51 protein-coding genes, 1 tRNA gene, 1 pseudogene and 1 riboswitch (1 of these 54 cut by a window edge) are annotated in these 53268 nt (G+C 65.4%); of the genes and pseudogenes, 29 read left to right on the top strand and 24 right to left on the bottom strand.

All coding sequences use genetic code 11. The annotated features are described in order from the left end of the window. From GLS40_RS15385 to GLS40_RS15370, 4 genes and pseudogenes are all read left to right on the top strand, one after another. Nucleotides 1–210: pseudogene (locus tag GLS40_RS15385) on the top strand (hypothetical protein); the annotation flags it as partial. A 21-nt stretch (nt 211–231) separates the two neighbouring features. Continuing rightward, the gene (glcF, locus tag GLS40_RS15380) at nt 232–1539 is read left to right on the top strand and encodes a glycolate oxidase subunit GlcF (RefSeq protein WP_160383629.1); all 1308 of its coding nucleotides are present in this window, start codon (nt 232–234) and stop codon (nt 1537–1539) included. A 126-nt stretch (nt 1540–1665) separates the two neighbouring features. Then, complete coding sequence (locus GLS40_RS15375; protein WP_408003731.1) at nt 1666–2520, top strand: trypsin-like serine peptidase; 855 nt, start codon at nt 1666–1668, stop codon at nt 2518–2520. Nucleotides 2521–2675: 155 nt separating this feature from the next. Further along, entirely contained in the window at nt 2676–3140 is a 465-nt protein-coding gene (locus GLS40_RS15370) for an Hsp20 family protein (RefSeq protein ID WP_160383628.1), read from the top strand. A gap of 89 nt (nt 3141–3229) precedes the next feature. Here GLS40_RS15370 and GLS40_RS15365 read toward each other — a convergent pair whose 3' ends face one another. Next, the gene (locus GLS40_RS15365) at nt 3230–3547 is read right to left on the bottom strand and encodes an antibiotic biosynthesis monooxygenase family protein (protein ID WP_160383627.1); all 318 of its coding nucleotides are present in this window, start codon (nt 3545–3547) and stop codon (nt 3230–3232) included. Nucleotides 3548–3685: 138 nt separating this feature from the next. Here GLS40_RS15365 and GLS40_RS15360 point away from each other — a divergent pair, with 138 nt between their 5' ends. Then, a complete protein-coding gene (locus GLS40_RS15360; RefSeq protein ID WP_160383626.1) occupies nt 3686–4141 on the top strand; it encodes an Lrp/AsnC family transcriptional regulator in 456 nt (151 codons plus the stop codon). A gap of 76 nt (nt 4142–4217) precedes the next feature. Further along, entirely contained in the window at nt 4218–4988 is a 771-nt protein-coding gene (locus GLS40_RS15355) for a class I SAM-dependent methyltransferase (protein ID WP_160383625.1), read from the top strand. Nucleotides 4989–5065: 77 nt separating this feature from the next. On the opposite strand, the gene GLS40_RS15350 is transcribed toward GLS40_RS15355, so the two are convergent. Next, nucleotides 5066–5710, bottom strand: a complete 645-nt coding sequence (locus GLS40_RS15350) for an OmpA family protein (RefSeq protein WP_160383624.1) — start codon at nt 5708–5710, stop codon at nt 5066–5068. 125 nt (nt 5711–5835) lie between these two features. Next, complete coding sequence (locus tag GLS40_RS15345; RefSeq protein ID WP_160383623.1) at nt 5836–6684, bottom strand: methylated-DNA--[protein]-cysteine S-methyltransferase; 849 nt, start codon at nt 6682–6684, stop codon at nt 5836–5838. A gap of 173 nt (nt 6685–6857) precedes the next feature. Here GLS40_RS15345 and sseA point away from each other — a divergent pair, with 173 nt between their 5' ends. The 3 genes from sseA to GLS40_RS15330 all read left to right on the top strand — a co-directional run bounded on the left by sseA (nt 6858) and on the right by GLS40_RS15330 (nt 9683). Beyond that, nucleotides 6858–7730, top strand: coding sequence for a 3-mercaptopyruvate sulfurtransferase (gene sseA, locus GLS40_RS15340; RefSeq protein WP_202076218.1), 873 nt, complete (start codon nt 6858–6860; stop codon nt 7728–7730). Beyond that, nucleotides 7730–8914, top strand: coding sequence for an amino acid aminotransferase (locus GLS40_RS15335; RefSeq protein WP_160383622.1), 1185 nt, complete (start codon nt 7730–7732; stop codon nt 8912–8914). Before sseA ends, GLS40_RS15335 begins: the two co-directional genes overlap by 1 nt. 187 nt (nt 8915–9101) lie before the next feature. After that, nucleotides 9102–9683 carry a VOC family protein gene (locus tag GLS40_RS15330; protein ID WP_160383621.1) on the top strand — a complete coding sequence of 194 codons (582 nt, stop codon included), beginning with the start codon at nt 9102–9104 and terminating at the stop codon, nt 9681–9683. A gap of 177 nt (nt 9684–9860) precedes the next feature. On the opposite strand, the gene dapA is transcribed toward GLS40_RS15330, so the two are convergent. Next, a complete protein-coding gene (gene dapA, locus GLS40_RS15325) occupies nt 9861–10736 on the bottom strand; it encodes a 4-hydroxy-tetrahydrodipicolinate synthase (RefSeq protein ID WP_160383620.1) in 876 nt (291 codons plus the stop codon). Between the two features lie 108 nt (nt 10737–10844). On the opposite strand from dapA, the gene GLS40_RS15320 reads away from it, so the two are divergent. Then, nucleotides 10845–12833 carry a lytic transglycosylase domain-containing protein gene (locus GLS40_RS15320; protein WP_160383619.1) on the top strand — a complete coding sequence of 663 codons (1989 nt, stop codon included), beginning with the start codon at nt 10845–10847 and terminating at the stop codon, nt 12831–12833. Between the two features lie 6 nt (nt 12834–12839). Here GLS40_RS15320 and GLS40_RS15315 read toward each other — a convergent pair whose 3' ends face one another. Beyond that, nucleotides 12840–13505 (bottom strand): P-loop NTPase fold protein, encoded by a 666-nt coding sequence (locus GLS40_RS15315; protein WP_235905950.1) that lies wholly within the window; start codon nt 13503–13505, stop codon nt 12840–12842. A 534-nt stretch (nt 13506–14039) separates the two neighbouring features. On the opposite strand from GLS40_RS15315, the gene GLS40_RS15310 reads away from it, so the two are divergent. Further along, nucleotides 14040–15248 (top strand): ROK family transcriptional regulator, encoded by a 1209-nt coding sequence (locus tag GLS40_RS15310; RefSeq protein ID WP_328598915.1) that lies wholly within the window; start codon nt 14040–14042, stop codon nt 15246–15248. A 4-nt stretch (nt 15249–15252) separates the two neighbouring features. On the opposite strand, the gene GLS40_RS15305 is transcribed toward GLS40_RS15310, so the two are convergent. Continuing rightward, complete coding sequence (locus tag GLS40_RS15305; protein WP_160383618.1) at nt 15253–16563, bottom strand: type I glutamate--ammonia ligase; 1311 nt, start codon at nt 16561–16563, stop codon at nt 15253–15255. 125 nt (nt 16564–16688) lie between these two features. Here GLS40_RS15305 and GLS40_RS15300 point away from each other — a divergent pair, with 125 nt between their 5' ends. Further along, a complete protein-coding gene (locus GLS40_RS15300; RefSeq protein ID WP_160383617.1) occupies nt 16689–17369 on the top strand; it encodes an isochorismatase family cysteine hydrolase in 681 nt (226 codons plus the stop codon). Here GLS40_RS15300 and ubiG read toward each other — a convergent pair. Next, the gene (gene ubiG / locus GLS40_RS15295; protein WP_160383616.1) at nt 17339–18085 is read right to left on the bottom strand and encodes a bifunctional 2-polyprenyl-6-hydroxyphenol methylase/3-demethylubiquinol 3-O-methyltransferase UbiG; all 747 of its coding nucleotides are present in this window, start codon (nt 18083–18085) and stop codon (nt 17339–17341) included. The two genes, GLS40_RS15300 and ubiG, sit on opposite strands and share 31 nt — an antisense overlap. A gap of 51 nt (nt 18086–18136) precedes the next feature. On the opposite strand from ubiG, the gene pip reads away from it, so the two are divergent. Further along, complete coding sequence (pip, locus tag GLS40_RS15290) at nt 18137–19114, top strand: prolyl aminopeptidase (protein WP_160383615.1); 978 nt, start codon at nt 18137–18139, stop codon at nt 19112–19114. A gap of 3 nt (nt 19115–19117) precedes the next feature. Here the strand turns inward: pip and GLS40_RS15285 are convergent, their stop codons facing one another. Next, nucleotides 19118–19567: an SRPBCC family protein gene (locus GLS40_RS15285; RefSeq protein WP_160383614.1), complete on the bottom strand. Its 450-nt coding sequence runs from the start codon at nt 19565–19567 to the stop codon at nt 19118–19120. Nucleotides 19568–19616: 49 nt separating this feature from the next. Here GLS40_RS15285 and GLS40_RS15280 point away from each other — a divergent pair, with 49 nt between their 5' ends. After that, nucleotides 19617–19958, top strand: a complete 342-nt coding sequence (locus GLS40_RS15280; protein ID WP_160383613.1) for an ArsR/SmtB family transcription factor — start codon at nt 19617–19619, stop codon at nt 19956–19958. 2 nt (nt 19959–19960) lie between these two features. Here the strand turns inward: GLS40_RS15280 and GLS40_RS15275 are convergent, their stop codons facing one another. Together GLS40_RS15275 and GLS40_RS15270 are read right to left on the bottom strand one after the other, a co-directional pair. Beyond that, nucleotides 19961–20422, bottom strand: a complete 462-nt coding sequence (locus GLS40_RS15275; protein WP_160383612.1) for a PaaI family thioesterase — start codon at nt 20420–20422, stop codon at nt 19961–19963. Nucleotides 20423–20519: 97 nt separating this feature from the next. After that, nucleotides 20520–20903 carry a PaaI family thioesterase gene (locus tag GLS40_RS15270; protein WP_160383611.1) on the bottom strand — a complete coding sequence of 128 codons (384 nt, stop codon included), beginning with the start codon at nt 20901–20903 and terminating at the stop codon, nt 20520–20522. A 119-nt stretch (nt 20904–21022) separates the two neighbouring features. Here GLS40_RS15270 and GLS40_RS15265 point away from each other — a divergent pair, with 119 nt between their 5' ends. Continuing rightward, entirely contained in the window at nt 21023–21430 is a 408-nt protein-coding gene (locus tag GLS40_RS15265; protein WP_160383610.1) for an acyl-CoA thioesterase, read from the top strand. A 7-nt stretch (nt 21431–21437) separates the two neighbouring features. On the opposite strand, the gene GLS40_RS15260 is transcribed toward GLS40_RS15265, so the two are convergent. Further along, the gene (locus GLS40_RS15260; protein WP_160383609.1) at nt 21438–22610 is read right to left on the bottom strand and encodes a MalY/PatB family protein; all 1173 of its coding nucleotides are present in this window, start codon (nt 22608–22610) and stop codon (nt 21438–21440) included. 174 nt (nt 22611–22784) lie between these two features. Here GLS40_RS15260 and def (GLS40_RS15255) point away from each other — a divergent pair, with 174 nt between their 5' ends. The 8 genes from def (GLS40_RS15255) to GLS40_RS15220 all read left to right on the top strand — a co-directional run bounded on the left by def (GLS40_RS15255) (nt 22785) and on the right by GLS40_RS15220 (nt 31415). Then, nucleotides 22785–23300, top strand: coding sequence for a peptide deformylase (gene def / locus GLS40_RS15255; RefSeq protein WP_160383608.1), 516 nt, complete (start codon nt 22785–22787; stop codon nt 23298–23300). Beyond that, nucleotides 23300–23800, top strand: coding sequence for a peptide deformylase (def, locus tag GLS40_RS15250; RefSeq protein WP_160383607.1), 501 nt, complete (start codon nt 23300–23302; stop codon nt 23798–23800). The genes def (GLS40_RS15255) and def (GLS40_RS15250) overlap by 1 nt, the downstream gene beginning before the upstream one ends. Further along, entirely contained in the window at nt 23797–24291 is a 495-nt protein-coding gene (gene def, locus GLS40_RS15245) for a peptide deformylase (protein ID WP_160383606.1), read from the top strand. The genes def (GLS40_RS15250) and def (GLS40_RS15245) overlap by 4 nt, the downstream gene beginning before the upstream one ends. A 477-nt stretch (nt 24292–24768) precedes the next feature. Then, nucleotides 24769–25674: a methionyl-tRNA formyltransferase gene (gene fmt / locus GLS40_RS15240; protein WP_160383605.1), complete on the top strand. Its 906-nt coding sequence runs from the start codon at nt 24769–24771 to the stop codon at nt 25672–25674. A gap of 547 nt (nt 25675–26221) precedes the next feature. Then, nucleotides 26222–27580, top strand: a complete 1359-nt coding sequence (locus GLS40_RS15235) for a dicarboxylate/amino acid:cation symporter (protein ID WP_235905949.1) — start codon at nt 26222–26224, stop codon at nt 27578–27580. Nucleotides 27581–28068: 488 nt separating this feature from the next. Then, a riboswitch (TPP riboswitch) is annotated at nt 28069–28172 on the top strand. Between the two features lie 36 nt (nt 28173–28208). Next, nucleotides 28209–29186 carry a thiamine ABC transporter substrate binding subunit gene (thiB, locus tag GLS40_RS15230; RefSeq protein WP_160383604.1) on the top strand — a complete coding sequence of 326 codons (978 nt, stop codon included), beginning with the start codon at nt 28209–28211 and terminating at the stop codon, nt 29184–29186. Continuing rightward, nucleotides 29162–30739 (top strand): thiamine/thiamine pyrophosphate ABC transporter permease ThiP, encoded by a 1578-nt coding sequence (locus GLS40_RS15225; RefSeq protein WP_408003730.1) that lies wholly within the window; start codon nt 29162–29164, stop codon nt 30737–30739. Before thiB ends, GLS40_RS15225 begins: the two co-directional genes overlap by 25 nt. Next, on the top strand, nt 30723–31415 hold the full coding sequence (locus GLS40_RS15220) for a thiamine ABC transporter ATP-binding protein (RefSeq protein ID WP_160383602.1): 693 nt from the start codon (nt 30723–30725) through the stop codon (nt 31413–31415). Before GLS40_RS15225 ends, GLS40_RS15220 begins: the two co-directional genes overlap by 17 nt. A gap of 343 nt (nt 31416–31758) precedes the next feature. Here the strand turns inward: GLS40_RS15220 and GLS40_RS15215 are convergent, their stop codons facing one another. The 3 genes from GLS40_RS15215 to petA are packed head-to-tail and all read right to left on the bottom strand — an operon-like array spanning nt 31759 to nt 34490. After that, nucleotides 31759–32553 (bottom strand): cytochrome c1, encoded by a 795-nt coding sequence (locus GLS40_RS15215; protein WP_160383601.1) that lies wholly within the window; start codon nt 32551–32553, stop codon nt 31759–31761. Nucleotides 32554–32574: 21 nt separating this feature from the next. Then, complete coding sequence (gene petB, locus GLS40_RS15210) at nt 32575–33897, bottom strand: cytochrome b (RefSeq protein ID WP_160383600.1); 1323 nt, start codon at nt 33895–33897, stop codon at nt 32575–32577. An 11-nt stretch (nt 33898–33908) separates the two neighbouring features. Beyond that, the gene (gene petA / locus GLS40_RS15205; protein WP_160383599.1) at nt 33909–34490 is read right to left on the bottom strand and encodes a ubiquinol-cytochrome c reductase iron-sulfur subunit; all 582 of its coding nucleotides are present in this window, start codon (nt 34488–34490) and stop codon (nt 33909–33911) included. A 221-nt stretch (nt 34491–34711) separates the two neighbouring features. Here petA and GLS40_RS15200 point away from each other — a divergent pair, with 221 nt between their 5' ends. Next, nucleotides 34712–35380 carry an outer membrane protein gene (locus GLS40_RS15200; protein WP_160383598.1) on the top strand — a complete coding sequence of 223 codons (669 nt, stop codon included), beginning with the start codon at nt 34712–34714 and terminating at the stop codon, nt 35378–35380. 140 nt (nt 35381–35520) lie between these two features. Here GLS40_RS15200 and GLS40_RS15195 read toward each other — a convergent pair whose 3' ends face one another. From GLS40_RS15195 to dapF, 4 genes are all read right to left on the bottom strand, one after another. Continuing rightward, nucleotides 35521–36123 carry a glutathione S-transferase gene (locus GLS40_RS15195; RefSeq protein ID WP_160383597.1) on the bottom strand — a complete coding sequence of 201 codons (603 nt, stop codon included), beginning with the start codon at nt 36121–36123 and terminating at the stop codon, nt 35521–35523. A 258-nt stretch (nt 36124–36381) separates the two neighbouring features. Further along, nucleotides 36382–37005: an FMN-binding negative transcriptional regulator gene (locus tag GLS40_RS15190; RefSeq protein WP_160383596.1), complete on the bottom strand. Its 624-nt coding sequence runs from the start codon at nt 37003–37005 to the stop codon at nt 36382–36384. A gap of 1 nt (nt 37006) precedes the next feature. Next, entirely contained in the window at nt 37007–38266 is a 1260-nt protein-coding gene (gene mtaB / locus GLS40_RS15185) for a tRNA (N(6)-L-threonylcarbamoyladenosine(37)-C(2))-methylthiotransferase MtaB (RefSeq protein WP_160383595.1), read from the bottom strand. After that, the gene (gene dapF, locus GLS40_RS15180; RefSeq protein ID WP_160383594.1) at nt 38266–39099 is read right to left on the bottom strand and encodes a diaminopimelate epimerase; all 834 of its coding nucleotides are present in this window, start codon (nt 39097–39099) and stop codon (nt 38266–38268) included. The genes mtaB and dapF overlap by 1 nt, the downstream gene beginning before the upstream one ends. Before the next feature lie 140 nt (nt 39100–39239). Here dapF and GLS40_RS15175 point away from each other — a divergent pair. The 3 genes from GLS40_RS15175 to drt3b all read left to right on the top strand — a co-directional run bounded on the left by GLS40_RS15175 (nt 39240) and on the right by drt3b (nt 42741). Next, a tRNA-Lys gene (locus GLS40_RS15175) sits at nt 39240–39315 on the top strand. 116 nt (nt 39316–39431) lie between these two features. Then, the gene (gene drt3a / locus GLS40_RS15170; protein WP_160383593.1) at nt 39432–40805 is read left to right on the top strand and encodes an antiviral reverse transcriptase Drt3a; all 1374 of its coding nucleotides are present in this window, start codon (nt 39432–39434) and stop codon (nt 40803–40805) included. Beyond that, nucleotides 40798–42741, top strand: coding sequence for an antiviral reverse transcriptase Drt3b (gene drt3b, locus GLS40_RS15165; protein ID WP_235905948.1), 1944 nt, complete (start codon nt 40798–40800; stop codon nt 42739–42741). The genes drt3a and drt3b overlap by 8 nt, the downstream gene beginning before the upstream one ends. 173 nt (nt 42742–42914) lie before the next feature. On the opposite strand, the gene GLS40_RS15160 is transcribed toward drt3b, so the two are convergent. The 4 genes from GLS40_RS15160 to GLS40_RS15145 form a co-directional block, all read right to left on the bottom strand. Continuing rightward, nucleotides 42915–44252 (bottom strand): hypothetical protein, encoded by a 1338-nt coding sequence (locus tag GLS40_RS15160; protein ID WP_160383591.1) that lies wholly within the window; start codon nt 44250–44252, stop codon nt 42915–42917. Next, a complete protein-coding gene (locus GLS40_RS18265; RefSeq protein WP_160383590.1) occupies nt 44240–44926 on the bottom strand; it encodes a recombinase family protein in 687 nt (228 codons plus the stop codon). The genes GLS40_RS15160 and GLS40_RS18265 overlap by 13 nt, the downstream gene beginning before the upstream one ends. A gap of 754 nt (nt 44927–45680) precedes the next feature. Beyond that, on the bottom strand, nt 45681–46883 hold the full coding sequence (locus GLS40_RS15150; protein WP_160383589.1) for a tyrosine-type recombinase/integrase: 1203 nt from the start codon (nt 46881–46883) through the stop codon (nt 45681–45683). Between the two features lie 251 nt (nt 46884–47134). Next, nucleotides 47135–47767, bottom strand: coding sequence for a GntR family transcriptional regulator (locus GLS40_RS15145; RefSeq protein ID WP_160383588.1), 633 nt, complete (start codon nt 47765–47767; stop codon nt 47135–47137). Nucleotides 47768–48155: 388 nt separating this feature from the next. On the opposite strand from GLS40_RS15145, the gene GLS40_RS15140 reads away from it, so the two are divergent. Beyond that, on the top strand, nt 48156–50447 hold the full coding sequence (locus GLS40_RS15140) for a xanthine dehydrogenase family protein molybdopterin-binding subunit (RefSeq protein ID WP_160383587.1): 2292 nt from the start codon (nt 48156–48158) through the stop codon (nt 50445–50447). Nucleotides 50448–50465: 18 nt separating this feature from the next. Here the strand turns inward: GLS40_RS15140 and GLS40_RS15135 are convergent, their stop codons facing one another. After that, a complete protein-coding gene (locus GLS40_RS15135; RefSeq protein ID WP_160383586.1) occupies nt 50466–51671 on the bottom strand; it encodes a CaiB/BaiF CoA transferase family protein in 1206 nt (401 codons plus the stop codon). Between the two features lie 120 nt (nt 51672–51791). Continuing rightward, entirely contained in the window at nt 51792–52589 is a 798-nt protein-coding gene (locus GLS40_RS15130) for a FadR/GntR family transcriptional regulator (protein ID WP_160383585.1), read from the bottom strand. A gap of 263 nt (nt 52590–52852) precedes the next feature. Here GLS40_RS15130 and GLS40_RS15125 point away from each other — a divergent pair, with 263 nt between their 5' ends. Continuing rightward, nucleotides 52853–53268 carry the start of an acyl-CoA dehydrogenase family protein gene (locus tag GLS40_RS15125; protein WP_160383584.1) on the top strand. It continues 1774 nt past the right edge of the window, so only the first 416 of its 2190 coding nucleotides appear in the window; the start codon lies at nt 52853–52855; its stop codon lies beyond the right edge, outside the window.

Raw genomic sequence — 53268 nt, 5'->3', positions numbered from 1 at the left:
GAGGCGTGCGGCGCCGGGGCGATCCGGGGGCAGGTGGCGGCGCAGGGCGGCCATGCGACGCTGGTGCGCGCGGGCGAGCGCGGCGCGGTGGCGATGTTTCAGCCCGAAAGCGCGGTGCAGGCGCGGCTGTCGCAGGGGCTGCGGCAGCGGTTCGATCCGCGCGGCATCCTGAACCCGGGGCTGACCGGCCCCCTTCCCGTCCCCGCCTGACGAGACGAAAGAGAGAACGCGATGCAGACGACATTCACCGAGGCGCAGCTGCGCGATCCCGGCACGGCGCGGGCGAACGAGATCCTGCGGGCCTGTGTGCACTGCGGGTTCTGCACCGCGACGTGCCCGACCTATCAGGTGCTGGGCGACGAGCTGGACAGCCCCCGGGGGCGCATCTACCTGATCAAGGACATGCTGGAGAACGAGCGCGACCCCGACGCCCGCACCGTCAAGCATATCGACCGCTGCCTGAGCTGCCTCGCCTGCATGACGACCTGTCCCTCGGGCGTGCATTACATGCACCTGGTCGACCACGCCCGCGCCTATATCGAGACCCGCTACAGGCGGCCGCTTGGCGAGCGGATGCTGCGCTGGATGCTGGCGCGGACCCTGCCCTATCCGACCCGGTTCCGGGTGGCCCTGCTGGGGGCCAAGATCGGGCGGCCCTTCCGGCGGCTGATCCCTGACGCAAGGCTGCGCGCGATGCTGGAGATGGCGCCGAAACGCATCCCGCCGGTCAGCCGGAACGACGATCCGCAGGTCTTTGCCCCCGCCGGGGCGCCGCGGATGCGGGTCGCGCTGATGACGGGCTGCGCGCAGAAGGCGCTGAACACCGACATCAACGACGCGACGATCCGGCTGCTGCGGCGGCTGGGCTGCGAGGTCGTGGTGGCCCAGGGGCAGGGCTGCTGCGGGGCGCTGACCCATCACATGGGGCGCGAGGGCGATGCCCATGCCGCCGCCGCCGGGAATATCCGCGCATGGATGGCCGAGAAGCGGGCCGGCGGGCTGGACGCGGTGGTGATCAACACCTCGGGCTGCGGCACGACGGTGAAGGATTACGGCCACATGTTCCGCAACGATCCGCTGGCCGGTGATGCGGCAGAGGCCGCCGGGCTGGCGCTGGATGTGAGCGAGCTGCTGGCCCGGCTGGAGGTCCCCGCGATGCCCGCCGATCACCCTGCGCGGGGCATGCGTGTGGGCTATCACGCCGCCTGTTCGCTACAGCACGGGCAGAAGATCAAGGATGCGCCCAAGGCCCTGCTGAAGGCCGCCGGGTTCGAAGTGGCCGAGCCCGCCGACAGCCACCTGTGCTGCGGCTCGGCGGGGACCTACAACCTGATGCAGCCCGAGATCTCGGCGCAGCTGAAGGCGCGCAAGCTGCGCACGCTGGAGGCGGTGAAGCCGCAGGTGATCGCGGCGGGCAACATCGGATGCATGATGCAGATCGGGTCGGGCACCGGGGTGCCCGTGGTGCATACGGTCGAGCTGCTGGACTGGGCCACGGGCGGGCCCGTGCCGCCTGCGCTGGCCGATGCGGCGGCATGACGGCGGCGGCCCGCCGACGGGCGGGGCTGCCGCAGGGTCACCGCCCCAACTCCGCGCCCGCGCCTTAATCTCGCCCCCATGCGATCCTAGCGTGAGGCCAGGATCAACTGCGTGCGGGGGCCCGTCGTGAATCGCCCTTTCCTGTCTCTTCTTGCGCTGGTGGCGGCGCTGCTGGTGCCCGGCGCCGCGGTCGCGCGTGACCTGTCCGACAGCCTGTCCCGCGAGGGCGAGCTGCTGCGGCTGGACACCGGCGAGCAGAGCCGGGGATGGGAAGGCGTCGGCCGTCTGGACATCGACGGCAAGGGGTTCTGCACCGGTGCCCTGGTGGCCGAGAACCTGGTGCTGACCGCCGCGCATTGCCTGTTCGACAAGCGGACGGGCACGCGGGTCGACCATACCAAGATCGAATTCCTGGCCGGGTTCCGCAATGGCCGTGCCTCGGCCTATCGCGGGGTGCGGCGGGCGGTGCTGCTGCCCGATTACCGCTATTCCGCCGCGGTATCCGCCGAGCGCGTGCAGCGCGATGTGGCGCTGCTGGAGCTTGACCAGCCGATCCGCAACACCACCGTCCTGCCCTTCGACACCGATGCGCGGCCGCGCAAGGGCGACCGGATCGGCGTCGTCTCTTACGCCTTCGACCGGGCCGAGGCGCCCTCGCTGCAGGAAATCTGCGGCGTGATGGGGCGGCAGCAGGGGGTGCTGGTGATGTCCTGCGATGTCGATTTCGGCTCGTCCGGCTCGCCCGTCTTCAGCTTTGCGGGCGGCGTGCCGCGCATCGTCTCGGTCGTGTCGGCCAAGGCCGAGGTCGACGGCAAGCGCGTCGCGCTCGGCACCCAGCTGCAAGAGCCGCTGGCCCTGCTGAAGGCCGAGCTGGAGGCCGGTGGCGGTTACGGCCTGTCCCCCGCCCCGCGCCGGTCGCGGATCGCCGTGGGCGGCGGGCGCGACAGTTCGGGGGCCAAGTTCATCCGCCCGGCGGAGTGACGCCGCCCCGCGCCGATCCCCGCCGAAGGGGTTGAAACCGCAGAGCTGTTTTCCCAGATAACTGCTGTCGGGGCGCCGCAACGGGCCCTGACGGAACCCCGCCTGTCCCCACCGGGAAGGCGCAACCCCAGTTATCGCTCAAAGAGGATGACCCAATGCGTAACTTCGATCTTGCCCCGCTCTATCGTGCCACCGTCGGTTTCGACCAGCTTGCCGACATCATGGACCGTGTGATGAGCAACGATGTGGCTCAGCCCACCTACCCCCCGTACAACATCGAGAAAACGGCCGAGGACGCATATCGCATCTCGATCGCCGTCGCCGGTTTCTCGGACAGCGACCTGTCGATCGAGGTCAAGGACCGCGCCCTTGTCGTCGCCGCGAAGAAGGCCGATGACGAGACCCCCCGCAGCTACCTGCATCGCGGCATCGCGACCCGCGCCTTCGAGCGCCGCTTTCAGCTGGCCGATCACATCAAGGTGACCGGCGCGGCCTATGAAAACGGAATGCTGCACATCGAACTGGTCAAGGAAATTCCCGAAGCGCTGAAGCCGCGCCGGATCGAGATCGCAAACCGCGATACGGTCGAAGCGAAGGCGATTGAAACCGCCGAGGCATAAGAACCGACAGACCAAGACTTCCCTCGTATCTCAGTCAGGGGGCGCGGTACCCGCCGCGTCCCCATTTTTTTGCGCGGGATGAACAGGGGTCAGGCGGTGCGCACCTCTCGCACGTCGTAATGGGCCGATGTCGGGTCGAAGCGGGACAGCACGGCCCGGGCCCCGGGCGGCACCACGGCGGTGACCGCATCGGGTCCGGCAAAGGCGGTCACCGCTGCCATGTCGTCGAACCACATCAGGGTCACGAACTCGCTTTCCGTCTCGCCGTCCTGCCGCAGCAGTTCGATTCGGCGAAAGCCGGGAATGGCGCGGGCAAGGATGCCGGGAAAGATTTCGGTCCGCAGCAGCGTGTCGTAGGTGTCGGCGTTTTCGGGGGTCGTCCAGCCTTTCCAGATGCGTCCGATCATGGGGCTCTCCTGTTGTCGGGGTTGCCCGCAGGGGATGCCTTATCAAGCGGGGCATGTGGTGCTGAACTGTGCCGCGAAATGTGGCATGGCTGGCAGGAACATGGCCAAAGGCGACAAGCAATGGCATGATCTGCCATTATGGATGACATCGACAAGCGAATCATTGCGGAACTGCAGCGCGACGGGCGCCTCAGCAACGTGGAACTGGCCGAGAGGGTGGGCCTGTCGCCCTCGCCCTGCCTGCGCCGGGTCCGCCTGCTGGAGGACAGCGGCGTCATCGCCGGCTATCGCGCGGTTGTCGGACACAAGGCGGCAGGCCTGAACCTGACGGTTTTCGTGGAACTGACGGTGGCCCGCCACAGCGCCGAAAATGCCGCCGCAGTGCATCGCGCGCTGGCGGCGATCCCTGGGGTGGTGGCCTGTCACATGGTGTCGGGCAATGCGGATTTCCTGGCGCAGATCGTGGTGCCCGATCTGGCGGCCTATGAACGGGTGCTGACGGATCACATCCTGTCGCTCGACATGATCGAAACCGTGCGATCGAACTTTGCTTTGCGGATGGTGTGCGAGGGGCAGCCGGTGCACTTGCCCTGACCCCGGGGCGCATGCCGCGATGCGCGGTGGCGGTCCCCGTGCTACGCTGCCGTTGGATGACAACCGGAGGCCGGACATGGACCGCGATCACGTGCGTATCAACCGCGACGTCTGGAACGCCGACGCGGAGAACTGGGTCGCTGCGGGCGAACGGCTCTGGGCCGCGGATGCGCCGGTCTGGGGCAACTGGGGGGCGCCCGAGGCCGGGCTGGGCCTGCTGCGCGCCGACCTTTCCGGCAAGGATGCGATCGAGCTGGGCTGCGGCACCGGTTATGTTTCGGGCTGGATGGCGCGGCGCGGGGCGCGGGTGACCGGCATCGACGTCTCGCCCGATCAGCTGGCCACCGCGCGCCGGCTCGCCCGGGAACACGGGGCGGATATCACCCTGATCGAGGGCAATGCCGAGGCGACCGGCCTGCCGGATGCGGCCTTCGACTTTGCGATTTCGGAATATGGCGCGGCGATCTGGTGCCGGCCCGAGGTCTGGCTGCGCGAGGCCTGGCGCCTGCTGCGGCCCGGCGGCAAGCTGGTGTTCTTGGGCAACCATCCGCTGGTGCTGGTCTGTTCGCCCGCAAGCGGGGCACCCTGCGACCGCACCCTGCACCGGCCCTACCGGACCCTGTGGGGCGTCGACTGGAGCGTGGTCGAGATCGACCCCAGCGGCGTGTGCTTCAACCTGCCGATGTCGGGCTGGATGCGGCTGTTTGCCGATATCGGTTTCGTGGTCGAGGAGTATCAGGAGATTTACATCCCCGAGGGCGAAACCGGGACGCAGTCTTCTATCCCCGCCGCATGGGGGCAGGACTTTCCGGCCGAACAGGTCTGGCATCTGGGCAAGCCGGGCTGAGCCCTTCCGGGGTGGCGGGCGAAACGCAAAGGGCCGGGCAATGGCTGCCCGGCCCTTCGTTTCGGATGCTGCGCGGATCAGGAATTCGGCAGGATGACGATTTCCACCCGGCGGTTCTGGCGGCGGCCCTCCGGCGACAGGTTGTCGGCGCGGGGCTGATCCTCGCCGCGGCCGATGGCCTGCAGGCGGCGCGAATCCACGCCCGAGTTGATCAGCACGGCGGCCACGGCCTGGGCGCGGCGGGTCGACAGCTGCTGGTTGTAAGAGGCCTCGCCGGTGTTGTCGGTATGGCCGATCACCTGCACGGTTGTGTCGGGGTATTTGTTGATCGAGGCGCCGACGGTGCGGATGTCGGTCGTCAGGTCGGGGCGCAGGGTGGCGCTGTCGGTGTCGAACAGGATGTCCTGCGGCATCGTCACGATCAGGCGGTCGCCGGTGTTCACGATCTGCACATTGTTGCCCAGCTGGTTGCGCAGCTCGGCTTCCTGCTTGTCGAGGTAGCCGCCATAGGCCGCACCGGCGATCCCGCCGACGATGGCGCCGATGGCCGCGCCCTTGCCCTGGTCGTCGCTGACCAGCGCGCCGGTGGCGGCGCCGACAAGCCCGCCGATGGCGGCAGAGTTCCGGGTGTTCCGGTAGCCGTCGTTGGGGTCGGTACAGGCGGACAGGGCGATCATGGACACCCCGGTCAGGGCGAACACGGTGGTCTTGGCAAAGGTCATTGGGGGGCCTCGTTGGGTTGGAATATGGAACTGCTCTGTCGCCGATATAGCAGAGCGGCCCGTCACCCCAACGCACGAGGGCGGGAGCGTCGGCGGAAATCCGCCGCTGCCCCCGCCGTGACGGATCAGCCCGCCGCCGATTCGGTCCGGGCGCTTTCCCAGGCGAGGATCGCGCGTTTCACCGGCAGACCCCAGTGATAGCCGCCCAGGCCCCCGCTCTTGCGCAGGGCGCGGTGGCAGGGGATCAGGAACGACACCGGGTTGCGTCCGACGGCCGTGCCCACGGCGCGCATCGCCGTCGGGTGGCCGATGGCGCGGGCGATTTCCGAATAGGTGCTGACATGGCCTGTGGGGATTTGCAGCAGCGCCTCCCAGACCTTGATCTGGAACGGGGCGCCGATCATGTGCAGCCGCGTTTCGCCCTGCAGGTCAAAGGCCGCCTGCGCCCAGGGTTCGACAAAGGCCGGGTCCTCGACAAAGTTGGCCGAGGGCCAGCGCGCGGTCATGTCCCGCATGGCGTGGTCGCGCCCGGTTTCCTCGGTAAAGGCGATGCCGCAGAGGCCGCGATCGGTGGCCATCGCCAGCGCATCGCCAAACGGGCTGTCCATCCAGCCCCAGCGGATCGTCAGCCCCGCGCCGCCCCGGGCGAATTCGCCGGGGCTCATCGCCTCCCACCGGATGAAGAGGTCGTGCAGCCGCCCCGAACCCGAGAGCCCGGCGCCCATGGCCGCTTCGAGCGTGGTGAAGCGCGCCGCCAGCAGCGACTTGGCATGGCCGAGCGCGAGGTATTGCTGGTAGCGCTTGGGCGAGACTCCGACCCAGGCCGAGAACAGGCGCTGGAAATGTGCCGGGCTCATGTCCATGCGCCGGGCGAGATCGTCCAGCGACAGGGTTTCCTCGGCCCCGTCGATGGCGTCGATGGCCCGCCGCATCACCTGGTAGTGATAGGCCTTTTCCAGTGTTTCGTCTCGCATGGCTCTGGTCCTTCGCTCGGATACCCGAGACTACTCTGCCGCGGGTCCTGTCGCGACCCGGATGTTGCGTGTTGTGCGGTCGGCGGGTTTGCGTCGGGCGGGTCGGTTCGGCCATGCGCACTTGCCAGATGCCCCCTCCGGCGATAGGCAGGGAACGCCCTGACGGAGGGCATATGAGATGGGAGAGGAAGGCCGTGGACGATCCGAAAACACTAGTTTCGACCGATTGGCTGGCCGCCCATCTGAAGGATCCCGACCTGCGGATCCTGGATGCGAGCTATTTCCTGCCCGGCGTCGACCGGGACGCCAAGGCCGAATATGACGCCGCACATATCCCGGGCGCGCGATTCTTCGACATCGACGAGATCAGCGACCAGCGCTCGGACCTGCCCCATATGGCCCCGCCGGTCGAAAAGTTCATGAGCCGGATGCGCGCCATGGGCGTGGGCGACGGGCACCAGGTGGTGGTCTACGACAGCCAGGGCCTGTTCTCGGCCGCCCGCGTGTGGTGGCTGTTCCGCCTGATGGGCCAGAACGACGTGGCCGTGCTGGACGGCGGTCTGCCCAAATGGCAGGCCGAGGGGCGCGAGATCGAGGACATGCCGCCGATGGTGCGCGATCGCCACATGACGGTGCGCCGCCAGAACCAGCTGGTGAAGGACGTCACCCAGGTGTCGGCCGCGTCGAAGCTGGGCGATTACGACATCATCGACGCCCGCGCTGCGAACCGTTTCCGGGGCGAGGCGGCCGAGCCGCGCCCGGGCCTGCGCAGCGGCCATATCCCCGGCTCGCGCAACGTGCCCTTCACCACGCTGCTGAACGACGACAAGACGATGAAGACGCCGGACGAGATGCGCGCGGTCTTCGAGGCCGCGGGCGTGAGCCTGAGCAAGCCGGTGATCACCACCTGCGGCTCGGGCGTGACCGCCGCCGTGCTGTCGCTTGCGCTGGAGATCATCGGCAAGCGCGACCATTCCCTCTATGACGGGTCCTGGGCCGAGTGGGGGGCATTCCCCACGGTTCCCGTCGCAACCGGAGACGCCTGATGTTCAACGCTCTGAAAGAGCAGCCCGCCGACAAGATCCTGATGCTGATGGAGATGTTCAAGGCCGACGACCGGCCGACGAAGATCGACCTGGGCGTGGGGGTCTACAAGAACGCCGAGGGCGTGACCCCGGTGATGCGCGCCGTGAAGGCGGCCGAGAAGCGCATCCTGGAGGAGCAGGAGACCAAGGCCTATACCGGCCTTGCCGGCGATCCGGCCTATGGCGACGCGATGGTGTCGCTGGTGCTGGGCGATGCGGTCGCGCGCTCCAACGTGGCCGCGGTGGCGACGCCGGGCGGCACCGGCGCGGTGCGCCAGGCCTTCGAGCTGATCCGCATGGCCAATCCCGGCGCCCGCGTCTTTGTCTCTGACCCGACCTGGCCGAACCATCTGAGCATCCTGAAGTATCTGGGGATGGAGGTCGTCAGCTACCGCTATTTCGACAGCGAGACAGGCGGCGTCGATTTCGGCGGGATGATGGCGGATCTGAAGGGCCTGCGCGCGGGCGATGTGGTGCTGCTGCACGGCTGCTGCCACAACCCGACCGGCGCGAACCTGAACATGACCGAGTGGAAGGCCGTGATCGCGGCGATGACCGCCGCCGGGGCGGTGCCGATGATCGACATCGCCTACCAGGGGTTCGGCGACGGTCTGGAGGCCGATGCGGCGGCGGTGCGGCTGGTGGCCGCCTCGGTCCCCGAATGTCTGATCGCGGCGAGCTGTTCCAAGAATTTCGGCATCTACCGCGAGCGCACCGGCCTGCTGATGGCGGTGGCGCAGGACAGCGGTCTGCATGCGGTGACCCAGGGCAACCTGGCCTTTCTGAACCGGCAGAACTATTCCTTTCCGCCCGATCACGGCGCGCGGGTGGTGTCGACCATCCTGACCGACGACGGGCTGAGGGCCGACTGGATGGCCGAGCTGGAAGATGTGCGCCTGTCGATGCTGGGCCTGCGCGAGCAGCTGGCCGCGGAATTGCAGCGGCTGTCCGGATCGGACCGCTTTGCCTTCCTCGCGCAGCACCGGGGCATGTTCTCGCGCCTGGGCTGTTCGGGCGAGCAGGTCGAGGCGCTGCGCCGCGATCACGGCATCTACATGGTCGGTGACAGCCGGATGAACATCGCCGGGCTGAACAAGACCACCGTGCCGATCCTGGCCAAGGCGATCATCGACTCGGGGATCTGACCCCGGGGGGCGAGGCGCCGGCTCGCGGGCCGGCGCGACCCGCCGTGCCGCGGCGCAGGGCCGGCTGGCCGTTGGGGTCCGGCTTCGGTTGACGCATCGGCCCGCGGCGCTCACTTTCCTTCTGCGGCAGACTGCCCGTCGCAGGATGCCCGTTGCAGAATGCCCGTTGCACAATGGAGGAGCCGAGATGCGCAAGATGCAGGTTCAGGGCGTGCACCACATCACGCTGACCGGGGCGGACCGGCAGAGCTCGATCGATTTCTGGGAGGGCGTGCTGGGCATGCCCTTCGTCTTCGACCAGCCGAACCTGGACAATCCGGACGAGGGGCACCTCTATTTCGATCCGGGCGACGGGCGGCTGATCACCGTCTTCACCAACGAGACCCGCAAGCGGGTGCATAACCGTACCCCGATGGACCCGGGCTGCGTGCATCACATCGCCTTCAACGTCAGCCAGGCGACCTTTCGCCAGACCGTCGAGCGGCTGAACGAGCGCGGCATCGGGCATTCCGGGCCCAAGGACCGGGGGTTCATGGATTCGATCTATTTCAAGGATCCGCTGGGGCTGCTGATCGAGCTGGCCTCGTACCGGTTCGAGCCGCCCGCCGGGTCGAGCCATGCCGCGGTCCTGCTGGAGGCGCATCGGATCCGGGTGGAGCGGGGGGATTACAACATCGCCGAGATCCATCTGGCCGATGCGATCGAGCGGATCGTGGAACGGTCGACGGGGACGCTGTCGGACAGTCGCGGGGCGGCGGATCCCTATTGAATGGCGCTTGAAGGGTGTGGCCGGGCGCGGGGCGCCCCGGCCGGGGAAAGGGGGGCTGTCTGCCCCCCTCTTGCGCCAGTGGCGCAATTCACCCCCCGAGGATATTTCCGGCCAGAGGAAGCGGGCGGGGTGGTGCCTTGATGGGCGCGGCCGCTTTCCGGAGGCGGCCGCGTCCGGTCAGTTGATCAGGCCGGCGTGGCGCATGGCGCCGCGGATGCGGTCCCGGGTCGAGGGTTCGACCGTCATCAGGGGCAGGCGCACCTCGTCCGAACACAGGCCCAGTTCGGACATGGCGAACTTGGCGCCGGCGAGGCCGGGTTCGACGAAGATCGCCTCGTGCAGGGGCATCAGACGGTCCTGGTAGATCAGCGCCTTGGCGTAATCGCCGGCCAGGGTGGCCTCCTGGAACTCGGCGCAGAGGCGGGGGGCGACATTGGCCGTGACCGAGATCGCGCCGACCCCGCCGTGGGCGTTGAAGCCGAGGGCGGTGGCGTCCTCGCCCGAGAGCTGGATGAAGTCGGGCCCGCAGGCGGCGCGCTGCTGGCTGACACGCTCGATCTTGCCGGTGGCATCCTTCACCCCGACGATGCGCGGCAGTTTCGCCAGCTCGCCCATCGTGGCCGGGGTCATGTCGATCACAGAGCGGCCGGGGATGTTGTAGATGACGATCGGCAGCTCGCAGCAGTCGTGCAGCACCTTGAAATGTTCGTAGAGGCCACGCTGGGTGGGCTTGTTGTAATAGGGCGTGACCACCAGGGCGGCATCGGCACCGACCTTTTCCGCGTGACGGATCAGGCGGATGCCCTCGGTCGTGTTGTTGGACCCGGCGCCGGCGATGACCGGAATGCGGCCGGCGGCAAATTCCACGACCTTCTCCACCACCAGCTCATGCTCGCGGTGCGAGAGGGTGGGGCTTTCGCCGGTGGTGCCGACGGGGACCAGGCCGTGAGAGCCTTCCTCGACATGCCAGTCGACCAGCTTCTTGAGCGTGTCCAGATCCAGCTCGCCGTCTCTGAACGGCGTGACGAGGGCGGGAATGGATCCCTTGAACATGACACGCTCCTTTCTGCATGTAAGGGCCACCCTGCCGGGATTGTGAGTTGAAGGCAGGGGGCACGGGGTTATCCTTGTGCCGGTGTCTATCGAGACTCGTCGGGAAAAATGCAAGTGATCTTAGGTTTCGCGCGCAGCCTTTTGGCGGCGGCATTGGCGTTTTCAATGGTCACCGGCGCCCAGCCGGTGCAGGCCGATCCGCGGCCCGAACCGCCGCGCCCGCTGCGCAGCGCGTTCCATGCGATGGCGCGGGGCGACTGGCCGCGCGCGGCGGAACTGGCCGCGCGGGACGGGGCGGCGGCGCAGGCGCTGATCGAATGGCACCGTCTGCGGGCGGGCCGGGGCACCCTGCCGCAATACATGGCGTTCACCGCCGCCCATCCGGACTGGCCGGGCATGGACTACCTGCGCAAGCGCGGCGAGGCGCAGCTGGACGGCGCCGGCGATGCCGAGATCCTCGCCTATTTCCGCGCGGCGGCGCCGCAGACCGGACAGGGCGTGTTGCTGCGCGCCGGGGCGCTGGAGAGAACCGGCGAGACCGGCGAGGCCGAGGCGAGCATCGTGCTGGCCTGGCGCAACATGGAGCTGAACGCCGAGGATCACCTGGCCTTCCTCAACCGCTATGCCGCCCTTCTGAAACCGCATCATGCGGCGCGGCTGGACATGGCCCTGTGGCGCGGTCTGACGGATGATGCCAACCGCATGGCCCTGCTGGTGGACGAGAGCCATTGGCAGCTGGCCGAGGCCCGGCGCGCCCTGCAGACCGATGCCGGCAATGTGGACACGCTGATCGAGGCGCTGCCCAAGGCGCTGGCCGACGATCCGGGGCTGGCCCACGACCGGTTCGAATGGCGCATCCGCAAGGGCCGCAGCGACGAGGCGCGCGAGCTGATGCTGGAGCGCAGCGCACGGCCCGGCGGGCTGGGCCTGCCCGAGGAATGGGCCCGTCGCCGCCGCGATTTCGCGCGCGCGGACATGCGTGCGGGCCAGGCGGACCGGGCCTATCGGCTGGCCTCGACCCACCAGCTGCGGCAGGGGTCGGATTTTGCCGATCTGGAATGGCTGTCGGGGTACCTGGCCCTGCGCAAGCTGCAGCGCCCGGACACCGCGCTGGCGCATTTCCAGCGCATGCGCGACGCGGTGCAGACGCCGATCTCGCTGGGCCGGGCCTATTACTGGATCGGCCGGGCCGAGGAAGCCGCCGGACACAGGGCCAAGGCGCAGGCGGCCTATGAGGAAGGGGCGCTGTACCAGACCAGTTTCTACGGGATTCTGGCGGCGGAAAAGGCCGATGTGCCTTTCGACATGGACCTGACCGGGATCGAGACCTTTCCCGACTGGCGGCAGGCGCCCTTCATGACTTCGGATCTGCGCGAGGCGGCGATGCTGCTGCTGGCCAGCGGGCAGGAGGGGCTGGGCGAACGGTTCCTGACGCAGCTGGCCCAGGGGCTGGATCGGGTTCAACTGGGCCAGCTGGGCGCGATGATGGAGGAGCGCGGCGAGGCGCATCTGGAGGTCGTGCTGGGCAAGGCGGGCGCGGGCAACGGCATCGTGGTGCCGCGGCACTATTATCCGCTGCACCCGATGCACGAGATGGACCTGCCGGTGCCGATGGAGCTGGCCCTGTCCATCGCCCGGCGCGAAAGCGAGTTCGATCCCGGGGTGACCAGCCATGTGGGCGCGGGCGGGCTGATGCAGCTGATGCCGGGCACCGCGCGCGATGTGGCGCGCAGCCTGGGCATCAGCCACGAATCGACCCGGGTCTGGGGCGACTGGGCCTATAACGCGCAGCTCGGCTCGGCCTATCTGGCGGGGCTGGCGGCGGATTTCTCGGGCAATGTGCTGCTGGTGTCGGCCGGGTACAACGCGGGGCCGGGCCGGCCCGCGCGCTGGATCAGCGAATATGGCGATCCGCGCAGCCGGGTGGTGGACGCGGTCGACTGGATCGAACACATCCCCTTCAACGAGACGCGCAACTACGTGATGCGTGTGGCCGAAAGCCTGCCGATCTATCGCGCCCGGCTGGGCCAGGACCCGCTGCCGGTGCCGTTCAGCGAAGAGCTGAAGGGTTCGACCCTGCTGCCCGCGGGGGACTGACGCGGGTCACTCCGGGCGGTAGAGGATATCGGGCGGGGTCAGCGTGGCCGCCATGTGATCGACATTGACCATATCGTTGCCCTCGGCCCGGGCGCGGGCGTCCTCGGCGCTCAGCCCGTGGTCGCGCCAGCGGCGGATCAGGCGGGTGCGCAGGGTGTCGCGCGGCACCTCAAGGTGGATGCGCAGCGCCCAGAGCGGATGCGCATCGCACCAGGGCGGGGCGGAGGAGGAGAGGTAATTGCCCTCGACCACCGCGATCCGGTGCCGGGGCGCGACCTCGATCGCGGCGGCGCGCGACAGGTCGGCGGCTCGGTCGAACTCTGGCAGCAGAACGGTCGGTTCCCGGGTCAGGCGGTTCAGAGCATGGACAAATCCCTGCGCATCGAAGGTCTCGGCGGCGCCCTTGCGGGACATCAGCCCGCGTTGCTCCAGCAGGATGTTGTCGAGGTGGAAGCCGTCCATCGGCACGGCGACGGCCTGGTCTTCCTGCCGGTTCAGCTGTCGGGTGATCCACTCGGCCAGGGTGGACTTCCCGGAGCCGGGCGCGCCGGACAGGCCGATCAGCAGGCGGGGTGCGGCGGGCGGCATCAGCAGGATGCGGCGCAGGAGGGTCTGTGGCGATGTCAGCGTTTCGGTCATGCGCGCCCCTCGGTCCTGTGGCCTGTCGGTCATGGGCCCCGTCCTTGACGGGCCCGTCTGTCTTGAGTCGTGTCTGTCTTGAGTCGTGTCTGTCGGGGGCCGTGTCTGTCATGGGCCGTGACGATCAGCGGCCACCCCGGGGGTCAGGATGGCCGCTGACGCACCGGCCCCGCAAGGCCGGACATGGTAATCCCGGTGCCTGCACCCCATCCCTAGGCACCGGGACCGGGGGCGGCCGCCCCGAGCCGCCCCCTTTCGGCCCCGCGGGCGCAACGCCCCGGGACCTGTTCGATGATCTGTGCACCGACACGCAGGCTGCGCGCCCGGACATGGCCGGCGCTCCCCGCACGATGATCTGAAAAACTGCTCTCTCGATGGCCGTTTCGGCCGGTCCCCCCATGTCGGTCGCATGGTATCGCCCAGACCGCCCCCCACGGCTCTGCAACCTGACGGGGTGTATACATGCATCGGTGCAATCCACACGTCAATAACTAATTCACTATGATTTATCTATTGACGAACCTGCGACCTGTGCACATCCTCGCCCTTCTAGGGTAGGAGGGGACCTTGGACGATCTGGTTGACGACGACAACCGCGGCCGCGCGATAATGCAACACGCGATGCTGGGGGCGAACCACACCGGAATGCGGGCCCGGAACGAGCGGCTTGTCCTGTCGCTGATCCGGCGCAACGGCGCTTTGCCGAAATCCGAAATCGCGCGGATGACCGGGCTGTCGGCACAGACCGTTTCGGTGATCATGCGCGCGCTGGAAGAGGACGGCCTGCTGCTGAAATGCGATCCCGTGCGCGGGCGGGTGGGGCAGCCATCGGTTCCGATGGACCTGGCGCCGGACGGGGCGTTTTTCCTTGGCCTCAAGGTCGGGCGGCGGCGGACCGAAATGGCGCTGGTGGATTTCACCGGCGCGGCCCGCGGGCACAAGGTCACGCGCCACGATTACCCCACGCCTGACGCGACGGTGGAATTCGCCATCCGCGCCGCCGGGGACCTGGTGCCCGCCCTGGGAGACGAACTGGCCGGTCGGGTCGCCGGGATGGGCATCGGCCTGCCATATCAGATGTGGGAATGGGCGCCCGCCCTGCACGTATCGCGCGACGCGATGGCCGATTGGCGGCAGCGCGACATCCAGGCGGAACTGGCCGAAGCCCTGCCCTGGCCGGTGCTGCTGGAAAACGACGCCTCGGCCGCCTGCAATGCGGAACTGGTTCTGGGCAAGGGCGATCTGCCCGAGAATTTCCTCTATGCCTTCATCGGTTTCTACATCGGTGGCGGGCTGGTGCTGAACGGCTGCCTGCATCCCGGGCCGACGGGCAATGCCGGGGCGCTGGCCTCGATGCCCGTGCCGGACGGACAGGGCGGGGCGCGGCAGCTGATGCGCGTCGCCTCGCTTTCGGTGCTGGAGGAACGCCTGGGCGGCGAAGGCGGCCACCTCTGGGAAGGGCTTGAGAACTGGAACATCCCGCCCGATGTGCTGGAGACCTGGATTGGCGAGGCCGCGCAGGGTCTGGCCCATGCCGCCGCCTCGGCCTCGGCGCTCTGCGATGTGGACGCGCTGGTCATCGACGGCTGGCTGCCCGCCGGGCTGCGCGACCGTCTGGCGCAGGAGGTCGGGCGCGCGATGGAGGGCATCGACATGTCGGGCATCCGCCGGCCCGAGGTCCGCATCGGCACAGTCGGCCCGCTCGCCCGGTCGCTGGGCGCCGCCAGTCTGCCGCTGGCCGAACGCTTCATGCTGGACAACGGGCAGTATTACTGACGTCTCAGTAGACCGACCCGTAAAGCGTGTGCACCTCGGCCGGGGCCATCCCGGCGACATGGGCCGCCTCGAACCGCTTGTGCGCCAGATAGACGGGCAGGAAGCCCTCGGGGAACCAGCCCGCCACCGTCTCGCTCGCCTCCAGCCGGTCCAGCGCGGCGCCCAGCGTTTCGGGCAGGCGGAGATAGCCACGATCCGCCAGCGTCGCGGCATCCAGCAGCGACAGGTCCTCTTCGCTGGCGGGGGGCGGGGGCAGGCCCTCCTCGATCCCCTGCACGCCGGCATGGACGATGGCGGCCAGCGCCAGGTGCGGCGCGGCGGCGCTGTCCGCGGCGCGGTATTCGAAGTGATACTGCCGGGCAATCGCCTTGGGATCGCGCGCCGTGACGGGGCAGATGCGCACCGCCGCCTCGCGGTCGCGAAAGCCCAGGTTGTTGTACGCCGCGCTCCACCTGTGCGGGGTCAGCCGGGCGTAGGAGATCACCGAGGGCGCGGTAAAGGCCAGGATCCGGTCGAGGTATTTCAGGATGCCCGCGATGAAGCTGCCGGTCAGCGCCGACATGCCGCGGGGCCCGTCGGGATCGTGGGTCGCCGGATCCCCGGCGGCATCCGAAAAGGACATGTGGATATGCGCCCCGTTGCCGACCGAGGCCGGGTCGCGGATCGGGGTAAAGCTCGCCACCTCGCCGTGCCGCCGGGCGATGGTGCGGGTCAGTTCGCGCAAAATGGTCGACTGGTCGGCGATGGTCACACCGGTGGCGGGGCCCATCGTCACCTCGTACTGGTCGGGGCCGTATTCCTTCATGATCGTGTCGGGATCCAGCCCGGTGGCCCGCATCGCGCCCATCAGGTCGCCCAGCAGGCCCGCCTGCGCCCGGAACCCGTCGAGCGTATAGGCCCAGCCCGGCCCGGTGCCGCCCGGGGTCAGCTGGAATTCATGCTCGAAGGCGCCATGCAGGGTCAGCCCGGCCACGCGGTTCAGCCGGTCCAGCGCGCCGCGCAGGATCGCGCGGGTGCAGCAGGCCCAGGGCGTGCCTTCGGTCGTCAGGATGTCGCCCAGCATGAAATGTTCGTCCGGCCCGCCGCCCGGGTCGGCCAGCTTTACCTCGGTCGCGGCGTCGGGCAGCAGAAGCAGGTCGCCCAATGCGCCGAAGGGGCTGTCGGCGATGACGTCGAAACAGGTGATCTGCACATTGGTCGGGGTCCAGCCCAGGCCGCGGGTCAGGCGCAGCGCGCGGTCGGCGGCGGGAAAGGCCTTGCCCCGGGTGCGCCCGGCAATGTCATGGGTCGCAACAAAGATCAGCGGTTCGGGCATGGGCACCTCCGGGCATGCGGTGCGGGCAGGGTGGGCGCGCACAGCGCCCCGCGTCAAGCCGGGCGGGCCGTTGACAGGCGCAGGCCCCGGGACCATCGTCGCCCACGACCTGAAACGGAGCCGCCATGACCCTGACCCGCGACCTGCCGCTGGTGCCCGATCAGTCGGCCTTGCTGATCATCGACGTGCAGAACTTCAACTGCAGCCGCGAGGGGGGAGAGTTCGCCCATCTCGACGATGCCGCGTTCGAGGCGCAGGTCGGCCCCTTCCTGCGCCATATCCATGCCGAAACCATCCCCAACATGGCCCGAATCCAGGCCGCGTTCCGCCAGAAGGGGATGGAGGTGATCTATACCAACATCGAAAGCCTGACCAAGGACGGGCGCGACCGCAGCCTGGATTACAAGATCACCGGGTTCAACGTGCCCAGGGGCTCGTGGGACGCGCAGACCATTGATGCGCTCAAACCCGGGGAGGACGAGATCGTGATCCCCAAGACCTCGTCCTCGGTCTTCATCTCGACCAATATCGACTATGTGCTGCGCAATCTGGGTGTCCGGCAGCTGGTGATGGTCGGGCTGCTGAGCGATCAATGCGTGGAAAGCGCAATCCGCGACGCCTGCGATCTGGGCTATCTGGTGACCGAGGTGACGGATGCCTGCGCCACCATCACGCCCGAGCGGCACGCCAGTTCGCTCAAGGCGATCAGGGGCTATTGCCGGCAGGTCACGACCGCACAGCTGCTGGCCGAAATCGGCGGGAATCAGTCGGGGAATCAGACGGGGGCGACGGCGGCGGTGACGTAGTTCACGCTCAGATCCCGGTCGGAAATCTTCCACTGCCAGGACACGGGGTTGAAGACATAGCCCTTGCGGTCCAGCGGCTCCATCCCCGCGCGCCGGATCAGGTCATAGAGCTCGTCCGGCGTGATGAACTTGTTCCAGTCATGGGTGCCCTTGGGCAGCCAGCGCATCACCCATTCGGCCCCGAGGATGGCCATGCCAAAGCTCTTGGCGTTGCGGTTGATGGTCGAACACAGGTGCAGGCCGCCGGGTTTCAGCAACTCGCGGCAGGCGGTCAGATAGGCCAGCGGATCGGCGACATGTTCCACCACTTCCATGTTCAGCACCACGTCGAACTTTTCGCCCGCCGCTGCCATCGCCTCGGCCGTGGTGTGGCGATAGTCGATGTCCAGGCCCGACTGCTCGGCATGCAGCTGCGCGACGGGAATGTTCCGCTCGGCCGCGTCGGCGCCGACCACGGTCGCGCCCAGGCGGGCCATCGGTTCGCACAGCAGGCCGCCGCCGCAGCCGATATCCAGCAGGCGCAGCCCCTCGAACGGGCGTTTCGCGGTGGGGTCGCGGTCGAATTCAGCGGCGATCTGGCTGCGGATATAGTCCAGCCGCACCGGGTTCATCATGTGCAGCGGCTTGAACTTGCCCGCGGGATCCCACCATTCCGCCGCCATCGCCTCGAATTTCGCGACTTCGGCGGGGTCGATCGTTGATGTGGCGGCTGACATGATCCATCTCTTTCAGTGGCGCAGGTTTACCCCTGTCTATATAGGTTGAGCATGGACAAATACTCCGGCCAAAAGAGCGCAGCCCAGTTTCTGTACCCGCCAATCGACCCGTTCGATCAGCGTATGCTGGACGTGGGCGACGGGCACAGTGTCTATGTCGAACAATCCGGCGATCCCGACGGCATTCCCGTCGTTGTGCTGCACGGCGGCCCCGGCGGCGGCTGCAGCCCGGCGATGCGGCGCTATTTCGATCCGACGCGCTTTCGCGTGATCCTGTTCGACCAGCGCGGCTGCGGCCGCTCGCGCCCCCATGCCAGTGTCGCGGACAACACCACATGGCATCTGGTGGCGGATATCGAGACAATCCGCCAGACGCTGGACATCGAGACCTGGATCGCCTTTGGCGGAAGCTGGGGCGCCACCCTGGCGCTGATCTATGCGCAGAGCCATCCCGAGCGGGTGACCAACATCATCCTGCGCGGCGTCTTCCTGATGACCCGGTCCGAGCTCGACTGGTTCTATGGCGGCGGCGCGGGCAATTTCTGGCCCGAGGTCTGGAAACGTTTCGCCGACCTGATCCCCGCGGACGAGCGCGGCGACATGATCGCCGCCTACCACAAGCGCCTGTTCTCGGGCGATCTGCGCGAAGAGGTGAAATACGCCAAGGCCTGGTCCCAGTGGGAAAACGCCCTGGCCTCGATGTCGTCGAACGGTGCGGGGGGCGAGCCGCCGGGCGACTATGCCCGCGCCTTTGCCCGGCTGGAGAACCACTATTTCACCAATTTCGGCTTCCTGGAGGAGGACGGGCATATCCTGAACCGGATGGACCGTATCGCGCATATCCCCGGGGTGATCGTGCAGGGCCGGTACGACATGATCTGTCCGCCGCGCAAGGCCTATGACCTGGCCGCCGCCTGGCCGAATTCGGAACTGCGGATGATCCCGAACGCGGGCCACGCCCTGTCCGAACCCGAGATCAGCGCCGAACTGGTCCGCGTGATGAACCGGATCGCCAGCGCCCGGGGCTGACCGCTACCTGTACATCCCCTCGCGCAGGTTCAGGCCGTGTTCGACCCAGGCCTTCATCGCGCTGATCATCTGCGCCCAGCCCATGCAATTGCCGTAGCTCTGCTTCGTGCCCTTGTCGTTCGGGGCAAATCCTTCCTCGTGGATCGACACCAGCGTGCGCCCGTCGCCCAGGTCCTCGAACCGCATGGTGACACGGGTGGCCCCCTCGCCGCTGCCCTCGGGCCCGCCCCATTCCAGCACGATGCGCTGATCCGGCACCACCTCGGCGATATGGACCGGGAAAGCGCCGGGGAAGTCGTGGAAGTCCCAGGTGACGGTCGCGCCTTCCTCGATCCGGCCCTTTGCACCGCCGGTGGTAAAATAGCCTGACAGTTTCGCGGGGTCGGCCACGGCTTCGAACACCTCGTGCACGGGGCGGGCGATGCGTCCGCTGACCTCGAATTCCGGTTTCATGTCCGGTCCTCCCGTTGAATTGCGACTCAATATGTTATAGAATTATAACATGATTGACGAAGTTGCGGATGACAAGGTGTTCAGGGCGCTCGGCGCCCCCGTGCGGCGGGCGCTGATGGACGCGCTGCGCGAGCGCCCGCAGACGACCGGAGAGCTTTGCGCCCGGTTTCCCGAGGTGAACCGCTGCACGCTGATGCAGCATCTGGGCGTGCTGGAGGATGCGGGGATCGTGGTCGTGCGCCGTCAGGGCCGGCTGCGCTGGAACCACCTGGACGCGTTGCCGATCAAGCGGATACACGACCGTTGGATCGGCGATTACGCCGCCCATGCGGTCGACCTGATCGACCGGCTGAAGCTGGAACTGGAGGGCGAGGAACGCCCGGTCGGCTGACCTCAGATCGGCTTGTTGCCGTAGCCTTCGACCGGGACGGTGCGCAGTTTCTTCCAGACGCCGTGGGCGCGGCCAAGGACCTCTCCGTCCGAGATCAGGACCGATTCCATGAACAGCAGGCTGCCGGTGCGCTTGGCGATCCTGGGGTGCAGTTCGATGAACCGCCCGATCGGTGCGGCGGCCATGAAATCGTAGCTGAAGCTGACCGTCGCCACCGGGCCCTGCACCTCGTGGCGCGCCATACGGCCCATGCCGCGGTCGGCCAGCGTCATCAGCATGCCACCCTGCACCACGCCGTTGGAATTGCGGTGATGCTCGTCCGAGGTAAAGGCCAGGATCGGGACGCCGTCCTTGTCCTGGCGTTGCCACAGCGGGCCGACATGGCCGATGAAGCCGGTGTCATCGACAGGCGCCCAGCCTTCGCCCGGCGGGTGCATCAGGGTGTCAGCGGTGTCTTCGGCCATGTGTGCTCCGTCCGGTTCTGCGTCGCCACCGCCTAGCATGTTCCCTTGGCCGGGGGGAGATCAGGCGCGCGATTTGCCACATGCCTAAGCGGAATGGTCACTCGGACGGCACATGAGATGTTGTGACGTCGATCAGCTGCCGCCCGTCGGCGCGAAAGACCGCCGTGCGCACCACCGACAGGCGCCGCCCGCGTTTCACGTATTCGGCGCGGGCGGTCAGGGTGCCCTCGGTCGTGTTGGCCAGCAGGTTGGCGCTGAGGTTCACGGCAAGGGGGAAGCCCTTCATCCCCTTCTCGGTCGACACCCCGCCCAGCACCAGCCGGGTGGCGATGACATCGGCGAACCAGATCATCGCCCCGGCATGCACCGTGCCGAAGGGGTTCAGGATCCCGGGCTGCACCGGCATCTCGCCTGTGGCGATTTCTCCGGTCACCTCGTGCGCGGTAAATTGGATGGTGCCGTCGAATTCCGTGTCGGCCATGTCTGTCCTCCTTCTGATGCGGCCATTAGATGCACACGCATGCAAATCCGGCAACCCCCCGGTTGCCATCCCCTGCCCGGATTGCGAGGGTCGGGCATATCCCGAGGAAAGGACACCCGATGACCGATCAGCCCGGAACCGAGACGCTGCGCACCTATGTCCAGCCGTGGCATTGCGACGAGATGGGGCACATGAACGTGCGCCATTACCTGGGCATGTTCGACGATGCGGCCTTTGTCATGCTGGCGATGATCGGGCACCGCACGGATGAGAATTTCGGCTGGGCCGATGTGCAGCACACCATCCGCTACCTGGCCGAGGCCGAGCGCGGCACGCCGGTCGCGGTGCGTTCGGAACTGGTCAAGCTGGGGTCGAAATCGGTGACGGTGCTGCACCGGATGTTCGACATCACCACCGGCACCGCCCTGGCCGAGGCCGAGACGGTGACCGTGTATTTCGACCTCAAAGCCCGCAAGGCCGCCGCGATTCCCGAGGCCTATCGCACCGCGCTGGAAGCCCTCGGCTAGCCCGGGGTCACTGCAGATCGGCGAAGGCGGTCTTGAGCCGTTTCACCGCCTCGACCACATGCACGCGGGGGGTGGCGAAGTTGAAGCGGTTGAACATATCGCCGCCCTGGCCGAATGCCGGGCCCTGGTTCACGGCGATCTTGGCCTCTTCGGCGACGCGGCGCATGATCTCGTCCCGGTCCATGCCGGTGCCCGAGAAATCGACCCAGGCGAGGTACGTCGCCTCCAGCGGCATAGAGCGCAGGCCGGGGATTTCGGCGATCCCCTCGTCAAAGATCCGGCGGTTGCCATCCAGATAGGCGCAGAGCGCATCCACCCAGTCCGCCCCTTCGGGCGAATAGGCAGCCGTCGTCAGATGCTTGCCAAAGGCGTTGGGCGACAGGCCCAGGCCCGCCATCGTCGCCTCGAAGGTCGCGCGCAGTTTCGGATCGGCGATGATCACGTTGCCGGTATGCCCGCCCGCCAGGTTGAAGGTCTTGGTCGCCGCCGTCATCATCACCGTCCGGTGCGCCAGCTCGGGCGCCGCCACGGCAAAGGGCAGGTGCTTGTGGCCAGGCATGACGAGGTCGCAATGGATCTCGTCCGAGACGATCATCAGGTCGTGCTTTTCGCAGAACGCGCCCAGCTGGCGCAGTTCCTCGGCCGTCCAGCAGCGCCCGCCCGGGTTATGGGGGGAACACAGCAGCACCATCTTTTCGCGCCCGGTCAGCTGCTTTTCATAGGCGTCGAAATCCATCGCGTAGCGGCCATCGGATTCGGTCAGCTGGAACTGCACTACTTCGCGCCCGGCGGCGGCGATCACGCGGTGGAACGCGTGGTAGACCGGGGTGAAGAGGATGATCCCGTCGCCCGGCTGCGTCCAGCTGTGCAAGCAGAGCGCCGCGCCGTTCACCAGCCCATGAGTCGAAAAGATCCACTCGGGCTGGATCTGCCAGCCATGCCGCGTCTCGGCCCACCAGCGGATCGATTCCAGATAGTCCTGGTCCCCGCCGAAATAGCCGAACACCCCGTGATCGACATAGGCGCGCATCGCGTCGAGCACCTTTTGCGGCGGGCGGAAGTCCATGTCGGCGACCCACATCGGGATACCGCCGTCGGGCGATACGCCCGAATAGGTTTCCATGTTGTCCCATTTCGCGGAATGGGTGCCGCGCCGCTCGATGATCTCGTCGAAGTTCATATTGGCCCCGTCAATTGATCGGGCAACGCTAAACTCTGAGGCTCCAGCCGCAAGGGGTGCGGAGGTGCAGCGATGCACGGATGCCTTTGCGATCCCTTGAAAATTGCGCAATCGCATGCCGGTGGGCATTTGTCCGCCGTTGCGCGTCGCCGGGGCTTGTCATAAATGGACAAAATGAAACGTCCGATCCTGATCCATCCCGATCCGCGCCTGAAAAAGGTGGCCGCCCCGGTGGCGGACATCAACGACGAGTTGCGGGCTCTGGCCGACGATATGCTGGAAACCATGTACGATGCGCCCGGCATCGGGCTGGCCGCGCCACAGCTGGGCATCAGCGAGCGCCTGATCGTGATGGACTGCGTGAAGGAGGAGGGCCCGCCCCGCCCCTACGTGATGTTCAACCCGCAGGTGGTGGCCAGTTCGGACGCGAAAAGCGTCTACGAGGAAGGCTGCCTGTCGATCCCCGAGCAATACGGCGAGGTCGAGCGCCCGGCCGAGGTCGAGGTGCGCTGGATCGACCGTGACGGGGTCGAGCGGGTCGAGACCTTCGACAAGCTGTGGGCGACCTGCGTGCAGCACGAGATCGACCACCTCGATGGCAAGCTGTTCATCGACTACCTGACGCCGATGCGCCGCCAGATGATCACCCGCAGGATGCAGAAGCTGAAGCGGGAACGGGCGCGGGTCTGATGGCCGTTCTGCCGATTGTCGCCTGGCCCGATCCCCGGCTGCGGCAGGTCTGCGATCCCGTGCCGTTCGGGGCCGACCGCACGGCGCTGATCGCCGACATGTTCGAGACGATGTATGCCGCCCCGGGCCGTGGCCTGGCGGGCCCCCAGGTGGGCGTGATGGAACGCCTCTTCGTCATGGACGTGACCTGGAAGGAGGGCGAGCCCACCCCCGTCGCCTGCATCAACCCCGAGATCGTCGAGCGGTCCGAGGCGCATGCCGTGCGGGACGAGGCCTGCCTGTCCATCGTCGGTGTCGCCGCAGCGGTCTCGCGCCCGGCCGAGGTCGTGCTGCGCTGGTTCGATGCGGACTGGCACGAGGTGCAGGCCCGGCTGTCCGGCTTTCACGCCACCTGCGCGCAGCACGAATACGACCATCTGGACGGGCGGGTGATCCTTGACCACCAGACGCCCGAGGTGCGCGCGATCCTGGAACAGGCCTATGCAGGGGGCGCGGGATGACCGCCCGCCGTTGCATCCCCTGGCCCGACAAGCGCCTGCGCACCCCCGCCATCGCGGTCGAGGAGGTGACGGACGAAATCCGCGCGATCTGGCGCGACATGGTCGACACGATGGAGGCGATGCCGGGCGTGGGCCTTGCCGCGCCGCAGATCGGCATCATGCTCCGTCTGGCCGTGGTGGATGCCTCGGACAAGCGGGGGCAGGCGGTGCTGCTGGCCAATCCCGAGGTTCTGCATGCCTCGATCGAGCTGCGCGGCCATGAGGAGGCCAGCCCGAACCTGCCCGGCGTCTCGGCCCGGATCGAACGTCCCCGGGCGGTGACGGTGCGGTTCCTCAACAGCGCGGGCGAGGTCGAGGAGCGGGATTTCGTCGGCCTCTGGGCGACCAGCGTACAGCACCAGATCGACCATCTGGCGGGGCGGATGTATTTCGACCGGCTGAGCAAGATGAAACGGGACATGCTGCTGAGGCGGGCGAAAAAAGCGGGGTGATTGGTGCCTCGGGGTGCCCTTTGCGACGAGCCCGGGCCCGGAAACGGAGCCGTCCCGCATCCGTCCCGGTCACATGCGACTTTCCCGCAAACTGTTGATCCGAATGAGTTTTGTTGCTGTGCGCTTCACGTGCACAACCCCCTGCCCAAACCGCAGAACGAAAGCGAGGAGGGTGGCGCCCGACCCTGAGAGGGCATGTGCAGGGATTGAGATAGGCCGTGTGCTCTAAAGCAGAGATGGCGATTTTGCGGCTTGTGACATCGCCAAGCGCCCTCCCGGCCTGCGGCCGGGCGATACTGTGGGAACGTGGCGCCAGAAGATCGTGGCCCGCGCGGGTTTTGCGCCGTCACCTTTTCGGACAGGTCGCACCGTTTGCCACAAACTTGTGCCTCAGGCGCCAATCGCCGCGCGCCATCCCCTCTGGCCCCGCGCCGCACCGCGTTCTATGTCTCCCCCGACAGCACAGGAGGGCCGGACATGCGCGTGATCTTCATGGGAACCCCCGATTTCTCGGTCCCTGTCCTCGACGCGCTGGTCGCGGCGGGGCACGAGATCGCCGCCGTCTACTGCCAACCCCCGCGCCCCGCCGGCCGGGGCAAGAAGGACCGGCCGACCCCCGTGCACGCCAGGGCCGAGGCGCTTGGTCTGACGGTGCGCCACCCCAAGTCCCTCCGCAACGCCGAGGCGCAACAGGACTTTGCCGCGCTTGATGCCGATATCGCCGTTGTCGTGGCCTATGGCCTGATCCTGCCGCAGCCGATCCTCGACGCGCCGCGCCTGGGGTGCCTGAACATCCACGCCTCGCTGCTGCCGCGCTGGCGCGGGGCGGCGCCGATCCACCGGGCGATCATGGCGGGCGACCGGGAAACCGGCATCTGCATCATGCAGATGGAGGCCGGGCTCGACACCGGCCCGGTGCTGATGAAGGCTGCCACCATGATCGGCGATGAGGAAACCACCGCCGACCTGCACGACCGCCTGTCAGAGATGGGCGCGGGGCTGATCGTCGAGGCGCTGAACCAGATGCCCGACCTGACCCCCGAGCCCCAGCCCGAGGCGGGCGTGACCTACGCCCAGAAGATCGACAAGGCCGAGGCCCGCATCGACTGGACCCGCCCGGCCGAGGAGGTGGACCGCCAGATTCGCGGCCTCTCGCCCTTTCCCGGCGCCTGGACCGAGGTCGAAGGGCAGCGGATCAAGCTGCTTGCCTCGCGCCTGGCCGAGGGGGCGGGACAGCCCGGCGAGGTGCTGGACGATGCGCTGCGCGTTGCCTGCGGCAGGGGCGCGGTGGAAATCCTGCGCCTGCAACGGGCGGGCAAGGGTCCGCAGGAGCGCGAGCAGTTCCTGCGCGGCATGGCGCTGCCCGCGGGCACGATGCTCTGAAGGGCCTTGGCCTTGCCCTGACCGCATCCGTCACAGGGTGCCCGCCGGACCCGGCCAGCCGCGGGAGAGACGGCGGCAGGCGGTCTGCGGTGCGGTCAGGTCGGGCCATGTCGGGCGGATGGGCGCGGCGGTCTGTCGCGGCATCTTTCAAGGCAGGGATATTCCTTCCATGAGACGCTTGCCCCGGGGCAGGCCGGGCCGCCGCATGCAGCACCGTCCGTTCCGGCCGGCAACCTCCGCCGCGCGATCCCCGTGGGCCGCCGGGATGATGTGCCCCGGCTGGCCGATCTGCCGCAGGTGACGGGACCGGAATTCCCGCGGCCCGTGACGCGCCGACAGGGCCGAACGTCGCGACGTGCCGGCAGGTGAGTCGCGCCCCGGCGATTGTTTCCGAAATCAAAACCACGGCACCGGCACCGGGTTCCTGGCCCGATTCAGTGGCGTAACCCGTCGGAATCCGGGCATTTTCCTGCCAGAGGTCAAAGGAAACTATGCGTATTCCTGCATCCGTGTCACACTTTTGGAACAACCAACAGCGGAGGCTGAAATGACCACCACAACCATGACACCACCCGGTGGCGGCAAAATGTCCCTGACAGTCAAGGTGATGCTGGGGATGGGCCTTGGCCTGATCGTCGGCGTGATCTTCAACATGATCGATTCGAGCTTCATCAACACGCATGTCGTCGGCGGACTCTTCGCCATGATCGGCAAGATGTTCGTGAACGCGCTGAAGATGCTTGTCGTGCCGCTGGTCTTCTTCTCGCTGATCTGCGGCGTGACCGGCATCGGCGATATCCGCGTGCTGGGCCGGGTCGGCGGCAAGAGCTTTGCGCTCTACCTGGCGACCACGGCCATCGCCATTGCGGTGGCGATCCTGCTGGCCACGATCATCGGCCCGGGCAAGGGCTTTGACATGGCGGGCGTCGATACCACGGGCGTGACCGGGAAAGAGGCGCCTTCGGTCTGGGATGTCTTTGCCGGGATCGTGCCGACAAACCCCGTCGCCTCCTTCGCCAACGGCGACATGCTGCAGGTGATCTTTTACACGGTGATCCTGGGCATTGCGGTGCTGATGCTGGGCGGCAAGTCCAAACCCTTCATCGAAGGGTGCGAATACATGAACGAGGTGATGATGAAAGTCGTCTCGATCGTGATGGCCTTTGCCCCCTATGGCGTCTTCTGCCTGATCGCCAAGACCTTCACCGAACAGGGGATCGAGCTGTTCATCCCGGTGATGGCCTATGTGGTCACGCTGGTCCTGGCGCTGCTGCTGCACCTCTTCGGCACGCTGATGCTGCTGCTCAAGGCGTTGTCGGGTCTGAATCCCTTCATCTTCATGAAGAAGATGCGGCCGGCGCAGATCTTTGCCTTTTCGACCGCCTCGTCCAACGCGACGATCCCGGTCACGCTGCGCTGCACGACCCAGCGGGTGGGCGTGGACAACTCCGTCGCCTCGTTCTGCGTGCCCTTCGGCGCGACGATCAACATGGACGGCACGGCGATCATGCAGGGCGTGGCCACGGTCTTCCTGGCCAATGTCTATGGCATCGACCTCGGGCTTGGCGGCTATGTCACGGTGATCGCCATGGCGGTGCTGGCCTCCATCGGGACGGCGGGCGTGCCGGGCGTGGGCCTTGTCATGCTGACCATGGTGCTGAGCCAGGTCGGCCTGCCGATCGAAGGCATTGCCATCATTCTGGGCGTCGACCGGCTGATGGACATGATCCGCACGGCGGTGAACATCACAGGCGACGCCGTGGTGTCGACCATCGTGGCCAAGGGCGAGGGCAAGGTCGATATGGCGATCTTCAACGACCCGGATGCCGGGGTCATGACCGAGGACGATCTGGAAATGGACGAGGCGGCCGAGAAGGAGCTGGCCGCCTACGCCAAGCCGCACTGAGCCGGAGCTGTTGGGGGGGCGTCATGCGCGCCCCCTTCGGCCGGGGGAAAGGGTCGCCTGTGGCGGGGTCCGGTGCCCTGCCACGGGCGGTCTTGTCCCGTGGAGGCGGTTGGACGCCTCCGGCGGGAGTATTTTGGACGAGATGAAGATGGCGCGCGCGCGCTGTGTCGGACCGCGAGGCGGTCCAGCTCTTCGTCCTTGGTGAAGCGGGAGACGGCGGCGCGGGCGATGCGCCCGATCCCGTCGCCATCGCCGGTCGGCGGGTTGTCGCAGGTCTGGCAGTGCAGACGGGCGCGGCAGTGGCTGCTGCGCCATCATAATGCCGGGGGGCATCCGTCCCTGCATCCCTCATGCGGCGCGGACAGGGACCGGGTGGCACTGCCCGCCTCGCGCGCCCGGCATCCGGCGGCGGCCCCCTTTGCCCGCCGGATCAAGGCCGGGGCTGAGGCCCGGGGGCCTTGCACCACCCTGGCCGTGGCACTAGGGTGCGCCTTACCTCGGGGTGCCCTCATGCAGGGCTGAGATGCCATCCGGCGAACCCGTTGAACCTGAACCGGTTAAGACCGGCGGAGGGAAGGTTGTGCTGAAGCATCCAACTGACTCCGCCCGTCGCGATAAGGAGGATGCGTTGAGACATCTCGCTATTGCCACGGGACTGCTGGCCGCCACCCAGGCGGCTGCGGATACCCCCGTGCTTTCTGTCTATACCTACGACAGCTTCAACACCGAATGGGGCCCCGGCCCGGCGGTGGAACAGGCGTTCGAGGAAACCTGCGGCTGCGATCTGCAGTTCGTGACCGCCGGCGACGGTGCATCTGTGCTGTCCCGGCTGCGGCTGGAAGGCGCGCGGAGCGAGGCCGATGTGGTCCTGGGGCTCGACACCGCGCTGATCGGCGCGGCGCGTGAGTCGGGGCTGTTCGCGCCCGTCACGGTCAAGGCGGATTATGCCCTGCCGATCCCGTGGCAGGACCCGGAATTCGTGCCCTTCGACTGGGGCTATTTCGCCTTTGTCGGGCTGAAGGACGGGCCGATGCCCACCAGTTTTGTCGAACTCGCCGAAAGCGACGCCAGCGTGGTGATCCAGGATCCGCGCAGCTCCACGCCCGGGCTGGGGCTGCTGATGTGGGTCAAGCAGGCCTATGGCGATGCGGCCGAGGACATCTGGGAAGAGCTCGCCGACAATATCGTCACGGTCACGCCCGGCTGGTCCGAGGCCTATGATCTGTTCCTCGATGGCGAGGCCGATCTGGTGCTGTCCTACACCACCTCGCCCGCCTATCACCTGATCGCCGAGGGCGACGACAGCAAGATCGCCCTGCCGTTCGAGGAAGGGCATTACATGCAGGTCGAGGTCGCGGGGATGCTGAAATCCTCGGACCAGCCCGAGCTGGCGCAGCAGTTCCTGCAGTTCATGGTCACCGACGCCTTCCAGTCCGTCATCCCGACGACCAACTGGATGTACCCGGCGGTGGAGCCCGACGCGGGCCTGCCCGAGGGCTACATGACCCTGATGGAGCCCGCCAAGCCGCTGCTGATGTCGGCGGAAGAGGCGGCATCGGTGCGTGACGTGGCGCTGGACGAATGGCGCCGGGCGCTCAGCCAATAGCGCGCGGGATGGCCGGGCGCGCGGCCGCACTGGCCATCCTGACCTTTCTGCTGGTCCCGCTGGGCGCCGTGTTCTGGCGGGCGGGCGGCGGGGCCATGCCCGATGTGCACGACTGGGCGGCGGTGCGTTTCACCCTGTGGCAGGCGGCGCTTTCGGCGGTGGCCTCGACCCTGCTGGCGGTGCCGGTGGCGCGGGCCGTCGCGCGGCGGCGGTTCCCGGGGCGCGGGGCGCTGATCGCGCTGATGGGCGCGCCCTTCATCCTGCCGGTGATTGTCGCGGTGATCGGGCTGATCGCCGTCTACGGGCGCGGCGGGCTGGTGAACGACCTGCTGGGCCTGGCCTGTCTGCCGCCGCCCGGGGACGGGCGCCCGCGCTGCCTGTCGGTCAGCATCTACGGGCTGCACGGGGTGGTTCTGGCTCATGTCTTCTTCAACCTGCCGCTGGCCGTGCGGCTGATCCTGCAGGGCTGGCTGGCGATCCCGGCGGAACGGTTCCGCCTTGCCGCCCATCTGGGCGCAGGCCCGGGCGATGTGCAGCGCCTGCTGGAATGGCCGATGCTGCGGGCCACCTTGCCGGGGGTGGTGCTGATCGTCTTTGCCATCTGTCTGTCGAGCTTTGCCGTCGCGCTGACCCTGGGCGGCGGACCCCGGGCGACGACGGTGGAACTGGCGATCTACCAGGCCTTTACTTATGACTTCGACCTCGCGCGGGCGGCGATGCTGTCGCTGGTCCAGCTGCTGCTGGTCACCGGTGCCGGGCTGCTGGCGCTGCGCCTTGGCCGGACCGAGGGCTTCGGCGCCGGGCTGGACCGCAGGATCGACATGCTGCCGCCGGGCGGACGGGCGCTGTGGCTGGGCGATGCCGCCTGGATGACCGTCGCGGCCCTGTTCCTGCTGCTGCCGCTGGGTGCGGTGGCGGTGCGCGGGCTGAGCGGGCTGGCAGAGATGCCGCCCAGCGTCTGGGGTGCGACGGGGAACTCTCTGGCGATTGCCCTGTCGGCCACGCTGCTGACGGTGAGCGTGGCGCTGGCGCTGGCGCTGGCGCGGCGCGGATGGGTGGATCTGGCGGGCATGGCGCCGCTCGCGGCCTCGCCCCTGGTGCTGGGGACGGGGCTGTTCCTGCTGATCAACCCCGTCGCCCGCCCGGTGGACTGGGCGCTGGTTGTCACGCTGGCGGTGAACGTCGCGATGGCGCTGCCCTTCGTGCTGCGCATCGTCCTGCCGGCGGCGCAGGAGGTCGAACGCAGCTATGGACGGCTGGCCGATTCGCTGGGGATGCGCGGCATGGCGCGGCTGCGCTGGCTGATCCTGCCCCGGATGCGCAGGCCGCTGGGCTTTGCCGCGGGGCTGACGGCGGCGCTGTCGATGGGGGATCTGGGCGTGATCGCCCTGTTTTCGGACCCGGACAAGGCCACGCTGCCGCTGACCGTGTTCCGCCTGATGGGCGCCTACCGGACCGAGGCGGCGGCCGGGGCCGCGCTGCTGCTGCTGGTGCTCAGCTTTGGCCTGTTCCTGATCTTCGACCTTGGGGGGCGCGGTGCTGCAACTCGATGACCTGCGGCTGCGGCAGGGCGATTTCCGCCTGACCGCGAACTGGACCCTGGCCGAGGGCGACCGGCTGGCGCTGATCGGCCCCTCGGGCGCGGGCAAGTCGACCCTGCTGGCGGCCATCGCGGGCTTTCTGCGCCCCGATTCGGGTGCGCTCCGCTGGAACGGGGCCGATCTGACGGCAGAGCCACCGGCGCGCAGGCCGGTGGCCATGCTGTTCCAGGACCAGAACCTGTTCCCGCATCTGTCGATCCTGCGCAATGTGGGCCTGGGCATCCGCCCCGACCTGCGCCTGAACGCGGCGCAAAGGGCGCAGGCGCTGGCCGCGCTGGAGCGTGTCGGCCTGGGCGGCATGGCGGAAAGGCTGCCCGGCTCGCTGTCGGGCGGGCAGCAGAGCCGGGCGGCGCTGGCCCGGGTGCTGGTGCAGGATCGCCCGCTGCTGCTGCTGGACGAGCCGTTTTCGGCGCTTGGCCCGGCGCTGCGGGCCGAGATGCTGGACCTTGTCACCGCCCTGCTGGACGAGACCGGCGGCACGCTGATCATGGTCAGCCATGCGCCCGAGGACGCCCGCCGCATCGGCGGCCTGCTGTCGCTGGTCGACGAGGGCCACGCGGCCGCGCCGGTGCCGGGAGGGGAAGCCTTTGCCAACCCCAGCCCGGGGTTGCGCCGCTACCTGGGCTGACTGTCAGCCCGGGCCGCGGCCAGCCAGGCGAACCGGGACGCGGGGAACTGGTGGCTGGGGTGGTGTCCTGTGGCACCGGCGCTCTGCCGGACGGGGCGTCGGCAGCAGCCTGTCGCCAGGGGCGGGCCCGTGATGCAAGGCCAACCCGGGCAGGGCCTTCGTGGCGCTTGGCAAACAGGCTCCGGGCAGCAAACGTTTCCCCCGCGCGATGCCGCCCCGGTCGGAAGGGGGGAGGCGCGGGTCACGAGATGCTACGGCCCGTTGGCCGGGGCCTAGTCCGGATGCAAAAAGGCCCCGCCGGTGTGGCGGGGCCTTTTGCTGTTGGCTGTTGTCGGGCGGGCCGTCAGGTGCTGGCCTTGTGCTTGCCCTTGTAAGGCGCCCAGATGCGCTTGTTCGTCAGGTAGAGCAGCACCGACAGTATGATCAGGAACAGCACCGCGGCAAAGCCGGTGTGCTTGCGCGCCATCATCTTGGGTTCGGCGGCCCACATCAGGAAGGCGGCGACATCTTCGGCTTCGTGGTGCAGATCGGCGGAATGGCCGTCGGCATAGGTCACGTCGTCGCCCACCAGCGGCGGGGGCATCGAGATCCAGCCGCCCGGGAAGGCGTGGTTCTCGTAGAAGGTGGTGCCGGCCTGTTCCTTGGTCTCACCGGTATAGCCGGTGAGGATCGAAACGATATGCTCGGGTCCGCCGATGCCCTTGAAGAACTGGTTGATCCCGGTGCCGTAGGGCCCGTGGAACCCGGCGCGGGCCTTGGCCATCAGGCTGAGGTCCGGTGCGTTCGACACGTTGGATTTCGGGAAGTGATCGTTCGGCGTCGCCGGGCGGAAGTCGTCAAGCTCGGCGTCGAAGACATCGAAGTTGGCGGCATAGGCGCGCACCTGATCCTCGGGCAGATGCGGCCCGCCTTCGTCCGCGAGGGTGCGGATGGCGACGTACTGCAGCCCGTGGCAGGCGGCGCAGACCTCGGTATAGACCTGCAGGCCGCGCTGGAGCTGGTGCTCGTCGAAGGCGCCGAAGGGGCCCTCGAACGAGAAGTCCGTATCCTCGGTATGCGCTTCCTCGCCTGCGGCGAAGGCCGCGCCCGCGCTCAGCGCAAGGGCTGCGATGGCCGAGAGGGTGATGGTCTTGAACATGTCTCTGTCCTCTCTCTCGCCTTACTCGGCCGGTTTGCTCTTGGGGCCGTAGTGGCTGGCGAAGTCGTCCTCGATTGTCGCGGGCGGCGTCGTCGGCTTCTCGATCACGCCAAGCAGCGGCAGGATGACCAGGAAGTAGGCAAACCAGTAGGTCGCGCCGATCAGCGAGATGGTCGAGTACGGCGGTTCCGCCGGCATCGCGCCACACCACATCAGGACGACGAAGTCGACGCAGAGCAGGGCGAACCACCACTTGAACATCGGCCGGAACCGGCCCGAGCGCACCGACGAGGTGTCGAGCCAGGGCACCAGGGCCATGACCGCGATGGCGCCGAACATCGCCAGCACGCCGAAGAACTTGGCGTCGACGATGCCCGCGGTGATCCAGTTCGCGAACATCACGATCCACACGTCGCCGGTAAAGGCGCGCAGGATGGCGTAGAACGGCAGGAAGTACCATTCGGGCACGATATGCGCGGGCGTCGCCAGGGGGTTCGCCTCGATGTAGTTGTCGGGGTGGCCGAGGAAGTTCGGCATGAAGCCCACGATCGCGAAGAACACGGCCAGCACGACGGCCAGCGCGAACAGGTCCTTGATCACGAAATAGGGCCAGAACGGCAGGGTGTCCTTCTCGGCCTCGGCTTTCGACCCGCGGCGCACTTCAACACCCGTGGGGTTGTTGTTGCCGGTCGTGTGGAAGGCCCAGATGTGCACGATCACCAGGCCCGCGATGACGAAGGGCAACAGGTAGTGCAGCGAGAAGAAGCGGTTCAGCGTGGCGTTGTCCACCGCCGGTCCGCCCAGAAGCCAGGTCTGGATCGGCTCGCCGATCAGGGGGATCGCGCCGAACAGGCCGGTGATCACCGTGGCGCCCCAGAAGGACATCTGACCCCAGGGCAGAACGTAGCCCATGAAGCCGGTGGCCATCATCAGCAGGTAGATCAGCATGCCGACGATCCAGGTGATCTCGCGCGGGGCCTTGTACGAGCCGTAGTAGAGACCGCGGAAGATGTGCATGTAGACGGCAAAGAAGAACAGCGAGGCGCCGTTGGCATGCAGGTAGCGCAGCATGTGGCCGCCGTTCACGTCGCGCACGATGTGCTCGACCGAGGCGAAGGCCAGGTCGACATGCGGCGTGTAATGCATCACCAGCACGATGCCGGTGGCAATCTGGAGCGCCAGGCAGAATGCCAGGACGATGCCCCAGATCCACATCCAGTTCAGGTTCTTGGGCGTGGGAATGAAAAGCGTGTCATACAGAAGACCGATGACGGGGAGGCGGGAGTGAACCCACTTTTCCGCCCCAGTCTTCGGCTCGTAGTGATCGTGCGGGATGCCGGCCATTGTATCCTCCCTCAGCCCAGGACGATTTCGGATTCGCCGTCGAACCGGGCCACCGGGACGGGAAGGTTTTGCGGTGCCGGGCCTTTGCGGATGCGGCCGGCGGTGTCGTAATGCGAACCGTGACAGGGGCAGAACCAACCGCCGAAGTCACCGGCATTGCCCAGGGGCACGCAGCCCAGGTGGGTGCAGACGCCCATCATCACCAGCCATTCCTCGGCTGCCTCGCCCTCGGCCCCGTCGGGGGACAGGGCGCGGTTGACGTCGGTCGCCTCGGCCTCGGAGGGCAGGTTGGCGTTGCGCGCGTTGGTGTCGACCAGGTCGCTCAGCGGGGTTTCCCGGGCGGCGGTGACCTCTTCGGCGGTGCGGCGGCGGATGAACACCGGCTTGCCGCGCCATTTGACGGTCAGCTGGGTGCCGGCGTCGACACCGGACACGTCCACGCGGATCGAGGACAACGCCTGAACGTCGGCAGAGGGATTCATCTGGTTGACCAGCGGCCAGACTGCGGCACCGGTCGCCACGGCGCCGGCTCCGGCGGTGGCGTAGTAGAGGAAATCTCTGCGGGTGCCTGCGTGATCATCAGCGTGGGACACGAGGTAAGCTCCATTCCTTGGCCTCTGGGCGGCCGTCATGACATGGCAGGCCACGCCCTGCGCAGCCGTTCCGTGCCGGTGTTTAACTGCGGTTTTTCAAGTCGTCCAGCGAACAATGGCCGCAGGCAAGCGGTGGCGCGGAAGTGTCGCGCTTGTCGTCTGCTGCATGTGCATGATAGGACGGTAGGAATACCACCACGTGGGGACGTCGGGTTGGCATGATGCTGAAAAGACTTAAGATCGCGCTTCTTGCGCTGCTGCTTGCCCCGGCACCCGCCTTGGCAGAGATCGAACTGAACGTCTACACCGGGTATCAGACCGCGCCGCACAGCCGGATCAACGGTACGTACCCGGCCCCGGTGGGCGGTCCGTTCTCGGCCCTGATCGGCTGGAAGGGCAAGAGCTTCAGCCCACCGCCCTACTACGGTGTGCGCGCCACATGGTGGCAGACGCCCCGGCTGGGCTTCGGGCTCGAATTCTCGCACAACAAGGTCTATGCCGACCCGGCGGACATGGCCGCCGCGGGCTTTTCGCGGCTGGAAATGACCGACGGGCTGAACATCCTGACCGCCAATGCCTACCGCCGCTGGCCCGGCCAGTGGGGCAATGGCGCGGTGTCGCCCTATGTCGGCGCGGGCATCGGCGTGGCCATCCCGCATGTTGAGGTGACCACCGCCGCCGGCGGGCCTGCCACCTTCGGCTATCAGTACACCGGTCCGGCCGCGCGGCTGACCGCGGGGGCGAGCTACAAGATCAACGATCGCTGGTCGGTCTTTGGCGAATACCAGTTCACCTGGACGGATAACGAAGCCGATCTCGACGGTGGCGGTTCGCTGTCGTCGCGCATCCTGAACAACGCAATCAACCTGGGCGTCGGGTTCAGCTTCTGATCCCGGGACGCAAGAGGCCCCGGATCCGGTCCGGGGCCCTGCACGGCCAGACGTCTTGCGGGCCGCTCCTCATTTGGTCGCAGTGTGGTGCCCCGGACTTGCTCCTGGGCCTCTGCGTTGCAGCGGGCGGTGCGCTGCGATCAGCCCGGCGCGGTGGCCTTCATCGCCGGGCGTTCGGCGAATTCGGCGTACCAGTCGGCCAGTGCCGGGCAGCCGCTGCGCCAGTTGCGCGCATCGTGGCGGAAGTCGAGGTAACCCAGCCCGCAGGCCAGCGCGATCTGCCCCATGTCGAGCGGCCCCTTGAGGTGGCTCATCCAGCGGTCGTTCACCACCTTGACCGAGCGGGCGATCTTGTTCCACTGGCCGTCGACCCAGGGGGCAAAGCGGATTTCCTCGGGGCGGAGGCGGTTTTCATAGGCGATGGACACGGCGGAATCGATGAACCCGTCCGCCGTCGCCTCCAGCGTCAGCACATCCCACAGGCGCGCCTCGGGGTAGAGCCCGGCCTTGCCGATATGGTCGAGGTAGCGGGTGATGACGCGGCTGTCGTAGATCGCGGGCCCGTCGTCGCGCACCAGGCTGGGCAGGCGCGCCAGCGGGTTCACGGCAACAAGGTCGGGCGCCGATTCGAGCACGGTGGTCGAGGTCACGACCTCCTCCACCTGGTCGGACAGGCCGGCTTCGAGGATCAGGACCCGGACCTTGCGGACGAAGGGCGAGGCGGGCGACGAGAAGAGTTTCATGTAGTGCTCCGGCAATTCGGGTATGCCGGGGCACGGTAGGCAGGGTGCGGGGTCTTGTCCATCGCTCGCCTGGCGCGGGCGGGGGATCGCGCATGGACATGTTTGCGCGGGCCGGGAATGGGCGGTCTGCGGTCTGCGGTCTGCGGTCTGCGGTCTGCGGTCTGCGGTCTGCGGTCTGCGGTCTGCGCTGCGGTTCAGGGGCCTCGTCGCTCCGGACCGCTGCGGCCCGCTTCGCCGTCGGCTCCGGCGGTCCGCCTGTCAGTCGGCCTTGCGCTCCGGCGGATCGCGCATCAGCGCGGCCAGCACCGGGTCGGCCTGCGCCACGCCCTCGGCCGCCGCAAGGCGCACCGCGTCGGGCTTGTTCTGCGACAGCTTCCATGTGCCGTCGACCTCGGCCACCGTCAGGCGGCAGGGGACGATCGCGCGCATCATCCGTTCCATCAGCCCGTCGGTCATCTTGTCGGCGGTCCAGGGGCGTTTCGGCAACAACCGTTCCTCGAAATGCGCCGACTGGCGGTCGAGCATCTGGCGCAGCTCCTCCTGCGGCAGCAGCTCCAGCACCCCGGTCAGGTGCACTGCGACGTAGTTCCAGGTCGGCACCTGGTCCTCGACCCCGTACCAGTCGGGCGAGACATAGCCATGCGGCCCCGGCACCACCAGCCGCGCCGGACAGGGCGCGACGAGGGCGCGGACGATGGGATTGGGCCGGGCGAGGTGCAGCAGGACCGACCGGCCATCGGCGTCCAGCAGAAAGGGCACATGGCTGACCAGTGGCGCGGCGCCGGCCGGATCGGCGACGGTCAGGATGCCGAAGGATTCGCTGTCGGCATGGCCGAGGTTCAGCGCATCCGGCAGGTCGCGAAAGCTGCGGTTCGGGTGCATCTCAGGCCCTCAGCCCCCGGGCATCGGTGCCGGCGATGCGTGCGGGGACAATCGCGCCCTCGGTCCGGTCCGTGTCGAATCGCACCTCGGCGAATTGCGCGGTGCGGCCCATGCGGGGGCTTTCCATCAGCACCGCGTGATCCCGTCCGACCTGCGCCGCAAGATGCGCCCTGACCCGTGCCTCGCCCGCATCGCGCAGGCGCGCGGCGCGCGCCTTGATCGCGGTGCCGTCGACCTGCGGCATCCGTGCGGCGGGGGTGCCGGGGCGGGGCGAATAGGGGAAGACGTGCAGCCAGGTCAGCTGGCAATCCTCGACCAGCTTCAGCGAATTGGCGAACATCGCCTCGGTCTCGGTCGGGAAACCGGCGATGATGTCGGCGCCATAGGTCATGTCGGGGCGGAGCTTCAGCGCCTCTTCGCAGAATCGGATGGCATCGTCGCGCAGATGGCGGCGTTTCATCCGTTTCAGGATCATGTCGTCCCCGGCCTGCAGGCTGAGGTGCAGATGCGGCATCAGGCGCGGTTCGGTCGCGATGGCCTGCATCAGGCTGTCGTCCACCTCGATCGAGTCGATCGAGCTGATCCTCAGGCGCGGCAGATCCGGCACCAGTTTCAGGATCCGCAGTACCAGGTCGCCCAGTTTCGGCTGCATCGGCAGGTCAGCGCCCCAGGAGGTCAGGTCGACCCCGGTCAGCACCACCTCGTTATAGCCGCGATCCACCAGCCGCTTGATCTGGTCCACCACCACCCCGGCAGGGACCGAGCGCGAATTGCCCCGGCCGTAGGGGATGATGCAGAAGGTGCAGCGGTGATCGCAGCCGTTCTGCACCTGGACATAGGCGCGCGAGCGGGTGCCGAAGCCGTCGATCAGATGCCCGGCGGTTTCGGTGACGCTCATGATGTCGTCGACCTGCACCCGCTCGGTCTGGCCGATCAGATCGGGGACCATGTTGCGCCACGATTCGGGCTGCATCTTTTCGGTATTGCCCAGGACGATGTCGACCTCGTCCATCGCGGCGAATGTCTCGGGTTCGGTCTGGGCGGCGCAGCCGGTGACGATCAGCCGGGCGTTGGGGTTTTCGCGCCGCAGTCGGCGGATTTCCTGGCGGGCCTTGCGCACCGCCTCGGCGGTGACGGCGCAGGTGTTCACCACAACGGCGTCGTCCACCCCGGCGCGGGCGGCGAGATCCTTCATCGCCTCGGTCTCGTAGGCGTTCAGCCGGCAGCCGAGGGTGGCAAAGATCGGGGCCTTGCGGTCCATCACAGCGCCCCCAGGAAATCCGGCGTCAGGCTGGCGGTGAAGACATGGGCCGTCGGCCCCGTCATCCAGACGCCATCGTCCCGCCAGTCGAGCTCCATCCACCCGCCGTCAAGCTCCATCCGGACATGCGGCCCGGTCAGGCCCCGCAGCCTGGCCGCGACCAGCGTGGCGCAGGCGCCCGAACCGCAGGCCAGCGTGATGCCCGTGCCGCGTTCCCAGACCCGCATGCGGATGTCGCCGGGCCCGCGCACCTGGGCGAATTCCACGTTGGTCGCCTGGGGAAACAGCGGATCGGTCTCGATGGCCGGGCCGGCTTTGGCCAGGTCCACCGCCCCGGCATCGTCGACAAAGAAGACGCAATGCGGATTGCCCATGCCCACGCCCACCGGGTCGCCCGGCAGGGGCAGGTGCAGGGGGTCCACATCGCCCGCCAGCGGAATCTCGTCCCAGGCCCGTTGCGGCTGGCCCATGTTGATCCAGACCTGGCCCCCGTCGACGACCCCGCGCAGCAGGCCGCGCGTGGTGCGGATCGTCATCTCGCTTGCGCCGGTTTCGGCCAGCACATGCGCGGCGACGCAGCGGGTGGCATTGCCGCAGGCCCCGGCCCGGCTGCCGTCGCTGTTCCAGAAGTCCAGCACGATGTCCGACCCCTCGCCATCGCGAATCTCGGCCAGCTGGTCGAATCCCACGCCGCGGTGCCGGTCGCCAAGCGCCCGGGCCAGCGCCGGAGAGGTCACGGCCTTCCGCCCCCGTGAATCGATGATCACGAAGTCATTGCCCAGCCCGTGCATCTTCATGAACGGCAGAGCGCCTTGAGTCGGGGCGTCGCGCATGCGGCGCATATACGCGCGCGACGGGGGTTTTGAAAGGTGTCTGCGCTTGACCGGCTCAGGACGCAGCGGCATTTCGTCAATCCGTGCCGGGATTTGCACTTGACCTCTCCAAGCGTCCCCCTTAGACGAGCGCTTCGAGTGGGCCGTTAGCTCAGTTGGTAGAGCAACTGACTTTTAATCAGTGGGTCACAGGTTCGAATCCTGTACGGCTCACCACTGAATCCAAGGGGTTATGGGGCAGCGCCAGCGGCATAGGGCGCGCTAGGACGTACATAGGACGTATCTCAAATCAAGAGAACGGTCGGAACCGCGTTGTAGCAGAAGCTATTCCCGTGCAGTTTACCCTGAAACGCAGTTTGAAGTGCGGTCTCACTGAAAGAGACGGCAAACTAGGTTTCAGGATACGGAACTGTATGCAGATTTCACCATTCAAACGTTCGGCTTTGGAAGCATGTATTAGGGTCGGGGATTCGAGCCGCTACGGCGTAGACCTTGAAGCCGACAAAGACGCCATCTTTGATGAACTGTATCAAGAGCTGGAGGACCGGTCCCTAGACTTTCCTCATAAAGAGATACCAATTAGTCGTGGTCGCAAGTTGCACTACCTTCAGGACTACAAAAGCGTGCTTGCACTACGCGCTACTGCGAGGAACCTGAACAAAAACTACGGAATACGTCCAGCCAACAGGAACGCCATCGTACGCGGCGTGCTTGAAGCCCTATTTGACGCTACACCCTCATATGTTGTGCGATGTGACATCGCTTCCTTTTTCGAGTGTTTGAATGCCGAACCTATTCTCGACGAACTGCACCGGTCTACAAAGCTGCACCCCCACATCCGAGTGGTACTAGAACGGCTACAGGACAGCGGTCTCCTGAAAGCAGGGACCGCAGGTGTTCCGCGCGGTCTTGGCCTTAGCTCTACATTTGCAGAAATGTGCCTAAGGAGCTTTGACCATGAAGTGCGCCTGCACCCGAAGGTCTACCGGTACTTTCGGTTTGCCGACGACATCTTGATATTTTCACTTGGAGAGCCACAAGAGATTCTTCAGGGTGTTGAGCAGTTGCTGCGCCCAGACTTTCAGCTCCGTCGGGATAAAAGCTATCCAATCCCGCTCTTGTCTCTGCCAGATACAATCGAAAATCCATGCACTGAGGAGCCGGGAAGTTTCAGCTATCTTGGGTACAAGTTCACTTGTCAGCATGGGATCAAAACTCGTAAATCTAGACGCGTCCTTGTGGGAATATCAGATAACAAGATCAATGACCGAAAGACTAGAGTCATCCTCTCACTCAAAGCGCTGGAAAAGAATAAGGACGGACCGCTTTTCTTGAATAGGATCAGGATCCTCACGAGCAACTATGAAGTTCGAAAGAGCAGACATACGCATGGACAAAGAAAGGCAAAAGTGCGTACCGGAATATACTACAACTACCGCCTGTCTGGAGAATATGACCATGGCAAAAATGGGCCACATAAGAAGCTCGTGGACCCCGCGGAACTAAAGGAGCTGGACGCCTTTCTATCATCACTTCTTTGGGCGTCTACGAGTGAATACAGCTCAATCGTAGACAAGTTTTTAAATGCCGACCAAAAGGAAGAGCTGCGTCGACTTTCGTTCTACAAGGGGTTCACCAAGAAAATCACCTTGCGCCTACAGCGGTCGACCGTAGCGGCAGCACGGAAGGCTTGGCGATATGCTTGACCCAATCTTCAACAGGCTCCGCCCACTACTAACGGAAACTCTTCCCTATGATGTACCCGTGAACTTCTCGAACGAATACCTGTTCGTCTCCGAAGCACGGAAGTCGCTTCTTTCCGATTCAGAAACAAAATTCCTGGACACTCAGTACCGGCGTCGACTCAAAGACAGTGAGTACACCGTTCCATTTTCATATCCAATTCGTCGGACCGGACGAAGCCCAAACAAAATAAGTATCGTCCATCCACTTCAACAACTCCAAACCGCCGACTTCATCTTTGATTATTCAGAAACCATTCTTCTCGAGTGCTCTGAAAGCAAAAGCAGCCTAAGAGCGCCATTCGAGGTCTTACCAGCAGTCAGCAAAAAGGAGTTAAAAAGATTTGGCGATGTGAAGAAGATTGGGATTCCCCATGTCGCGCCAGAAGATGGAAAGCTTGACCTCGGATTTGCCCCTTCCTTTTTCTCAATCAGAAAATATAATCTTCTCGACAAGTTCCATAACTCGAACGAAATCATCAGGCTTGAGAGCAAATTCCCTCTTATGCGGTCCGTTGATGTCACCAAGTGCTTTTTTAACATATACACCCACTCCATCACTTGGGCGGTCAAAGGCAAAGGTTATTCAAAACAGCACGCAAATAAATACTCCTTTGAGGGTCGGTTTGACACTCTGATGCAGCGATCCAACTACAACGAGACTAACGGAATTGTGGTCGGCCCTGAGGTCTCGAGGATATTTGCTGAAATAATTTTCCAGAAGGTCGACGAAAACATACATCACGATCTGAGAAGCCGCGGACTTCAATCGGAGCGAGAGTATGCGATCAGGCGCTATGTAGACGACTATTTCCTATTTGCTTCTGACGAGCGCACGCTGCAAATCATCTACGACAGCGTTGAACGCAATCTCGAGGACTACAAGCTATACTTGAATGATCGAAAAAGCAGAGCGTACAAGCGCCCGTTTGTTACGAATATTACGAGAGCGAAACAAGGCGTTTCAGACGTATCCAAACGGATAGTCGCGCTTAGCGCTCAAGAGCTTGCCGCTGACGACCAAGATCAAGTCGAAATTTACCATCAGTTTCGTCAGGCTCTTGAGGATCTTCGAATTATTGTCAGTGATAACGGAGCTTCCTTTGCAGAAGCTACCGGTAGCACTTACTTCCAGATAACCCGAGCAGTGAGGCATCTGCGAAAGCATTCTGAGAGTGTTTCTGGGGAAACTGAGACAGACCTCGTTAACCGAGTGCGAAGCATCATCAGAATACTATTCTACATCGTATCCTCAGATTTTCGCGTGTCGCCAATTTTTCGAACTTATCAAATCGTCGAGGAGATAATACTAATTGAGAAAAACCTTCGCTCCTCCGAAGCAGAGGCGATGCGAGACAGGCTGGTATTCGAGATATGCGAACTAATCAGCGCGAACTTGTCTGACGAAACTGGTCTGGATGACGGGAAGCTGTCACTAGAGGCCTGCAATCTTCTTCTGTTAGGCTCCATGATTGGACCAAAGAGCTTTCCAGAACAGGACATCGTCAAAGAATTGTCTAAACGCCTGCAAAACTCTGACTCGCTTAGTTACTTCTCTTTTGTCGCCTTGATGTATCTCTATGGTAACGCTGGCGATGGTTTCTCGTCTTACGTTGATGGAATCGCAGGAACAATGCTCGGTATCATTGGTGAGAAGAAGGATGATGTCCGCACTGATACTGAGGCTTACCTAATAATGAGCGACTTCCTTAGCTGCCCTTTTGTTACACATGATCACAAACGGAACGCGCTAAAGACAGTCTATGGTGTCGAAGGTTTCCCTAACGACACGATTGATAGACTTGCGCTCCATGTGGCTTTTGTGGATTGGAAAGGTGCCCGGACGTCGCACTTCCTTAAGAGAAAGAGATTGCAACCGGTTTATCATCTACTAGGATAGGAAGGCGGACGGTTGCCTGAGATATTCGCGCTGTAATCGATAGGATTCTTAACAGGCCTGCGATAAGGTAAGATTTACCCTCAAGCGCTCTTTGAAGTGCCTTGCAGGGGACCACACACGTACAGGCACGTCCGCACCCCATACTAGTTTGCTATACCGCACACATGACTTCATCAGGACATTTCGGCTAACTTCTCCAGTGGCCTACGGTACTCCTCGGTCACGACGCATATCCGGCTTCTCGGCCGGATCGGGCGAAGCACTCCGGCTTCCTTTAGGTTATTCACTGCCTCGCGCATGGGGTCGTTGTTGTATGGAGCCACCCTCCCGAATACGATAAGGGCACCGACGATCGCCTCCGCAAGATGGTGATTGCCACAGGCACGCTGGACTTCGGACAGCAATCTCAATGCGGTGGCGGTCGACGGCATGGTGGCTGTTTGATTCAGGTGCGGAAGCACTGCGTTCAGGTGGTTTGTCGCAACATCCCGCAACGGAGAAATCATGGCTGCAATCGAATGTAGGCTATTGCCACTCCTCGCACCAAGGCAGCTCTCGATTGCTCCGCGCTCAAGGACTATCTCGAACCTTACTCGCTGGTCAGTTTTTGCATATACTCGAAGCCAAGTCGCTTTGGCGATCTGTGCCTTAACATTCGGGCTTTGCGCGTAAACTTCCGCCGACGGCAGGTCTACGTCTCTGCCTCCCACGAAACTCCTCGAAGATGCGGAAATCGCCGGGCGTATCACATTCCATACGTATTGGATTGGGCTATCGTGCTCGAACTCCCAGTAGAACTCAATCTCGCGCAGGGAATAGTAACGTTCTCTTTCTGGTGCTCTCTGCCCATCAAGCGGGAGGTCGTTTATCGATCGAGTTAACAGCCGGGATACCGCTCTGATATAGTTCGCCAAGTGCCTTTCAAGACTGTGACCTTTGGCGTATCCGTACCTCCGGTTTGGCCCGATGATTAAATTTGTAGATTGAACAAGAGGGCGCTCATCGGCGTACCAACTATCATCAGGAGCAATTGCCATTACATAGTCAGATAGGATCTGAGGTCGATCCGGTCGGGAATATCGTTTCAGCTGCTGAGCCTGCACCCACCTTGTCAAGTTGAGCGTGCAGGCAAAACCGAATTGCAGACCAGCGCCGACAAGTCTTCTATGGGGTCTGTAGCGGCCCGACTTCTCAAGGCGACCCGCAATCAATGGACTCTTACCAGTGTTGGCGTCGTCGTTCAGCGCGCTGGCAAACCTGATGTCGAACTTTCCGGAAAGGCGGTCTGTTGAAAAGGTTCGAAATAGCCTTATGACTTCTCCATCGCCGTCGTAGATTTCCGCGTCGCGCAGTCGATTCAGCTGCGCCAAAACGTCGTCGTCACTCCCGTACAGCGCCCAATCACCTACGGTTAGTTCCAAGCGGTCAATGAATGCATCTTCCGCTCGAACTTGGTAGGGTGGCGCAAGTTCTTGAACGAAATCTTCCCGTTTGATGATCAGTTTTGACATGGGGGGGTTCTAGGGTACCCGGTGGAGAGTAAACCGATACGCCTAATCATCCTTTGGACCGTTGTTGGGTGCCACTTTCCGCCATGGTAAGTCGGAATCTCGTCCGAATTCAGCCTTTCGGAGATTTTTCGCACAGAAAGGCCAGCCTGTTGCATAGTCGCAATCTTCGGTGCCATTCGCACACAGAACTTATCTGCCTCAATTTTGTGACGTTCTGCAAGGAGTTTGCCGGTCTTACCTAACTTGATGCCCCTAACCTTGGCCGCTTGGAGCGCAGTCCTAGTCCGGTCACTTATCCTCCGCGCTTCCTCTTCCGCCATCGCAGCGTACACGTGGAGCATGAAGCGATCGGCGTTGGGCATGTCCGCTGCGTGGAAGCGAACGCCGCTTTCCAGCAACCCCGAAACGAAATGGACGTTTCGCGCCAATCTATCAAGCTTCGCAATGACCAGGATTGCGTCTAGCCTTTTGCACTCCGCAAGCGCGGCAGACAGTTGAATGCGCTTGGTTTTTCGGCCGCTTTCGACCTCAAGATACTCTGACGAGATGATACTTCCGGTAGAAGTGGCGTACGCTTGCACAGCGGTTCGCTGAGCCTCTAATCCCAAGCCACTGTGTCCCTGACGTTGGGTTGATACTCGGATGTAGGCGATGAGAGGTCTTGGGCAATTCATTTGTGCACCTGTGAACGTTGGATCGTGTGTGTACAGATCTGGGTGCCTCGAATCCTTTGACATAGGGCGGACATAACAAATTTCGGATTTTAGTCTGCCACTCTTGGTGTGGGCCTAGTTTTGAGCCGCGGAACATCGTTGTTGTTGCTTTGCCGCTGCAATCGATTGCAGTGTATAACCGACACTTCTGGACTGCGGCGCTAGTTTCCTATTTTATTTCAATTATCTCAGATACTTAGGGAAATCTGAGATGTGATCCGTTATGTCCGAAACTTGGGTTTTTGTCAGTTCTGGACTGTGGCGCTAGTTCTTGAAATGATCGGCTGTAGGTTTGTTATGTCGAAGCAAAATTTCAACCCAGTTTTTGGGTGTCTTCGCATGCTCAGGGGGTAGTCTCCAACGACTGTGAAAAAATGGGTCCCCCGTCACCAATGCCGGGGTGGCACCCTGATCAAAGACTCGATCAACGCCCGTTCGTAGAACACTCTCCGTCCGCGTCTTACGAACTCCGGAGGTCGTCCGAGACTTCGCCTGTTTTGCAGCGTTCTCGGTTGAAGCCCTAGAAGCTTCGCAGCGATTACTTCGTCGATCAATCCGTCTGGCGTTTCTATCCCCTGCCGTTGGGAGCGTTTGGCTTCTGTGGGCGGCTCTGTTCCGGCGGAGCCTTCATAGATGCTCAGCGTGCGTTTGCGCCGGGTTCTGTTTCTTTCACGTACGGCGTCGTATGTTTTCCGGTCAAATTTCTTGAGTGGCATCAACCCTGTTCCTTCCGCTTCCTTGCCAGCATCCCACTTCGTTTTTGGCCTGCCTCCTCGAGTGCTTTTGTGGCCTCCGCGGATATTCCGTGGACGTAGCGCATCGTCGACTGGAGAGATTTATGCCCCGCGACCAGCGCCGCATTCTGAAGACTAGAGTTTGCAGTCACTTCTGAGACGATAGTGTGGCGAATGTCGTGCAGACGAACTCCCTCAAGCCCCGCCAGTTTTTGTATCGCCTTCCAGCTTCGCTTTGGGTCAGTTAAGGGCTTATCTTTTACTCTTCCCGGAAAAACGTACTCAGAGCTTGCGGTTTCCCTGATGTCCAAAAGGAATGTCCTCATGTCGGCACTCATCAGGCTCTTCTGAGGATCAGTCTTGGTCTTCCTATAGAATATTACGCCGCGCTCAAAATCGACGTCTGACCACTTCAGTTGCAGTACTTCAGATCGACGCCTGCCGGTAAGAAACAAAAACACAATAGCGTCGTATGACGAGGTGTTCTCTGGGTTCGTCTCTCGGAGTTCGGAGATCGCTTCAATCACCCGTTCCTGTTCTGACTTTGTGAGGAAGCGCTCCCTAGGCTCCTCTTTGAAGCCTTTCACGAACTGCACGGGATTTACTGCGACAGAGGCGTGATTGTTTTGAATCGCGTGATTGTACATCTTTCGCGTGATTGCCAGCATACGGTTTGCTTGCTTGGGGGTGTGGGCCATCGAGCGCTTGAGGGCTTCGATTTCATCTCTGGCGATTGATGTGATGCGCTCAGCTCCAAGTGCAGGGAAGACGTATCTCTCAAGGATTCGCCGGTACTCCGCTTGAGAGCTTGGAGCGAGGTGGACTTCCACATGCTCCGTCAGGAAGCGCTCGCCATAGTCCTTCAAGGTCACCTGCTTCCGTCGCGCCGTGCGTTCGGCTGTTGGATCATCACCCAAGACCGCCCGGCTCAGCAGCTCCTGCGCCATCCTTCGGGCGGTTGAGAGGTTCATACGGTCGACATCGCTCAGCTTATGCTTGCGCTCTTTCCCTTCGCTGTTCCGGTAACGCACTATAAAACTCTTCTTCCCGGCTGGCGTTACTTTTACTTGGAGGCCGCGCACCTCCGTGTCTCGAACAAAGTAGTCGCGAACATGCGGCTGGAGAGCTGCTATGCTTCCTTGTGAGAGGCGTTGGGCGGTGCCGTGGGGATTGGTGCTAGGCATGGAATGATTGAGCTAGGACGCATATAGGACGCGCTTGAGTGGGAAATCGAATGTGATTGCAGCTTGTGGTTCGGTAACTCAACCCCGTATTCGGTAAATATGTCAAGCGTTTGACGTGTTGCAGTGTATTGCCGTGCGATCGGGTGAAAAGAACTTTTAATCAGTGGGTCACAGGTTCGAATCCTGTACGGCTCACCACTGAAATCCCGAACATTCGCGCGCCGTATGGTGCGCAACCTGGTCGACGGGCCTCAGCTCGCCTCGCGCGTCTTGTGCTTCAGCCGCGCCTCGTAGGCGTTGCGGATGTGCTGGCTGGCCTTGTCCTCGGCGCCGGCGATGTCGCGCGCGGCAATCGCCTCGGCCAGGGCCTTGTGCTCGCCCAGCACCGCGCGGCGGCGGTCGACATCCACGATCGACGAATCCCGGCGGTCGGCGGCGACGATGTCGTCCAGCGTGCCGATGAATTTCATCAGATAGCGGTTATGCGCGCATTTGCGGATCAGCGCGTGGAATTTCTTGTTGTGCTGGAACATCTTCTCGCGGTCTTCGAGGAAGGCGGGTTCCTCCTCCGTCAGGCGCAGCAGGGCGTCCAGCTCGGGCCCCGAGGCATTGCGCGCGGCCTGCCCGGCCAGGGCGCGTTCCAGCACCTCGCGGGCGACAAACACCTCTTTCAGCGCCTCCTCGTCAATCGAGGCGACCACCAGGCCGCGCCGGGGGTGATGGGTCAGCAGCCCCTCGGATTCCAGCCGCAACAGCCCCTCGCGGGCCGGCGTGCGGCTGATGTTCAGCCAGTCGGCCGTCTTGTATTCGGAAATCCGGTCGCCGGGCGCCAGCTTGCCATGCTCGATCGCGTCGCGGACCGCCTCGTATGCGTGTTGAGCCAATCTTGCCGACGCGTTCTTGTTTGCTGCCATACCGTCCTCAGGGTTCTTTACCGTTCCAGGCCCGGGGCAGAAAACGGCAGGTTGCGAGTATGGCATACTATATTGCGCCGCGAGGTCAGGCAAGCAGTGGCGTGTCGCCGACATGCGACGCGGCAGGCCCGGATTGCACTTTGAAATCAATGATGCGGGCGGGTGAATTTGGCTGCAATCGCTTTCCGACCGGCAGGTAGACTTGGTATTCCCAAGGTATGACCATTGCGCGGCACGGCTGTGACTCCGCCTGGATCGCGGACCGCTGTGGCGGGCCTGCGCCAATGTGTCGAATGGGCCTCGCGCGTTGCCCCATGTGTTGCGACGGTATACCGTTTCGCAAAAGGGAGGACCGACCGTGACAGATATCCAGAGCCGACCCGGGACGCGCCGCGAGGATCTGCGCCTGACGACCGGCCGTGGCCGCTATGTCGACGACATCGCCCACCCCGGGGCGCTGCATGCGGTCTTCGTGCGCAGCGAATACCCCTCGGCCCGGGTGATGGGGATCGACATCTCGGGGGCCGAGGCGCTTGGCGCCACGGTGCTGACCGCATCCGACCTGGCCGATGACGGTGTCGACCCGGTGGTCCCGCCCTTCCGCCAGTACCGCCCGGACGGAAGCGAGGCGCATCAGACCCGGCGCCCGCTGCTGGTCGAAGATCGCGTGCGCTTTCAGGGAGAGCCCCTGGCGATGGTCCTCGCCGCATCGCTGACCCAGGCGCTGGACGCGGCCGAGGCGGTGCAGGTCGAGCTGGAGGAACTGCCCCCGGTGATGACGCTGGACGAGGCCAAGGCCGACGGCGCCCCGCTGGTCTGGGACGACCGCGAAGGCAACCTGATCTTTCACTGGGCCAAGGGCGACGGCGACGCGGTGATGCAGGCGCTGGACACGGCGGCCCATGTGACGCGCCTGCGCTCGCGAGTGAGCCGGGTGTCGGCCAATGCGATGGAGCCGCGCGGCGCGCTGGCCTATGCCGACGAGGCCGGGCGGATGACGATCTGCGTCAGCCATCAGAGCCCGTTCAACTACCGCGCGTCGCTGGCGCAGACCTTTGCCATCCCGCCCGAATCGTTCAGGGTCATGGCCCCGGATGTGGGCGGGTCCTTCGGGATGAAGTCCGGCCCGCTGCGCGAGGAAATGCTGGTGTTCTGGGCCGCCCGCAGGCTGGGGCGCGCGGTGCGCTGGACGGCGACGCGGAGCGAAAGTCTGATGTCCGACGAACATGCCCGCGACCTCTGGGCCGACACGGCGCTGGCGCTGGACGATGCGGGCAACTTCCTGGCGCTGCATGTGAGGTACGAAGTCAATTGCGGGGCCTATGTCTCGGGCCGGTCCAATGCTCCGGTGGGCAATTTCGGTGGCATCGCGGGGGTTTACCGGACCCCGGCGATCCTGGGCGAATGCATCGGCTATGTCACCAACACCCAGCAGACCGCGCCCTATCGCGGCGCCGGGCGGCCCGATGCGACCTATATGATCGAGCGGATCATCGACCTGGCCGCCTTTGAAACCGGGCGCGATCCGGCGGAGCTGCGGCGGAAGAACCTGATCCCGCCCTCGGCCATGCCCTATCAGACGCCCTTTGTCTTTCGCTACGATTCGGGCGAATTCGAACGTGTGCTGGACCGCGCGCTGGAGCTGGTGGAATACGCCGGCTTCCCCGAGCGCCGGGCCGAGGCTGCCCGCAGGGGCCGTCTGCGCGGCATCGGGCTGGCCAACCCGATCGAGGTCGCCTCGGGGCCCTGGGCGCGGCCGAGCAAGGACTTCGCCACCCTGCGCGCGGATCCCCAGGGGCGCATCACGCTGCTGTCGGGGGCCATGTCGGTGGGGCAGGGGCTGGAAACGGCGCTCAGCGCCATCGCGGCGGACCGCATGGGGGTCGATCATGCCACGGTCGATTTCGTGCAGGGCGACACGGATGCCCGGGCCAATGGCAAGGGCTCCGGCGGGTCTTCGGCGCTGTCTCTCTGCGGCTCTGCCGTCACCCTGGGGGCGGCTGCGCTGATCGAGGCCGCCCGGGCCGAGGCGGCGGCGATGTTCGGCACCGGCGTGGAGGACATCGCCTATGACGGCGGGCTGCTGCGGGTCGAGGGCAGCAACCGGGTCGTGGGGCTGGGCGACCTGGCCAAACGCGCCCAGGAGGACGGGCGGCAGCTGGAAGGCGCGGGCGAATTCAGCTCGCAGCAGGCGACATTCCCGAACGGCTGCCACATCTGCGAGGTCGAGATCGACCCCGAGACCGGCCAGACCGAGATCGTGACCTATGTCTCGGTCGAGGATGTCGGCACGGTGATGAACCCGTATCTTGTCGCCGGGCAGATCCACGGCGGCGTCGTGCAGGGCCTGGGCCAGGTGCTGTTCGAAGAGGTCGCCTATGATCCCGGCGGCCAGCTGCTGACCGGCAGCTTCATGGATTACGCCATGCCCCGCGCCGCCGACCTGGGCCCCATTGTCAGCGACAATGTCGAGGTGCCGACCAAACTGAACCTGCTGGGCGTCAAGGGCGTGGGAGAGGCCGGGACAGTGGGCGGCCTGGCCGCCGGCATGAACGCGGTCTGCCATGCGCTGCAGGTGCGCGGGATCCGGCATTTCGACATGCCGGCCACGCCCCACTGCATCTGGCAGGCGCTGAACCGGGCGGGCTGAGCGCCCGCCCGTGTCCCGCTATACCGCGCCCGCAGCCCTGAGCGCCGAGATTTCCTCGGCCCCCAGGCCGTATTCGCGCAGGATCTCGTCGGTATGTTCGCCCGCGTCGGGCGCGTGCCGCCGCAACCCCCGGTCATGGCCCGAGATGTTCAGCGGATGCGCCACGATGTTCAGCTGACCCAGCAGCGGGTGGGTCACCGGGCGCGCCATGTCCAGATGCAGGACCTGCGGATCGGCAAACATCTCGTCGATGGAGTTGATCGGCCCGCAGGGCACGCCGACCTCGTTCAGCGCCTCGATCCAGTAGCTCCGGGGCTTCAGCCGCACCTTCTCCTGGATCATGGCGTTCAGCTCGTCCCGCTTGCTGAGCCGGTCGGCGCTGGTGGCATAGGCCGGGTTTTCGGCGGCATCCGGGCAGCCCAGCACGCCGCAGAGCCTGGCGAACATCTTGTTGCCCGAGGCGGCGATGGTCACATGCCCGTCCGAGGTGGCAAAGACCCCGGTGGGCGTGCCCGTCGGGTGATCGTTGCCCGCCTGTTCCGGCACATGACCCGACACGGTCCAGCGCGTGGCCTGGAAATCCAGCATCGCGATCATCGCCTCCAGCAGAGAGGTGGTGACCCAGCGGCCCTCGCCCGTGCGCTCGCGCTCCAGCAGGGCCATCAGGATGCCCTGTGCCAGATAGCCCCCGGCGCAGAGATCGGCAATCGGGATGCCCACGCGCACCGGGCCCTGCCCGGGCAGGCCGGTGACGGACATCAGCCCGCTCATCCCCTGCGCGATCTGGTCCACCCCGGGCCGGGTGGCATAGGGTCCGTCCTGCCCGAAGCCCGAGATCGAGCCGTAGACGATGCGCGGATTGACCTTGCGCACCGACTCGTAATCCACGCCCAGGCGGAATTTCACGTCCGAGCGCATGTTCTCGACCACCACATCGGCGCTTTCGGCCATCTTCATGAAGATCGCCCGCCCCTCGTCGGTCTTGAGGTTGATCGTCATCCCCCGCTTGTTGCGGTGCAGGTTCTGGAAATCCGACCCGTGCCGCCGCCCGCCGGTGGCGTCATTGCCCGCATCGGCGGCGGGCGGTTCGATCTTGATGACCTCGGCCCCCCAGTCCGACAGGTGGCGCACCGCCGTTGGCCCGGCCCGGGCCAGCGTCAGGTCGAGCACCTTGTAAGGCGCCAGGGGAAGCGGGCGGTCGTGCAATCCGTCTTGGTATGTCATGTGCCTTGCCTTCTGAATCTGAGGCACAGGCTAACGCGGGCGGTGTGAGATAAAATTCAGTTATCGTAGGCCTGGAGAGAGAAAATGGCCGATGCGCCGGTCAGGCCATTCGGTATGCCATCAATTCTCGCGGTTCAGCGACAGCTCTTCGGGCAGATGTTGCGCCAGGGTGCGGGAATAGGCGTCCAGGTGGCGGGCCATGCGGCGCATGGCGGCCTCTTCGTCGCCATCCTCGATGGCGGCCAGGATGCGTTCATGCGCCGCGATCATCAGGCGGCTGTGGCTGTCGTCGCCATAGCGTTCCAGCGCGTTGGCCATGTCATGGGCGTTGGAGACACCGATCATGATGGCGGTCAGCAGCTCGTTGTGGCTGGCCCGGGCCACGGCGACGTGCCAGTCGGAATTCAGCTGTTTCAGCCTGCGCCGGTCGGCCAGGTCGGTTGCCGCCATGTCCGCGGTCACCGCGCGCAGGCGGGCGATGTCCGCCGCATCGCGGTTGCGGGCGGCGAGGCGGGCCAGCGTCGGCTCCAGCGCCAGCCGCGTCTCGATCAGGTCGACGCTGCTGATCGAGGCGCCGCGCACGAACAGCTCAAGCTGCCGGTGGACCGAGCTGTCGGGTGCGGGCTGCACCACCGACTGGCCGTAGCGGCCGGGCGATTTCGGGCTCAGCAGCCCCTCGCTTTCCAGGATGCGGATCGCCTCGCGGACCGAGCCGCGGCCCAGCCCGGTCATCGCCACGAAATCCCGCTCGCCGGGGAGCGAGGCGCCCTCTTTCAGCTCTCCCGACAGGATCCGGTCGCGCAGCGCGTCGGCCAGCAGCTCATAGCGCCGCTGACGGTTGCCCGCTGCCTCGGTTCGGCGGCGGACATCCTCCTGAATCGCGGTCAGCAGGTCGGGGATGGGGTTCGCGTCGTTCATGTCGGGCCGGACTATGCCACAGCCACGCCCGCCCGCACAGGGCCTTGCCCGGCCCCGGCCTCGCCGCTCGCTACGAACATGTTATTGCCGCCCGCAGCGACACGGGGCGGGGCGCGGCATGCTTGACTAAAGACACCTTGGACGTATTCTACTTGCCGGTCGGTTGGTAAATCTGGCAGGCGCAGGACCGGGGGCTTCCCCCGGCCCGCGACGCTGCCCGAACCGGCCGAAACAGGGACCAATACGGCAGAACAGGGCGCCTCATGACGCAGATAGATTACACGGCCTTCGAGGCAGAGGTGCGCAGCTTTGCCGAAACTCACTGCCCCGCGGACATCCGCCAGATGGTCCGCGACAGCAAGAAGATCACCCGCGACGCCTGGTCCCGCTGGCAGAAGGTTCTGTTCGATCACGGCTGGGGCGCGCCGAACTGGCCGGTGGAACACGGCGGCACCGGATGGGATGCGCGCCAGCGCTACATATTCGACACTGTTCTGGCCGAAACCCGCTGTCCGCCGCAGTATCACCACGGGCTGCGCCACCTTGGCCCGGTGCTGATCAAATACGGCTCGCAAGAGCAGCGGGACCGGTTCATGCCCGGCATCCTCGACGGCACCGACTGGTGGTGCCAGGGCTATTCCGAGCCGGGATCAGGCTCTGACCTTGCCTCGCTGCGCAC

The sequence above is a fragment of the Pseudooceanicola pacificus genome (genome assembly GCF_009789075.1).
In the GTDB taxonomy this organism is placed as follows: domain Bacteria; phylum Pseudomonadota; class Alphaproteobacteria; order Rhodobacterales; family Rhodobacteraceae; genus Pseudooceanicola; species Pseudooceanicola pacificus.
Note: the sequence above shows the minus strand (reverse complement) of the source record. Positions and strands in the feature narration are given on the sequence as shown.

Bases quoted from the DNA above. Each gene is read 5' to 3' on its own strand.
- glcF (WP_160383629.1), top strand. From the start codon at position 232: ATGCAGACGACATTCACCGAGGCGCAGCTGCGCGATCCCGGCACGGCG.
- GLS40_RS15370 (WP_160383628.1), top strand. From the start codon at position 2,676: ATGCGTAACTTCGATCTTGCCCCGCTCTATCGTGCCACCGTCGGTTTC.
- GLS40_RS15365 (WP_160383627.1), bottom strand. From the start codon at position 3,547: ATGATCGGACGCATCTGGAAAGGCTGGACGACCCCCGAAAACGCCGAC.
- GLS40_RS15360 (WP_160383626.1), top strand. From the start codon at position 3,686: ATGGATGACATCGACAAGCGAATCATTGCGGAACTGCAGCGCGACGGG.
- GLS40_RS15355 (WP_160383625.1), top strand. From the start codon at position 4,218: ATGGACCGCGATCACGTGCGTATCAACCGCGACGTCTGGAACGCCGAC.
- GLS40_RS15350 (WP_160383624.1), bottom strand. From the start codon at position 5,710: ATGACCTTTGCCAAGACCACCGTGTTCGCCCTGACCGGGGTGTCCATG.
- GLS40_RS15345 (WP_160383623.1), bottom strand. From the start codon at position 6,684: ATGCGAGACGAAACACTGGAAAAGGCCTATCACTACCAGGTGATGCGG.
- sseA (WP_202076218.1), top strand. From the start codon at position 6,858: ATGAGATGGGAGAGGAAGGCCGTGGACGATCCGAAAACACTAGTTTCG.
- GLS40_RS15335 (WP_160383622.1), top strand. From the start codon at position 7,730: ATGTTCAACGCTCTGAAAGAGCAGCCCGCCGACAAGATCCTGATGCTG.
- GLS40_RS15330 (WP_160383621.1), top strand. From the start codon at position 9,102: ATGCGCAAGATGCAGGTTCAGGGCGTGCACCACATCACGCTGACCGGG.
- dapA (WP_160383620.1), bottom strand. From the start codon at position 10,736: ATGTTCAAGGGATCCATTCCCGCCCTCGTCACGCCGTTCAGAGACGGC.
- GLS40_RS15320 (WP_160383619.1), top strand. From the start codon at position 10,845: ATGCAAGTGATCTTAGGTTTCGCGCGCAGCCTTTTGGCGGCGGCATTG.
- GLS40_RS15315 (WP_235905950.1), bottom strand. From the start codon at position 13,505: ATGACCGACAGGCCACAGGACCGAGGGGCGCGCATGACCGAAACGCTG.
- GLS40_RS15305 (WP_160383618.1), bottom strand. From the start codon at position 16,563: ATGCCCGAACCGCTGATCTTTGTTGCGACCCATGACATTGCCGGGCGC.
- GLS40_RS15300 (WP_160383617.1), top strand. From the start codon at position 16,689: ATGACCCTGACCCGCGACCTGCCGCTGGTGCCCGATCAGTCGGCCTTG.
- ubiG (WP_160383616.1), bottom strand. From the start codon at position 18,085: ATGTCAGCCGCCACATCAACGATCGACCCCGCCGAAGTCGCGAAATTC.
- pip (WP_160383615.1), top strand. From the start codon at position 18,137: ATGGACAAATACTCCGGCCAAAAGAGCGCAGCCCAGTTTCTGTACCCG.
- GLS40_RS15285 (WP_160383614.1), bottom strand. From the start codon at position 19,567: ATGAAACCGGAATTCGAGGTCAGCGGACGCATCGCCCGCCCCGTGCAC.
- GLS40_RS15280 (WP_160383613.1), top strand. From the start codon at position 19,617: ATGATTGACGAAGTTGCGGATGACAAGGTGTTCAGGGCGCTCGGCGCC.
- GLS40_RS15275 (WP_160383612.1), bottom strand. From the start codon at position 20,422: ATGGCCGAAGACACCGCTGACACCCTGATGCACCCGCCGGGCGAAGGC.
- GLS40_RS15270 (WP_160383611.1), bottom strand. From the start codon at position 20,903: ATGGCCGACACGGAATTCGACGGCACCATCCAATTTACCGCGCACGAG.
- GLS40_RS15265 (WP_160383610.1), top strand. From the start codon at position 21,023: ATGACCGATCAGCCCGGAACCGAGACGCTGCGCACCTATGTCCAGCCG.
- GLS40_RS15260 (WP_160383609.1), bottom strand. From the start codon at position 22,610: ATGAACTTCGACGAGATCATCGAGCGGCGCGGCACCCATTCCGCGAAA.
- def (WP_160383608.1), top strand. From the start codon at position 22,785: ATGAAACGTCCGATCCTGATCCATCCCGATCCGCGCCTGAAAAAGGTG.
- def (WP_160383607.1), top strand. From the start codon at position 23,300: ATGGCCGTTCTGCCGATTGTCGCCTGGCCCGATCCCCGGCTGCGGCAG.
- def (WP_160383606.1), top strand. From the start codon at position 23,797: ATGACCGCCCGCCGTTGCATCCCCTGGCCCGACAAGCGCCTGCGCACC.
- fmt (WP_160383605.1), top strand. From the start codon at position 24,769: ATGCGCGTGATCTTCATGGGAACCCCCGATTTCTCGGTCCCTGTCCTC.
- GLS40_RS15235 (WP_235905949.1), top strand. From the start codon at position 26,222: ATGACCACCACAACCATGACACCACCCGGTGGCGGCAAAATGTCCCTG.
- GLS40_RS15225 (WP_408003730.1), top strand. From the start codon at position 29,162: ATGGCGCCGGGCGCTCAGCCAATAGCGCGCGGGATGGCCGGGCGCGCG.
- GLS40_RS15215 (WP_160383601.1), bottom strand. From the start codon at position 32,553: ATGTTCAAGACCATCACCCTCTCGGCCATCGCAGCCCTTGCGCTGAGC.
- petB (WP_160383600.1), bottom strand. From the start codon at position 33,897: ATGGCCGGCATCCCGCACGATCACTACGAGCCGAAGACTGGGGCGGAA.
- GLS40_RS15200 (WP_160383598.1), top strand. From the start codon at position 34,712: ATGCTGAAAAGACTTAAGATCGCGCTTCTTGCGCTGCTGCTTGCCCCG.
- GLS40_RS15195 (WP_160383597.1), bottom strand. From the start codon at position 36,123: ATGAAACTCTTCTCGTCGCCCGCCTCGCCCTTCGTCCGCAAGGTCCGG.
- GLS40_RS15190 (WP_160383596.1), bottom strand. From the start codon at position 37,005: ATGCACCCGAACCGCAGCTTTCGCGACCTGCCGGATGCGCTGAACCTC.
- mtaB (WP_160383595.1), bottom strand. From the start codon at position 38,266: ATGGACCGCAAGGCCCCGATCTTTGCCACCCTCGGCTGCCGGCTGAAC.
- dapF (WP_160383594.1), bottom strand. From the start codon at position 39,099: ATGCGCGACGCCCCGACTCAAGGCGCTCTGCCGTTCATGAAGATGCAC.
- drt3b (WP_235905948.1), top strand. From the start codon at position 40,798: ATGCTTGACCCAATCTTCAACAGGCTCCGCCCACTACTAACGGAAACT.
- GLS40_RS15160 (WP_160383591.1), bottom strand. From the start codon at position 44,252: ATGTCAAAACTGATCATCAAACGGGAAGATTTCGTTCAAGAACTTGCG.
- GLS40_RS18265 (WP_160383590.1), bottom strand. From the start codon at position 44,926: ATGAATTGCCCAAGACCTCTCATCGCCTACATCCGAGTATCAACCCAA.
- GLS40_RS15150 (WP_160383589.1), bottom strand. From the start codon at position 46,883: ATGCCTAGCACCAATCCCCACGGCACCGCCCAACGCCTCTCACAAGGA.
- GLS40_RS15135 (WP_160383586.1), bottom strand. From the start codon at position 51,671: ATGACATACCAAGACGGATTGCACGACCGCCCGCTTCCCCTGGCGCCT.
- GLS40_RS15130 (WP_160383585.1), bottom strand. From the start codon at position 52,589: ATGAACGACGCGAACCCCATCCCCGACCTGCTGACCGCGATTCAGGAG.